This is a genomic window from Catonella sp., from assembly GCF_052173895.1.
In the GTDB taxonomy this organism is placed as follows: Bacteria; Bacillota; Clostridia; order Lachnospirales; family Lachnospiraceae; genus Catonella.
Window position 1 is genome coordinate 1 of record NZ_JBQMXS010000002.1, and the last position, 57,671, is coordinate 57,671.

General features: G+C 36.5%; 54 protein-coding genes and 1 tRNA gene (1 of these 55 running past the window's edge). 17 read left to right on the forward strand and 38 right to left on the reverse strand.

Translation table 11 applies throughout. The annotated features are described in order from the left end of the window. From ACTTG8_RS00495 to ACTTG8_RS00525, 7 genes are all read right to left on the reverse strand, one after another. Window positions 1–760 (reverse strand): Rpn family recombination-promoting nuclease/putative transposase (locus ACTTG8_RS00495; protein ID WP_442560193.1); only part of this gene is annotated, 760 nt, incomplete at its 3' end. Between the two features lie 271 nt (window positions 761–1,031). Next, entirely contained in the window at window positions 1,032–1,982 is a 951-nt protein-coding gene (locus ACTTG8_RS00500; protein WP_442560194.1) for a TIGR03943 family putative permease subunit, read from the reverse strand. 23 nt (window positions 1,983–2,005) lie between these two features. Further along, window positions 2,006–3,184 (reverse strand): CobW family GTP-binding protein, encoded by a 1,179-nt coding sequence (locus tag ACTTG8_RS00505; protein ID WP_442560195.1) that lies wholly within the window; start codon window positions 3,182–3,184, stop codon window positions 2,006–2,008. A gap of 90 nt (window positions 3,185–3,274) precedes the next feature. Beyond that, complete coding sequence (locus ACTTG8_RS00510) at window positions 3,275–3,667, reverse strand: response regulator (protein WP_442560196.1); 393 nt, start codon at window positions 3,665–3,667, stop codon at window positions 3,275–3,277. A gap of 13 nt (window positions 3,668–3,680) precedes the next feature. Beyond that, the gene (locus tag ACTTG8_RS00515; RefSeq protein ID WP_442560197.1) at window positions 3,681–5,039 is read right to left on the reverse strand and encodes an ATP-binding protein; all 1,359 of its coding nucleotides are present in this window, start codon (window positions 5,037–5,039) and stop codon (window positions 3,681–3,683) included. Window position 5,040: 1 nt separating this feature from the next. Then, window positions 5,041–6,096: an HD domain-containing phosphohydrolase gene (locus ACTTG8_RS00520; protein WP_442560198.1), complete on the reverse strand. Its 1,056-nt coding sequence runs from the start codon at window positions 6,094–6,096 to the stop codon at window positions 5,041–5,043. A gap of 13 nt (window positions 6,097–6,109) precedes the next feature. Further along, window positions 6,110–7,579, reverse strand: a complete 1,470-nt coding sequence (locus tag ACTTG8_RS00525) for an ATP-binding protein (protein WP_442560199.1) — start codon at window positions 7,577–7,579, stop codon at window positions 6,110–6,112. Window positions 7,580–7,799: 220 nt separating this feature from the next. Between ACTTG8_RS00525 and ACTTG8_RS00530 the strand changes: the two genes are divergently transcribed. Then, a complete protein-coding gene (locus ACTTG8_RS00530; protein WP_442560200.1) occupies window positions 7,800–8,150 on the forward strand; it encodes a helix-turn-helix domain-containing protein in 351 nt (116 codons plus the stop codon). Between the two features lie 2 nt (window positions 8,151–8,152). Here ACTTG8_RS00530 and ACTTG8_RS00535 read toward each other — a convergent pair whose 3' ends face one another. The 3 genes from ACTTG8_RS00535 to ACTTG8_RS00545 all read right to left on the reverse strand — a co-directional run bounded on the left by ACTTG8_RS00535 (window position 8,153) and on the right by ACTTG8_RS00545 (window position 10,115). Then, a complete protein-coding gene (locus tag ACTTG8_RS00535) occupies window positions 8,153–8,587 on the reverse strand; it encodes a dUTP diphosphatase (protein WP_442560201.1) in 435 nt (144 codons plus the stop codon). Beyond that, window positions 8,588–9,877, reverse strand: coding sequence for a hypothetical protein (locus tag ACTTG8_RS00540; RefSeq protein ID WP_442560202.1), 1,290 nt, complete (start codon window positions 9,875–9,877; stop codon window positions 8,588–8,590). It lies immediately after the preceding gene. A gap of 94 nt (window positions 9,878–9,971) precedes the next feature. Further along, window positions 9,972–10,115, reverse strand: coding sequence for a hypothetical protein (locus tag ACTTG8_RS00545; protein ID WP_442560203.1), 144 nt, complete (start codon window positions 10,113–10,115; stop codon window positions 9,972–9,974). A 201-nt stretch (window positions 10,116–10,316) separates the two neighbouring features. Between ACTTG8_RS00545 and ACTTG8_RS00550 the strand changes: the two genes are divergently transcribed. Further along, window positions 10,317–10,387 (forward strand) — tRNA-Trp (locus ACTTG8_RS00550). A 92-nt stretch (window positions 10,388–10,479) separates the two neighbouring features. Here ACTTG8_RS00550 and ACTTG8_RS00555 read toward each other — a convergent pair. The 4 genes from ACTTG8_RS00555 to ACTTG8_RS00570 form a co-directional block, all read right to left on the reverse strand. Next, window positions 10,480–11,352: an Rpn family recombination-promoting nuclease/putative transposase gene (locus ACTTG8_RS00555; RefSeq protein ID WP_442560204.1), complete on the reverse strand. Its 873-nt coding sequence runs from the start codon at window positions 11,350–11,352 to the stop codon at window positions 10,480–10,482. Window positions 11,353–11,641: 289 nt separating this feature from the next. Next, window positions 11,642–13,018, reverse strand: a complete 1,377-nt coding sequence (locus ACTTG8_RS00560; RefSeq protein ID WP_442560205.1) for a sodium-dependent transporter — start codon at window positions 13,016–13,018, stop codon at window positions 11,642–11,644. Window positions 13,019–13,048: 30 nt separating this feature from the next. Beyond that, window positions 13,049–13,354, reverse strand: coding sequence for a Dabb family protein (locus ACTTG8_RS00565; RefSeq protein ID WP_442560206.1), 306 nt, complete (start codon window positions 13,352–13,354; stop codon window positions 13,049–13,051). A 159-nt stretch (window positions 13,355–13,513) separates the two neighbouring features. Beyond that, window positions 13,514–15,088 carry a DUF438 domain-containing protein gene (locus ACTTG8_RS00570; RefSeq protein WP_442560207.1) on the reverse strand — a complete coding sequence of 525 codons (1,575 nt, stop codon included), beginning with the start codon at window positions 15,086–15,088 and terminating at the stop codon, window positions 13,514–13,516. A gap of 324 nt (window positions 15,089–15,412) precedes the next feature. On the opposite strand from ACTTG8_RS00570, the gene ACTTG8_RS00575 reads away from it, so the two are divergent. The 9 genes from ACTTG8_RS00575 (at window position 15,413) to ACTTG8_RS00615 (ending at window position 24,267) form a co-directional block, all read left to right on the forward strand. Next, a complete protein-coding gene (locus ACTTG8_RS00575; protein ID WP_442560208.1) occupies window positions 15,413–15,721 on the forward strand; it encodes a hypothetical protein in 309 nt (102 codons plus the stop codon). Between the two features lie 62 nt (window positions 15,722–15,783). Further along, entirely contained in the window at window positions 15,784–17,826 is a 2,043-nt protein-coding gene (locus ACTTG8_RS00580) for a V-type ATP synthase subunit I (RefSeq protein WP_442560209.1), read from the forward strand. A gap of 35 nt (window positions 17,827–17,861) precedes the next feature. After that, window positions 17,862–18,353, forward strand: coding sequence for a V-type ATP synthase subunit K (locus ACTTG8_RS00585; RefSeq protein WP_442560292.1), 492 nt, complete (start codon window positions 17,862–17,864; stop codon window positions 18,351–18,353). Window positions 18,354–18,413: 60 nt separating this feature from the next. Then, complete coding sequence (locus tag ACTTG8_RS00590; protein WP_442560210.1) at window positions 18,414–19,004, forward strand: V-type ATP synthase subunit E; 591 nt, start codon at window positions 18,414–18,416, stop codon at window positions 19,002–19,004. Between the two features lie 23 nt (window positions 19,005–19,027). Next, on the forward strand, window positions 19,028–19,999 hold the full coding sequence (locus tag ACTTG8_RS00595) for a V-type ATPase subunit (RefSeq protein ID WP_442560211.1): 972 nt from the start codon (window positions 19,028–19,030) through the stop codon (window positions 19,997–19,999). Further along, complete coding sequence (locus tag ACTTG8_RS00600; protein WP_442560212.1) at window positions 19,992–20,309, forward strand: V-type ATP synthase subunit F; 318 nt, start codon at window positions 19,992–19,994, stop codon at window positions 20,307–20,309. The genes ACTTG8_RS00595 and ACTTG8_RS00600 overlap by 8 nt, the downstream gene beginning before the upstream one ends. Window positions 20,310–20,320: 11 nt before the next feature. Continuing rightward, window positions 20,321–22,090 (forward strand): V-type ATP synthase subunit A, encoded by a 1,770-nt coding sequence (locus tag ACTTG8_RS00605; protein WP_442560213.1) that lies wholly within the window; start codon window positions 20,321–20,323, stop codon window positions 22,088–22,090. Then, window positions 22,090–23,463: a V-type ATP synthase subunit B gene (locus ACTTG8_RS00610; RefSeq protein ID WP_023354313.1), complete on the forward strand. Its 1,374-nt coding sequence runs from the start codon at window positions 22,090–22,092 to the stop codon at window positions 23,461–23,463. Before ACTTG8_RS00605 ends, ACTTG8_RS00610 begins: the two co-directional genes overlap by 1 nt. 138 nt (window positions 23,464–23,601) lie before the next feature. Further along, entirely contained in the window at window positions 23,602–24,267 is a 666-nt protein-coding gene (locus ACTTG8_RS00615) for a V-type ATP synthase subunit D (protein WP_442560214.1), read from the forward strand. A 153-nt stretch (window positions 24,268–24,420) separates the two neighbouring features. Here ACTTG8_RS00615 and ACTTG8_RS00620 read toward each other — a convergent pair whose 3' ends face one another. Further along, entirely contained in the window at window positions 24,421–24,903 is a 483-nt protein-coding gene (locus ACTTG8_RS00620; protein ID WP_442560215.1) for a hypothetical protein, read from the reverse strand. Between the two features lie 25 nt (window positions 24,904–24,928). Beyond that, window positions 24,929–25,480, reverse strand: a complete 552-nt coding sequence (locus ACTTG8_RS00625) for a Uma2 family endonuclease (protein ID WP_442560216.1) — start codon at window positions 25,478–25,480, stop codon at window positions 24,929–24,931. A gap of 164 nt (window positions 25,481–25,644) precedes the next feature. Between ACTTG8_RS00625 and ACTTG8_RS00630 the strand changes: the two genes are divergently transcribed. The 3 genes from ACTTG8_RS00630 to ACTTG8_RS00640 are packed head-to-tail and all read left to right on the forward strand — an operon-like array spanning window position 25,645 to window position 27,528. Next, entirely contained in the window at window positions 25,645–26,025 is a 381-nt protein-coding gene (locus ACTTG8_RS00630) for a GntR family transcriptional regulator (RefSeq protein ID WP_442560217.1), read from the forward strand. Between the two features lie 2 nt (window positions 26,026–26,027). Then, window positions 26,028–26,894 carry an ABC transporter ATP-binding protein gene (locus ACTTG8_RS00635; RefSeq protein WP_442560218.1) on the forward strand — a complete coding sequence of 289 codons (867 nt, stop codon included), beginning with the start codon at window positions 26,028–26,030 and terminating at the stop codon, window positions 26,892–26,894. Continuing rightward, window positions 26,887–27,528: an ABC-2 transporter permease gene (locus ACTTG8_RS00640; protein ID WP_442560219.1), complete on the forward strand. Its 642-nt coding sequence runs from the start codon at window positions 26,887–26,889 to the stop codon at window positions 27,526–27,528. Before ACTTG8_RS00635 ends, ACTTG8_RS00640 begins: the two co-directional genes overlap by 8 nt. A 108-nt stretch (window positions 27,529–27,636) precedes the next feature. Here the strand turns inward: ACTTG8_RS00640 and ACTTG8_RS00645 are convergent, their stop codons facing one another. The 8 genes from ACTTG8_RS00645 to ACTTG8_RS00680 form a co-directional block, all read right to left on the reverse strand. After that, window positions 27,637–28,188, reverse strand: coding sequence for a Uma2 family endonuclease (locus ACTTG8_RS00645; protein WP_442560220.1), 552 nt, complete (start codon window positions 28,186–28,188; stop codon window positions 27,637–27,639). 86 nt (window positions 28,189–28,274) lie between these two features. Continuing rightward, complete coding sequence (locus tag ACTTG8_RS00650; protein WP_442560221.1) at window positions 28,275–28,994, reverse strand: lysophospholipid acyltransferase family protein; 720 nt, start codon at window positions 28,992–28,994, stop codon at window positions 28,275–28,277. A gap of 11 nt (window positions 28,995–29,005) precedes the next feature. Continuing rightward, window positions 29,006–30,481, reverse strand: coding sequence for a nicotinate phosphoribosyltransferase (locus ACTTG8_RS00655; RefSeq protein WP_442560222.1), 1,476 nt, complete (start codon window positions 30,479–30,481; stop codon window positions 29,006–29,008). A gap of 28 nt (window positions 30,482–30,509) precedes the next feature. Continuing rightward, window positions 30,510–30,941, reverse strand: coding sequence for a GerW family sporulation protein (locus ACTTG8_RS00660; RefSeq protein ID WP_442560223.1), 432 nt, complete (start codon window positions 30,939–30,941; stop codon window positions 30,510–30,512). Window positions 30,942–30,951: 10 nt separating this feature from the next. Beyond that, on the reverse strand, window positions 30,952–31,875 hold the full coding sequence (locus ACTTG8_RS00665) for a hypothetical protein (RefSeq protein ID WP_442560224.1): 924 nt from the start codon (window positions 31,873–31,875) through the stop codon (window positions 30,952–30,954). After that, window positions 31,845–32,135, reverse strand: coding sequence for a hypothetical protein (locus ACTTG8_RS00670; protein WP_442560225.1), 291 nt, complete (start codon window positions 32,133–32,135; stop codon window positions 31,845–31,847). Before ACTTG8_RS00670 ends, ACTTG8_RS00665 begins: the two co-directional genes overlap by 31 nt. 10 nt (window positions 32,136–32,145) lie before the next feature. Then, window positions 32,146–33,534: a hypothetical protein gene (locus ACTTG8_RS00675; protein WP_442560226.1), complete on the reverse strand. Its 1,389-nt coding sequence runs from the start codon at window positions 33,532–33,534 to the stop codon at window positions 32,146–32,148. A 22-nt stretch (window positions 33,535–33,556) separates the two neighbouring features. Then, window positions 33,557–34,441 (reverse strand): rhomboid family intramembrane serine protease, encoded by an 885-nt coding sequence (locus ACTTG8_RS00680; RefSeq protein ID WP_442560227.1) that lies wholly within the window; start codon window positions 34,439–34,441, stop codon window positions 33,557–33,559. 233 nt (window positions 34,442–34,674) lie between these two features. Here ACTTG8_RS00680 and ACTTG8_RS00685 point away from each other — a divergent pair, with 233 nt between their 5' ends. Beyond that, window positions 34,675–38,898, forward strand: a complete 4,224-nt coding sequence (locus ACTTG8_RS00685) for an acyl-CoA dehydratase activase-related protein (RefSeq protein WP_442560228.1) — start codon at window positions 34,675–34,677, stop codon at window positions 38,896–38,898. A 46-nt stretch (window positions 38,899–38,944) separates the two neighbouring features. On the opposite strand, the gene purD is transcribed toward ACTTG8_RS00685, so the two are convergent. The 5 genes from purD to ACTTG8_RS00710 are packed head-to-tail and all read right to left on the reverse strand — an operon-like array spanning window position 38,945 to window position 43,040. Beyond that, window positions 38,945–40,213: a phosphoribosylamine--glycine ligase gene (purD, locus tag ACTTG8_RS00690; protein WP_442560229.1), complete on the reverse strand. Its 1,269-nt coding sequence runs from the start codon at window positions 40,211–40,213 to the stop codon at window positions 38,945–38,947. A gap of 40 nt (window positions 40,214–40,253) precedes the next feature. Continuing rightward, on the reverse strand, window positions 40,254–40,877 hold the full coding sequence (gene purN / locus ACTTG8_RS00695; protein WP_442560230.1) for a phosphoribosylglycinamide formyltransferase: 624 nt from the start codon (window positions 40,875–40,877) through the stop codon (window positions 40,254–40,256). 2 nt (window positions 40,878–40,879) lie between these two features. Continuing rightward, window positions 40,880–41,905, reverse strand: coding sequence for a phosphoribosylformylglycinamidine cyclo-ligase (purM, locus tag ACTTG8_RS00700; protein WP_442560231.1), 1,026 nt, complete (start codon window positions 41,903–41,905; stop codon window positions 40,880–40,882). 17 nt (window positions 41,906–41,922) lie between these two features. Next, window positions 41,923–42,435, reverse strand: coding sequence for a 5-(carboxyamino)imidazole ribonucleotide mutase (gene purE, locus ACTTG8_RS00705; protein ID WP_442560232.1), 513 nt, complete (start codon window positions 42,433–42,435; stop codon window positions 41,923–41,925). Between the two features lie 32 nt (window positions 42,436–42,467). After that, entirely contained in the window at window positions 42,468–43,040 is a 573-nt protein-coding gene (locus ACTTG8_RS00710) for a YgjV family protein (protein ID WP_442560233.1), read from the reverse strand. A gap of 193 nt (window positions 43,041–43,233) precedes the next feature. On the opposite strand from ACTTG8_RS00710, the gene ACTTG8_RS00715 reads away from it, so the two are divergent. Further along, window positions 43,234–44,586 carry an MATE family efflux transporter gene (locus ACTTG8_RS00715; RefSeq protein WP_442560234.1) on the forward strand — a complete coding sequence of 451 codons (1,353 nt, stop codon included), beginning with the start codon at window positions 43,234–43,236 and terminating at the stop codon, window positions 44,584–44,586. Next, the gene (locus tag ACTTG8_RS00720; RefSeq protein ID WP_442560235.1) at window positions 44,586–45,935 is read left to right on the forward strand and encodes an MATE family efflux transporter; all 1,350 of its coding nucleotides are present in this window, start codon (window positions 44,586–44,588) and stop codon (window positions 45,933–45,935) included. Before ACTTG8_RS00715 ends, ACTTG8_RS00720 begins: the two co-directional genes overlap by 1 nt. A gap of 11 nt (window positions 45,936–45,946) precedes the next feature. On the opposite strand, the gene ACTTG8_RS00725 is transcribed toward ACTTG8_RS00720, so the two are convergent. The 9 genes in view from ACTTG8_RS00725 to ACTTG8_RS00765 are tightly spaced (at most 31 nt apart) and all read right to left on the reverse strand, a layout consistent with a single transcriptional unit that may run on beyond the window. Continuing rightward, window positions 45,947–49,222 (reverse strand): hypothetical protein, encoded by a 3,276-nt coding sequence (locus tag ACTTG8_RS00725; RefSeq protein ID WP_442560236.1) that lies wholly within the window; start codon window positions 49,220–49,222, stop codon window positions 45,947–45,949. A 7-nt stretch (window positions 49,223–49,229) separates the two neighbouring features. Continuing rightward, on the reverse strand, window positions 49,230–49,556 hold the full coding sequence (locus ACTTG8_RS00730) for an Mbov_0395 family pilin-like conjugal transfer protein (protein ID WP_442552612.1): 327 nt from the start codon (window positions 49,554–49,556) through the stop codon (window positions 49,230–49,232). Window positions 49,557–49,587: 31 nt separating this feature from the next. Then, the gene (locus ACTTG8_RS00735) at window positions 49,588–50,802 is read right to left on the reverse strand and encodes a hypothetical protein (protein WP_442560237.1); all 1,215 of its coding nucleotides are present in this window, start codon (window positions 50,800–50,802) and stop codon (window positions 49,588–49,590) included. Next, the gene (locus tag ACTTG8_RS00740) at window positions 50,802–51,083 is read right to left on the reverse strand and encodes a hypothetical protein (RefSeq protein WP_442560238.1); all 282 of its coding nucleotides are present in this window, start codon (window positions 51,081–51,083) and stop codon (window positions 50,802–50,804) included. The genes ACTTG8_RS00735 and ACTTG8_RS00740 overlap by 1 nt, the downstream gene beginning before the upstream one ends. Next, window positions 51,080–51,820 carry a substrate-binding periplasmic protein gene (locus ACTTG8_RS00745; protein WP_442560239.1) on the reverse strand — a complete coding sequence of 247 codons (741 nt, stop codon included), beginning with the start codon at window positions 51,818–51,820 and terminating at the stop codon, window positions 51,080–51,082. Before ACTTG8_RS00745 ends, ACTTG8_RS00740 begins: the two co-directional genes overlap by 4 nt. 10 nt (window positions 51,821–51,830) lie before the next feature. Next, a complete protein-coding gene (locus ACTTG8_RS00750) occupies window positions 51,831–54,515 on the reverse strand; it encodes a VirB4 family type IV secretion system protein (protein WP_442560240.1) in 2,685 nt (894 codons plus the stop codon). 3 nt (window positions 54,516–54,518) lie between these two features. Then, window positions 54,519–55,934, reverse strand: a complete 1,416-nt coding sequence (locus ACTTG8_RS00755) for an Mbov_0396 family ICE element transmembrane protein (RefSeq protein ID WP_442560241.1) — start codon at window positions 55,932–55,934, stop codon at window positions 54,519–54,521. 16 nt (window positions 55,935–55,950) lie between these two features. Beyond that, window positions 55,951–57,111 carry an Mbov_0396 family ICE element transmembrane protein gene (locus ACTTG8_RS00760; RefSeq protein ID WP_442560242.1) on the reverse strand — a complete coding sequence of 387 codons (1,161 nt, stop codon included), beginning with the start codon at window positions 57,109–57,111 and terminating at the stop codon, window positions 55,951–55,953. A gap of 9 nt (window positions 57,112–57,120) precedes the next feature. Further along, window positions 57,121–57,671, reverse strand: partial view of a hypothetical protein gene (locus tag ACTTG8_RS00765; protein ID WP_442560243.1) — the 3' end only. The gene runs 1,300 nt beyond the window's last position; only the last 551 of its 1,851 coding nucleotides appear in the window; the start codon falls outside the window, past its right edge — the gene reads right to left on this strand; the stop codon is at window positions 57,121–57,123.

Here is a 57,671-nt window from a genome sequence, read left to right on the forward strand (position 1 = left end):
TTCCTTTTTCTATTCCTTTTTCTATTCCTTTTTCTATTCCTTTTTCTATTCCTTTGTTCTCAAATTTATCTAAAAATCCACACATATCAACTATTCCTCCTTCTGCTTTTATCTTCTTCACTTCCTCTTTTGCCGTTATAAATCTCTTGTCATCCGTAACTGCACCTAACAAATCTAAAACTGCTTCCGGATGCTTTATTTCATCCTGTCTTGGCTCGTACTCTTCATCTTTAGCTAATACTCCTGCTATAAAACTAAAATCACTTTTATAATTTTCAATTTCCTTATTTGACAGCCTAGCCATATCAATCAACTTAAATTTATGGTCTGAAATCTCAACTTCCAGTTCCGGTGGGCAGTTAAGTCTCTCTTTCAGTCTGGTAGGAACTTTCCACTCTCGTTTCCCCCAATAAATTACAATAGTAAAAACCGGATATATCCTTTCATTACCTACCTGACTTTTATATGTCACACCATCATATGAACAAACTCTAAGTATCATATCTTTATCCGGTTCTGTCTGATTTTCTATACCTACGAAAGAAAATATTACTCCATTCCTTTTCCAAAGTTTAGCTACATCTCTTATCTGTTCATGATGAATACCCCCATCATCTTTAAACTGTGTTACAGTAGCAGTCTCTTCTAATTCTTCACTTTTAACTACTTCTTTACCCTCAAATATTGCACCATTTATAACATCTGCAAATACATCATTATAGCCTAACAGCTGTTTTTCTTTTAAATCTTTTTCTTTCATTTTACTCCTTTTCACAATAAGATACAACTAAATAGATTTTTAAATTACTAAGCAACAATAAAGAACAATGTTTTGAAATAAATTTCCGAATCGGAACTGAATATTTCATAAAATACCTAATAAAAATAGAAAACAATATAACAAACATCTAGATAATAACACTATTTTTAACTATTTTCAAGTTAAAAAGTCACTTCCACAAAAAAAAGGACTTCCATATTTAATGAAAATCCTTTTTTGTATATTCAATAAACAAAACATAAATATTGAACTAAGTAAAATATACCAACTGTTCTCCAGCCTCTGCACTCTTTAGCGGCTCCTTTGCATAAAGCACTATACCCTTGCCCTTGTAGTCTTTACAATATTCATACTTAGCCTCAGCCTCTATATGAACCCAATCCTTTTGTTCAAACTTAAATGCATCAGGAGCATGGCATACGAAACCTATAAACTGCACATCAGCAGCACAGCAGGTCATTGCAAATCGACCCGGAACCAATTTATCATTTGGAAACTTCTTATCTCTATAAACAAGTCCCCTAAACTTCATTGTTTTGCCCTTATATTTTTCAGGATGTTCCATAGCATCTAAGTACCATAGTCCAAAATCATCGTCTTCAAGCTCTATGATATCTTTATCCGTATCAAACGGAAGGCTTTCTATGTAGGCATCATCAAGGTTTCCCTTCTCATCCTCATAAAGAATCTGAGCTTTTCTATTCAGAGCCTTAATTCTTCTTCTGTACCCTCCTCTAAGTTCTGTGTCTGTAACCCTGTTAAATACAACCAAATCAGCCGGTTTTACCTGCTCCATCAAAAAACTTCCCATATTTTGCAAGTAATTTTCAAAGGTTGAACCATCTATTAGATTAATACACTGCACAAGCATCCAGTTCTCCGGAAACTCATCAATGATTTCCTGTGGAATCCACATTCCATTATTTTCAATAATCACCCTATCCGGATTATATTCTTTCTCAAGTTTTTTAAGAAATTCCTCTGTTATATCTTCTTTATCTTCCACTACAACTGTGGATATTTTATTTCTCTTTAACAGTTTTTCAGAAAGTTCTATCTCTCCTTCTTCGCACATTATAAAAAGAGAGAGATTGCCATCTTCAAACTCACCACCCTCAAGGGTATCCCTTAAGAAAGCGGTTTTTCCACTTTCAAGCATACCTGTAAACATATAAACAGGTATATCTTTTTCATAAGCCATAGTTTCTCCTTACAGTCTTTATATTAAACCTCAAAAAGTCCTTTTATTTCATCCTTTTTAAGTTTTGAACCAATCACACAAAGTTTTCCTGTAACATCAGGACTGCCTACCCTTACCTCAAACTCACCCGGAGTAAGGTCAAATTCAAGCCAATCAGCTCCGTCAGACTGAACTATACCCTTTGCACGAAGTATAATACCAAGGTCATTTCCCCATGCCAGTTTATCTAAAATCTTTTCAAGGCTTTCTTTTGTAAAGTGCTTAGGAGTAGTAACTCCCCAGCTGTCAAATACCTCATCAGCATGGTGGTGATGGTGGTCATGATGATGTCCACATCCACAACTATGCCCTTCTCCATGGTCATGATGATGGTGACCGCAACAACATTCATGCTCTTCTCCATGGTCATGATGGTGATGTCCACAACCACATTCATGCTCTTCTTCATGCTCGTGATGGTGGTGACCGCAACCACATTCATGCTCTTCTTCATGCTCATGATGGTGGTGTCCGCAACAGCATTCATGTCCCTCTTCATGGTCATGATGATGCTCACAGGCTTCCAGCTCTTCTTTAGTAAATAACGAGTCTTTAACCTCCGCCTTTGTTCCTTCCATAGTATCAAGTAACTGCTTACCTGTAAGACTATCCCAATCTGTAGTAACTATAACCGCCTTATTATTAAGTTTTTCTATGGCAGCTACTGCCTTAGCAAGTTTAGACTCGGATGTTTTTCCTGTACGGCTTAAAATTACCGTATGAGCATTTTCAATCTGATCATTGAAAAATTCTCCAAAATTCTTCATATACATTGTAACCTTACCCGCATCTGCAACCGCAATAAAACTATTTAATTCTACATTTTCAAAATCTTTCTGAACTTCATCCACTGCCTTAATTACATCTGACAGTTTGCCCACTCCCGAAGGTTCAATTATAATTCTATCCGGTTCATATTTTGCTATTACATCCCTTAAAGCAGTACCAAAATCCCCTACTAAGGTGCAGCAGATACAGCCCGAATTCATCTCCGTAATTTCGATACCGGCCTCTTTTAAAAAGCCACCATCTATCCCTATCTCTCCAAATTCATTTTCAATAAGCACTACCTTTTCTCCAGCCAGCGCCTCTTTAATAAGTTTCTTAATGAGAGTTGTTTTCCCTGCACCAAGAAAACCTGAAATTATATCTATCTTAGTCATCTTCCTTCTTCCTTTCGTCTATTTTAGCCAGTTACCATTAACTAACCAAGCAAGACCTATCTTACCACATTGAATTTTTAATTTCAACTTTTAGATGAGTTCCAGCTTTCTAAGCACATCTTCAAATTTGTCTGTGTCTAGAGGTTTATTTGCATACCCGTCACATCCAAGTTCAAAGGCTCCATCTACATAATTAAGATCGCTAAGGGCAGAAACCATAATTATCTTAGGGCATTTTTCTTCAGGTAATTTGAGTCTTTTTTCTGCTTCTCTAATCCTGTACAATGCTTCAATCCCATCAGTTCCCGGCATCATTATGTCTAAACAGATTAGGTCATAGTATTCTCCATCCTCTGCTGCAAATTCAAAGGCAGCAATAGCCTCTTCTCCGTCCACTGTTGCATCTACTTCTCCATATTTGCTTAAAAAACTTATCCCAAACTTTCTGCTGGCATAATCGTCTTCGGCCAGTAAAATTCTCATTTCATCCTCCTTATTATTCAGAAATATGATCAAACGGAAGTTCTATATCCACTTCTGTTCCTTTTCCTTCTTCACTCTTAAGTATGACTCTTCCATTTATTTCTTCTATCAAATGTGCTACCTGATCAAGTCCCACTCCTCGTCCTGAATAATCACCTATGGTTTTTCTAGTTGTAAATCCTGTCATAAATGGTATCTTAAGTATGTCTTCCATACTGTAAGTTTCTTTTGGATTAAGAAGGATTCCCTTCATCTCGGCAGCTTTAAGTATCTTATCCGGATTAATACCTGCTCCATCATCCGAAAAATGAATCTCTATGCCTTTGAATTTATCTGACTTCATAAATTCAACCCTTATATGCCCCTCTTCTTCCTTGCCTTTCTTAACTCTGGCTATAGGTGTTTCTATTCCATGGTCTACAGCATTTCGTATGAGATGGGTTAACGCTTTTGAAAGATTGCCTGTCTTGTATTTTTCAATATAAAGTATGGACTCTTCATTCTCAAGTCCTATTATTTCAAACTCAGCTTTTTTGCCTGTATGCTTTAATAGGTCTTTTGCTGCAAGCCTTGCCTTAGAAGCTACCAACGAAAAATCCATCATCCTTGCATCCATAACCCAAGCCTTAATCCCCTGTGCCAAATGGTCAATTTCAGCAAGTTCTGCTGCCTTACCGTTAGCCTTAAGCTCATCCATTATGTGTTCAAACCTTACACTTAACTTCCTAATTTCTTCCATCTTATCATCAGTAATATCAAAACTTATAAGCCTATTCTTAAGTGAACTTAGGATTTCTGTAGGAGTTTTAGGTTTATTTAATCCATCCTCACTCTTTTTATTCTCATCCATTAAAAGTCCATCAAACACTCCCCTTGTAGGAGAGATTAAGGCAGAATCACTTTCCGACTTACTAGGAATGTAATACTGTTTTCTTCTCGTAGGTGTAGATGTAGGAAGTTTATTAAAGCCCACTACTCCTGTATCCATCTGACTTATCAGTTCCATAATCTCACTATTGTCACCATTTACTTTTTCATTATGTGTCAATTTGTAAAGTTCATTGTGGATGAACTCTGAATATGCTGCAAGTACCTCCTCAAAAGGCTCAAAATCAGGCTTTTCTGCCCTCACATCCCTATAGCAGTCTAAAAGCTTTTCAAGTGCTCCGCTTACCTGTGCTATGCTGTCAAAGAGAAGCATACCTGCATCCCTACGGATAATCCTTACGAGTTTGGCAAGTTCCGCTATAAGCTCCCTTCCAAAATCTCCTGTCTGCTCAGCACTCAGCCTATACTTATCAAATGTACTGATAGAATCTCCTGCCTCAGTTACAAACATTTCAATTATAGGTTCTTTTTTTGCTACTCCCAAATCAATTCCTCCTTATCCCACTCTGTATCTTAAAAAATATATCTACTATACTTGGATCAAAACTTTTTCCGGATTCTAACTTAATTATGTCAAGTGCCTCCTCATGTGAATAAGCATCCCTGTAGCATTTATCTCTTGTAAGTGTATCGTATACATCTATCAAAGAGAAGATTCTTGCTGAAATCGGTATGCCTTTTCCCTTAAGTCCCTTAGGATATCCTGTTCCGTCCCACTTCTCATGATGGTAATAAGCTATATCAATTGCCATTCCGAGGTATCGACTAAATTCATTATGACTGTATACTTCTGTCAAAGTTCTTGCCCCTATCTCAGCATGAGTCTTCATTACCGTCATTTCATCTGAATTAAGCTTACCTTTTTTAAGCAAAATCCTGTCACTTATTGCAAGCGTACCTATGTCATGAAGAGGTGCCGCAAGCTCTATGTCTTCAATAAAATTATTGCTTATATATTTTTCATACTCAGGTGACAGCTGAAGACTCTGAGCCAAAAACGCTGAATTTGCAGACACATTGAACATATGGGTTCCTGTTGGGTCTTCCCTTGATTCTGCAAGCCTTACAAGACCGTATATAAGATATCTCTGATCATCAGTAATCTTTGCTATCTGAGAATTCATCATTCTGTGTAACCTTTTATTATACTCCTCAAGCTCTCTCTGCATAACCAAGTTTTTAATCTGAGTATTTATCCTAAGTTCCACTTCATCAAAGTCAAAAGGTTTCACTATAAAATCAACTGCGCCTACATTATACCCTTTTTTTCTTGAATTTGCATCTCCCATAGCCGACACAAAAATTACTGGTATATCTGCTGTCTTTGGATTTGCCTTTAACATTTCACAAAATTCATAACCATCTATATCAGGCATTGATATATCCGACAAAATAAGGTCTGGTGGCAATGCCTTTATAGCCTCCATAGCCTGTTTTACATTCTGTACAGGCCTTGCTATAAAGCCTGCATCTTTTACTATATCAGACATTACTGCAAGACTTGTAAGCACATCATCCACAATAAGAATATTTGTTTTCATTCCTCTCTACCCTTTAAAAACCAATTTCTGCAAGTTTACCCTTTAACAAATTAAACTGGGCTATCGCCTTATCATGGTCTCCCCTGCGAATAATAAGTTCCAACCTGAATGCCTCTTTTTTAAGCATCTGTTCAGACTCATCATCTGATATAAGATTTTTTATGACACTTGCAAAATTTTCTGCTTTTTCCCAGTTTTCAAGTTCTATGCAAATAAATAGCTTTTCAAGCGCTGAATTAATCTCTCTTATATTCTCGCTCGTTCCAAACTGATAAATATTATCAGAACTTGCAGCAAGTTTCCAGCCCTTCGTTCCATCTCCTGCATATTTTGACTCCTCTTCTGATTCCGTATACTGTCCACTTCCCTCATAAATAAAGTTACCATTAGGCAATTCTATCCCTGTAGTCTCTCCTGCACTATCACTTTTTTTAAGAATTACATTGAACGAAAACGAACTGCCCTTGCCTGCTTCACTTTCAACCTTAATATTACCTCCCATAAGTTCTACGAGTTTCTTCGTTATGGAAAGTCCCAGTCCTGTACCACCGAACTTCCTTGTAGTGGAGGCATCTACCTGTGAAAATTTCTTAAAAAGTTTGTCCATATTTTCTTTGGCTATACCTATTCCGGTATCCACTACCATAAAGAAGAGTTCCACAAAATCATCCTCTTCACGAATTAGCGAGGCTTCTACTGCGATATGCCCTATAGTAGTAAATTTTACTGCGTTACTTAAGAGATTATTAAATATCTGAGTAAGCCGCAGTTCATCTCCTATCAGATACTTAGGTATATCATCACCCACATGAACAAGAAGTTTCAAGCCTTTTTCATTTACCAAAGTTACATTAAATGCCATCACGCTGTTTAAAAACTCCCTAAATGAAAATGCCTTATTTTCAAGCACCAGCTTGTCTGATTCCATTTTTGAAAAATCTAAAAGATCATTTATTATCTTAGACATATTTACACAGCAGTTTTCTATTATACCTACAGTTTCAAGTTGGTACGAATTAAGCTCTGTATTAAGAAGATTTTTCGCCATGCCTTGGATACCATTTACCGGAGTTCTAAGTTCATGAGTAATATTAGACACAAATTCTGTCTTATATTTTAATTCAGACTTCAATTCCTCTTTGCAGGCAGCAAGCTCCCTAGCCATATTTTTGTTTTCTGTCTGATCTATTGCAAATACTACAAAACCTTGCTTTCCAAACTTCATTATCTTTACATCAGCTGGAAAACAGGTTTTATTTTTTCTATAAATATCAGTTTCAATATTGTCAAATGCTGAAGTTTCTTCTAAAACAAGATTTGGAAATATCTCACCAAAGTTTCCAATCAACTCTCCCTGCAGATAACCTAAACTTTCTTTTGCTTTGTTGGAACAGTCCACAAATACTCCCATCCTGTCAAATACAAACACAAGTTCAAGACATTCCTCTTTCATGATGTTAAAAAGTTCCATATCAACATACATATTCCACCTCCCATACACATTTTGTGTATGATAAATATTTTTTTATTTATATAGAAAATTCCTCGTAAAATGCATAGCTTACGGCATAAAAGTTCATCTTACGGCACTGCTCATGCACAAAATGTGTATAAACACATACTTTTTCATTTGACATTTTACAGATAAAATTATATATTAATATCATGTTGTTTTACAATTTCCCCATTACAGGAGGTAGGTAATGAATTTTCACATAAGACTTAAACAGCTCCGCCAAAAGCATGGACTTACTCAAGGTGAACTTGCTAATATGTTAGGCCTTAAACCTACTGCAATTTCAAACTATGAATCCAACAGAAATGAGCCTTCTTTTGACAAACTAATAGCCCTTTCCAAAGAGTTCGATGTTACCTGTGACTATTTACTTGGCATATCTGACTCTGCTCTTCCTATAGGAGGCGAAATACTGGACAAAGAAATAGTTGACTTCTTTTTGGTATATCAACAGCTAATGCCAGAAAGTGCAGCTTCCATAAAAGACTATGCCGATTATCTACTTGATAAACAGGAAAATAGGAAAGGACGTAAATAGTCTCAACTTATACCACTTGTCCCAAATCCGCCCCTATTTTCATTATCAAGTGAATTTACTTCAGTAAAATTGATCCTAGGCTGATGTTTCATTATACGGAACTGGCAAAGCCTGTCACCTACATGTATCTCCGTATCCTTCATTGCAAGGGCTGGCCATTTCCATTCATCAGCATCTCCTTTATAGCTCTCATCTATTACTCCCATATGATTAGTCTGTATAAGCCCAAAATTCTTATATGTAGAACTTCTTGGCACCACATGAGCCTCATAGCCCTCCGGTAGTTCCATAGCTACTCCTAACCTTATCAACCTGAATTCACCCTTTTTCATAGTCACATTTTCTGCCGCTCTAAGGTCTATCCAATCTGAATTACCTGCTATGTAACAAAGTTTTTCTATTTCATTTGTAAAATATTTAATCTTTATTGTTTCCATCTATACTCCTAATGCCCTAAGCCTTCTTTTTGCCTCTACCGCCCTCTGGGTATTGCCATGCTCATTTATAACCTTATTATACCACTCAGCTGCCCTTGTCTTATCAGCAAGCCTATCGTAACATCTTCCTGTAAAATAAATTGAATCTACATTGAGATGATTCATTTTAATAGAAGTATCAAATATCTTTAGAGCATCTTCAAATTTTCCTCTATTGTATGCTCCAAATCCCTCTTGGAAGAGTTTTTTAGACTGTTCTTCAAATACTTTAGTAGAAAGCTGGTTGTAGAGATTTAGCATATTTTTATTAGTAATTGTTGCCTTATTCACTCCTAACAATACCTCAGCTGCCTTTGCCCTATCATCCATTACAAAATAAGCTGCCGCTTCTGCTAAGGAACCGTAGTCATTAGTTTCAGTTTTCTTATTATTTTCTGAAAGCTGCTTATTTTTGGATTCAAGCATTTCTGTTCGTTTTTTCAGCTCCTCATTTTCACTTTTTAACGAATCAAATTCAGCATTGGTCTTTGCCATAGTCTCACTAAGGCTCACTATTTCAGCATTTTTATTTTCAACAGACTTGGCTCTTATTCCCGGAACTACCATAATCATAAAAAATGCCATACCAAGCACTATTCCAATCAAAAGATTGATCCAAGGAAGTATTCCATACTTATTTTCCCTATAAGCTCCAGACGGGGCAAAAGACTCCCTTGCATTAAGCACAAGTTTGTCTGCAGCCACATCCTCTGTCCTATCCTCACCTGCATCCGTTCCTTGAATTTCATTAAGATAAAAAATAGCTGATGGATTCGCTATATCTACATTTAACAACATTTTAAGATATTTTTTAGCCTGCATCTGCTTTCCTGTCTTAATGCTTAAAAGTGCCAAAAGCTGCAACCCTTTTATATGCTTATTATTTAAGGAAACTAGTTTTTTCAGCTGTATGATAGCAAGATCATACGTACCTGCTTTTGCAAGCTTTAACGATGCATTGTATTTTTTAATTACCTGCTCTGCATTATCAAGTCTTGCAAGGTTATTTTGAAAATATGACAGATAACTTATAGCAAGGTTATCTTCCGACTGAAAGTGGCCACTTATTATCCACTCACCCAAAGCATTAGCAATCTCTCCCATCTCACTGTAGATAAGTCCCAAGAGATTTCTCGCATTAGTATTTTTTTTATTTATTTTAAGGCTGTTTACAAGGCTTGTCACTGCTCCTGAAAGATCTCTTGCCTTTGCTTTCTCAAGCCCATCATTATAGCATCTGTTTGAAATCATATAAAGCTTTTTAAATATTTTTATATCACTGCCACATTTTTCACAAATGTTCCCAGCTGTGAGTTTTGTATTACAATAAGGGCACTGCATATTATTACCTCATCTCCCCTGTTTCTTTAAGCAACTCTTTAATGAGATCTGCTACATCCGACATATCATTATGCCTTACGACATCCTCTACTTCCTCCACTTCAAGACTGGGCTGAAATTTTTCAAGTTCTTTATCAAAATCTAACATACTATCTCCCTTCAAAACATAATAAAAATGGCATGAAATACAGACTTCTGCATTAAAATCATACCACATTTTTTAGCCTTATTCAATTACAATCAAGAATTATTCTCCTTTATACAATGTTCCACTCCTCTATCCTAAACAATTTTTCTGTTTCTGTACTTGACATTTTCTATCTCTTCGTGTATACTTTGTTCGTTGTCTAGGGGATTGGTCAAATGGTATGACAAGGGTCTCCAAAACCTTTAGCGGGGGTTCGATTCCCTCATCCCCTGTACTTTTGAGGAAACAGAAATGTTTCCTCTTTTTCGTCTGATTCACTCTTTTCCCTGATTTTTCTGAACCTTTTTCCACCTTCCATATTGTATCACTTTGCATTCTTTATCATTGCTCTATATTGTGGCTTATCTTGTTCTGAAATTTCCAATGCATCAAGTGCCTGCTCTAGATTTAGTTTTAGATTTGTCATAAGCCTTTTTAAAGATAATATTATTCCTTGTTCTATTCCTTGTTCTATTCCCTTCTCTATACCTCGTTCTTCTAATGCATCTAAATATTCACACATATCTGACTTTCTCCCTTCTTTTTCATCTGATTCAACCTTTTCCCTGATTTCTCTGAACCTTTTGTCGCCTTCTACCTCGTAGAGCACATCTAATGTTTCGGAGCGATGTTTAATCTGATTCCTCGTCGGCATGTAGCCCTTTATGTTAGCTATAATTCCGGCTATAAACTGAAAATCCCTCTTAAACTTAGCTACATCCTCTGCTGTAAGCCTTGCCATTTCAACAAGTGTAAACTTGTGGTCTGAAACAAATTCCTCAAGCTCAGGTGAGCAATCCACTCTTTCCTTCAAGCAGGTCGGTGCATTCCATTTTTCCTTCCCCCAGTACAGAACTATGGTAAACACTGGATATATTTCTTTGTTTCCTTTCTGCCTACTGTAGGTAGCACCATCGTAGGAACATATCCTAAGAATTAAGTCCTTATCCTGTTTTGACTGATTTTCAATCCCTATAAATGATACAATCACTCCATTCCTTTTCCAGAACTTTGCTACATCTCTCAGCTGTTCTCGGTAGTCGCTCTCATCATCCTTAAACTGAGTAACAGTAACCGCATCCTCAAGCTCCTCACTCTTTACTACATCTTCGCCGTTAAACACTATGCCATTTACCACATCGGCAAACACATCGTTGAAATTTAGCAAAATCTTCTCCGCAATGTCTCTTTCTTTCATTCTACTCCTTTTCTGAAAAATAAACAACAATACATTTTTTTTGAAATAAATGAGAAATTTAGAATAATTATCTCAAGAACTAATAAAAACAGATACAGAATAATATACTGTAACAACTAAATAATAACACCAACAAACTCTGATTTCAAGATATTTTGATACCAATGCCTGATTTTAATAATTTTAGGGTATAAAGTAAAAATGCTAAAATCCTCTATAACATTGATTTATATGGATTTTAGCATTTTTTATTTCAAAACTTTTATATCAAATGTATATTTTACCTTTATTATCCCTTATAAAATAATCCGAGTAAAATAAAAGCCATTACTATAACAGGAAGTACATACATCATATATCCCTTCATCCAACTCCGTACCTTAATTCCCTTCCCCTTGTTTGCCTCTGCCACAAAATTATCCCATCCCCATCCTCTCTTGCTTATACAAAAAAGCACAAAGATAAATGAGCCGATAGGCAGGATTAGATTACTTACTAAAAAATCTTCCAAATCCAAAAAGCTTGTCCCCTTGCCCATAGGCTCAATAAAACTAAGAACATTAAAGCCGAGCGCACATGGGAGCGAAAGTACCAATATAACAACACAATTTACAATACTTGCCTTTTTCCTACTCCAACCCGTAAGATCCATTGTACAGGCAAGTATCGTTTCAAACACTGCAAGAACAGTTGAAAATGCTGCAAAACTCATAAATACAAAGAAAAGACTTCCCCAAACCCTGCCAAGAGGCATATTGTTAAATATGTTAGGGAGAGTTATAAATATGAGGCTTGGACCACTATCAGGCTGTACTCCATAAGTAAAGCAGGCAGGGAAAATAATAAGTCCCGAAACTATCGCCACAAAGGTATCCAATACGGCAACATTCACTGACTCTCCCATAAGACTTCTTTCATTTCCTATATAACTCCCAAAAATCGCCATAGAGCCTATACCTATACTCAGAGTAAAAAATGCCTGATTCATAGCTGAAACTATTACCTTTGACCACCCTATCTGACTCACCTTATTTACATCAGGAAGCAGATAGAAACTAAGTCCTTCGGCACTCCCCTCCATAAAAAGACTGTTTACTGCAAGCAGTAGCATTATAATAAGAAGACTTGACATCATCCATTTACTTACCTTTTCAAGTCCCTTTTGAAGTCCCATAGAGTTGATAAAAAAGCCCACAACCACTACTACTACCATGTAAGATACCTGGGTAACAGGAGAACCCAACATTCCTGCAAAGAGGCTAGCCACTCCATCCTTATTAAGTCCTTCAAACTTACCGTAAGCCATTGACACAAAATATTTAATCATCCATCCTGCAACAGTTGTATAAAACATCATCAAAATATAATTTCCGGCCATACAAACAAGACCATGAAGATGCCACTTACTTCCCTCTTTTTCTATTTTCTGATACAAATGGACAGGACTTTTTCTGCTTGCTCTGCCCATCGAAAACTCCATAGTCATAACAGGAATTCCGAGTACCGCCAGAAAGAATAAATAAATCAGTACAAAGATGCCTCCACCATTCTGACCTGCAAGATATGGAAATTTCCATACATTTCCTATTCCTATCGCACATCCCGCACTTATAAGTATGAAACCTAGCCTGCTTTCCAATCTCTCTCTTGAACTTTTTTCCGGCATTTACTTTCATCCTCTCTTTAATTTTATTAGTTAATTTATTTCATAATCGTAGCAGATTCTTTCCGAAATAAACGGTTTGACTTTATTCTCCGCAACTGCTATATGCTCAGGGTGAGTAGCATAATTTTTAAGAGCCTCTTCATTTTCAAACGAAGAATCCAAGAGTACATCTACTGTCGAACCTGACAGTCCCTCTATTTGCACCTTTATTTCAATAACCCCTTTCATTCTATTTTTAAGGGCTTCCAGCGAGTCTTTAATTTCTTTTTTTACCCTTTCCCCTTCTTCATTAGTCAAACCATTTTTTAATTTCCATAAAACTATGTGCCTTACCATGTTCCCTCCTTACAAAAAAGATAGTTATTATTTTAACATAATATTAAAGAAATACATCTTCTTAAATAACATATTTGCTATGAAATTTAGGAATAATATACTCCCCGACATTATCTAACAAAATAATATCAGGGAGTTTTCTATTATAAGCTTTATTTTTTATTTTTCAACTACTTCTTTTATCGCCTTAATCAATTCATCCAAGTCCATTTCCGAACGCTCACTCATTATTCTTACAGTAGCCTTCGGTATCATTACCCTGCCTAAAGGTGAATTTAACATTTTAAATTTAGAATTTATCTTAGGAAGTTCCTCTTTAAGATGAGGGCAGGCTGCAAGTAAGGCTGTAAGCTTAGTATCAGGAGTTACTTCAATCCTTCCATCGTTATTTATAACCTCATCTGTCACTTCCTTTTCTATTTTTGACACATTCGTATTATCCGTCTTTTCATCCTGTCCACTATCTTCTCCAACCACATCTCCCTTAAGTCCTTCATCCCAGTTAAGAAGGGTTCTTGATCCTTGAAGATTTCTGATTCTGCTACAGTCCTGCATAATTTCAAGCACTCCCTTAAAATTCCCAACTTCATCCCTTACAGCTGCATAATAAATGTAAATAAATACTCCCGGCTTATTTATCCAAAAATCTACATGATCTTCCTCGCCTTTTCTAAATTTATCCACAATCTCTTCTACTATATGCACACTCTTCCTCGGATGACAGTTTTTTACATCTCTTCCTATAACATTTCTACTTCTTGGAAAAATTCTATGGTCTGTATCCGAATAAAATTTAACTATTTCATTTTCATCTACAAATGATATATCTAAGGGGAGATTTTTAAAAATCATATTTATCTGATTAAGTGTTAATTTTCCGGTAGATACATCTAACTCTTCACTGTTAGATGCAAATCCATATTTACCAAGCAGACTTGCAAGTTCTCCCATAAACCCTTCGTTCACAGGCTTGTCCGAACCCGACTTATTTACACTGTCTTCTTTATCTACTCCCTTTCCCACTCCAAAAGCAAATCCTATTTCAATATCTCCCGACTTCATATCTTCAAATTCTTCATCACTTATTAACTTTAACGAGGTAGGATAAAGTACAGTTTCTTCCTTTGTCATCAAATCTCTTATATCCTCTACCAGTGTAGTCTGTTCTTTTATGAAATCCTCTTCCTTATCTGCCTCAAGCAAGGCTCTAAGTTCAGATATTTCATCCCTTATAAAGTCATCCAAAGTCCACATAGTAGTTGTAGGTCTTGTAAATCCTTTCTTTTCAAGCACAGGATAAAGCTGATTCTGTTTTCTTGAAAGATGAATACGAAATTCTCTTAACTTATCATAGAGTTCAAACCACTGGTTTTTTATTATCGGATACTGCACCAAATCCTCCACTGCAAGCAGATGTTTTCTCATCTCATCATTTTCTTCAAAATATCTTAAAATAGGATGATCTTCTTTTAGCTTAGGACGAGTCACCTCCATAATTCCTTCAAAGAGTTCAAGCATTTTCTGTATGTCTTCCTTACGGCACTCATCTTCCTCTTCCTTTGTAAGTTCCTGCTCTGCAAGGGCTACTTCTGCAGGGGTAAGGGTTTTAACTTTTTCTTTTAATAAAGCCCTCGCTTCCTCCAGTGTATACTTACCATCCTTATATGCCTGCTTGATTTCAAGCACTGTTGCCAATTTATCCATATCGGCATCTTTTAAGTAATCCTTCATCATAGTATTGTTCTCCTTAACCTACTGATTTCATATGAATTAATCATCGCTAATCATTCTATCAAATTATATTCAATCTGTCATCTGTTTTTTATAAATAACCATAATTTCACTAAATTAACCATGTTTTACTTGAATTGTTCGTGATATTCCTTTATATTTCTTAATATTTCAATAATATGTTATATGTCTTAAAAATTCCCTTACGAAAAACTTACTTAAAACTTTAATCTTGATTGACTATACCCTAATATTGAGATAAAATGTAAGGTAGGTTTTCATATAGAAAATACCTACACTAAAATAACCGAGAGGCGGTGATTATTATTGTCAACGGATGCTATCAGCACTATTCGTGAAACTGAAAAGTTAGCTGAAATGGCTGAACGAGATGCAAAAGATAGAGCTTCTGATATTGTTTCAAAGGCTCATTCTGATGCGAAAGAACTCATTTCATCTAAGATTTCTGCTGCCAAAGCCGGCGCTGAATCTAAGCTTGCTGAAATAAGCAAGGTAAATGAGAGTTTCCTGCAAAAAGCGGAAATTGAAAGCTCTGAGGAAGTAAAAGCTCTTCGCTCACAGGCAGAAGGCAAGAAAAAAGAGGTGGCTGAAAAAGTCACGGAGATACTGTTTTAATAATCTCCCCAAAAGCCTGCTAAAATGTACTGAAAATTTAATAAGGAAAGGAGGAGTTAAACATGTCCGTACTACCTATGAAACGCTTGTTCATAGCAGCTCTAAAAAAAGACAGGAAACCTATTCTCGAAAGCTTACAGCGACTTGGTGCAGTTGAAATCAATGCTGATGCCGGAAAAGAACTCTTCGTCAGTAAAGACGGTCAGACTGATACTCTCTTTAAACAGACCGACACCTCTTCTGCCAAAGCTACTTTTGAGAAGAATGCAAACCTTGCATCACAGGCTCTTGCCATATTAGATAGAGAAGTTCCTGTTAAATCCGGAATGATGGATTCATTTGCCGGCAGAGATAAGATGAATGCCTCTGACTATGAGTCGCTTGTAACTAAGCGTGACAAGATTATGGATATGGTCTACGAACTGAACAGTCTTAACAAACAAAAGGCTGAGGCTGAGGCTGAAATTCCAAAGCTTATTAATCAGCGAGAGATGCTTGTGCCATGGCTTGGTTTCACGCTCCCTCTTGATTACAAAGGTACTAAACATACTAAGGCCTTTATTGGAACTTTCCCTACAGCTTACGATCAGAGTTCTTTACAGATTGCTTTTGCCGAAAAGGCTCCTAACGTACAGAAAGTAGATATCTCCATCATTAGCAGCAACGAGGAGCAGACTTGCGTCCTCATCATCTGCCACAACACCGAAACCAAAGAAACCGAGGATGCTCTGCGTGCTCTTAGCTTTGCACGACCTGCTCTTCCATGCGTAGTTCCTTCTGAACAGGAAAAAAGTATTACAAGGGATCTGGCGAAACAGGAAGAAATAATCAAAACTGCTACAACAAAAATTGCAGGATATGCAGATAAGCGAAAGGAAATCACCTTTATTGTTGATTACTTCACTATGCGTGCAGATAAATATGGTGTAATCGGTGGACTTTTCCAGTCAAAACGAGTATTTTGCATCACAGGATACATACCTGAAAGAGATATTAAATCTCTCGATGCTGCAATCACTTCCAAATTTGACTGCGTAGTGGAATACAGCACACCTTCAGATGAAGAGAATGTGCCTGTTAAACTCTCAAACAATGCATATGCCACTCCTATAGAGGGAGTAGTATCAGGCTATGCACTTCCCGGCAAAGGAGAGGTTGATCCGACCTTCCTAGCTTCTATATTCTATTATGGACTTTATGGACTTATGCTTTCAGATGCTGCCTACGGACTTATAATGGTATTTACTACACTCTTTGTACTTACCAAATTTAAAGGCAGACTTGAAGAAGGCACAAAAAGAATGTTACAAATGTTCTTTGGTTGTGGTATAGGTACAACAATATGGGGCTTTATCTTCGGAAGTTTCTTTGGAGATGTAATCCCAAAATTTACAGAAACTTTCTTAGGAAAAGCTGTAAACTTGCCTTATCTTCTCGATCCTATTAAGGATCCTGTAACCTTACTTGGTATAGCATTCATTATAGGTATAGTTCATCTATTATGTGGACTTGGAATTGCTCTCTATACCAACTTAAAACAAGGCAAGATAGTTGAGGCTGTATTTGATGTAATCTGTTGGTATCTTTTCTTTGGTGGTCTTTTAGGTCTTTTACTTACCACAGATATGATACAGAATATGTTCAAGTTCACTATTAACTTCCCTCAGGCAATTGTCACAATATTTACAGTATGTGCACTTGCCGGTGCAGCTGGAATTCTCATAATGGGAGGCAGAGAATCAAAGAACCCTCTTAAGAGATTTCTTAAAGGTCTTTATGCTCTTTATGGCATAAGTGGATACTTAAGTGATGTGCTCTCCTACTCAAGACTTCTTGCTCTCGGTCTTGCAACAGGTGTTATTTCACAGGTATTTAACACAATCGCAGTTATGCCGGGTGGTAATTTATTTGGTCTTATCTTCTTTATTGTAATATTTGTAGTAGGACATACTATCAACATTCTTATCAATGCACTGGGTGCTTATGTACACACCAACCGTCTTGAGTATGTTGAGTTCTTTGGCAAGTTCTACAACGGTGGTGGAAAGGAATTCGTTCCTTTTACTGAAAATACAAAATATTTTGTTGTGAAAGACAACAAGTAACAATAACTCAATTTAAAATTAAAATTTTGGAGGTAATTTTTATGTCAGGTTTAGGACTTTTCTTTGCAGTTCTTGGTGCTGCACTTGCAGCAGGTGTTGCCGGTGCCGGTTCAGCTAAGGGTGTAGGTATTGCAGGTCAGGCTGCAGCAGGTGTTGTTACTGATGACCCTAGCCAGTTCGGTCGTGTTCTCGTATTACAGCTTCTTCCGGGTACACAGGGTATTTACGGTCTTCTTATTGCCTTCATCGCTCTCCTTAACCTTGGAGTAATCGGTGGCAATGTTCAGGAAATTTCTCTTGTAAAGGGTCTTGCTTATTTCGCAGCTTGTATGCCTATTGCTATTGCTGGTTATATGTCAGCTGTATATCAGGCTAAGGCAGCTGTTGCTTCTATCGCTCTTGCAGCTAAAAGACCTGATCAGTTCGGTAAGTCAATGATCTTCCCTTCAATGGTTGAGACTTATGCGATCTTAGCACTTCTTGTTTCTTTCCTTGCACTCATCGGTGTAAACGGAATGAGTTTCTAACTATCACTAATTTTAATTTATAAAATTAGTAATTTGTGAAAATAATAACAAGGAGGCAACATGACAGGATTAGAAAAAATCACCAGCGAAATTAAAGCTGAAGCTGATAGAAGTGTAGCTGCCATTATTGACAAGGCTAATGCTGAAGCTGAAGTAATTATCGCCGGTGCAGAAAAAGAAGCTGCAGAAGCCGTCGAGAAAATTGATCACGAAGTTTCTGTTCGCCTGTCTGCCAGCAAATCCACTGCTGAATCGGCTGCTGCCCTTAGGAAACGCCGTCTGATTCTTGAGGAAAAGCAGAAACTGATAGGTGAAGTAATAGAAGATGCTAAGAAATTAATCTACGCTCTTCCTGATAATGTATATTTTGAAAAAATACTTAAATTAGCAGAAAAGAATGTAAGTCCTGCCGAAGGAACTATCATTTTTAATGAAAAAGACCTTAACAGGCTTCCAACTGATTTTGCCACAAAACTTAATGCCATTGCTGTATCTAAGGGTGGAAAGCTTAGTGTATCTAAAGAAACCCGTCCTATAGACGGTGGTTTCATTCTTCTATATGAAGGAATAGATCAGAACTGCTCTATAACTTCTCTTTTTGAGACTAATATAGAGTCATTACAGGATAATATACAAAAACTCTTGTTTTAACCATGAGAAAACTTGGAGGTAATATGTCAGAAGAATATGTTTATGCGGTAGCGAGAATTCGCAGTGCAGAGCTTCGTCTTTTAACAAGTTCTGTCCTCGAATCTCTTCTTTCTGCAAAAAGCTATGATGAATGCCTTCGCCTGTTATCAGATCATGGTTGGGACATAGAAGAGTCAATGTCTTTATCCACCATACTGAAGAATGAAAGGGATAAGACTTGGAGATTCATTTCCGAGTTAGTTTCAGATCCCCATGTCTTTGATGTATTTCTCTATGCAAATGATTATCATAACTTAAAAGCTGCTGTAAAATCAGCTGCCGAACAGATAACTCGTGATGACATTTATTTAGAAAAAGATCAGTGTTCCATAGATCCTGAAATCATCCGCAAGGCACTAGGACAGAGAGACTTTTCTATGTTACCATCTGATATGCAGAAGGTAGCTGTAGAAGCCCTTGATACTCTTCTACACACAGGCGATGGTGGGCTTTGCGATATCATTATCGACAAGGCTGCACTTACTAAAATATATGAGTCCGGCAAAAAATCAGGTAATGAAATACTTGAATTATATGGAGAACTCACAGTAGCGGCTGCCAATATAAAGACTGCTATAAGAGCTTGTATGATAGGTAAGGATATTTCCTTCCTTGAAAAGGCATTAGCTCCTTGTGACTCTCTAAATGTAGACAGACTTGCAAAAGCTGCTACAGAAAGCCTTGATGCAATTTATGAATATCTTTCACACACAGCCTATTTGGATGCAGTTCCTGAGATTAAAAAATCCCCTTCAGCATTTGAACGGTGGTGTGATAATCTGATAATTGCAAAAATTCGTCCACAGCGTCATAATCCGTTTTCAATCGGACCTCTTGCAGCCTATATACTTGCAAGAGAAAACGAAATAAAATCTGTGAGAATCGTACTTTCAGGTAAGATAAATAATCTTTCTGATGATTCCCTCAGGGAAAGGGTAAGGGAAATGTATGTCTAGAATAGCAGTAATGGGAGACATAGATAGTATCTATGGTTTCGGTGCTCTTGGTTTTGACACCTTCCCTTTTACCGAACAGGCTGATGCAGCTAAAAAACTTCGTGAATTAGCAGATGGAGATTATTCCATCATCTACATAACCGAAGCTCTTGCCGAAAAATTGAGTGATCTGATTGAACATTACAGGGAAGAAATGCTTCCTGCAATCATACTCATTCCTGGAGTTTCAGGCAATACTGGTAAGGGAATTGAATTAGTTAAGAAGTCTGTGGAACAGGCAGTTGGTTCAGATATCATCTTTAATAACTAAGGAGCATAAAAATGAATACAGGGACAATCAAAAAAATCGCCGGACCTCTTGTTATAGCAAGAGGTATGGGCGGAGCAAATATGTTCGACGTTGTTCGTGTAAGTGAACAGCGTCTTATAGGAGAAATCATCGAAATGCACGGTGATGAAGCTTCTATACAGGTTTATGAAGAAACCTCCGGTCTTGCTCCAGGAGCACCTGTTGAGTCAACAGGACTTCCTATGAGTGTTGAGTTAGGACCTGGTCTTATCGGAAGTATTTATGACGGAATTCAGCGCCCTCTCGATGACATTATGAAGGTAACAGGAGGCAATCTCCTCAGTCGCGGTGTTGAAGTTCCTGCACTTAAAAGAGAAAAAGTATGGCATTTTATACCTGCCAAAAAAGTAGGTGACAAAGTTACACATGGTGATATAATCGGAACAGTTCAGGAAACACAGGTAGTTTCACACAAAATCCTTGCTCCTATCGGTGTAGATGGTGAAATCACTGAAATCGCTGAAGGTGATTACAAAATTACAGATATGGTAGCTAAGGTTAAAAATGCTAACGGCGAACTTAAAGAAGTTGGTCTTATGCAGAAATGGCCTGTTCGTAAGGAGCGTCCTTACAAGCAGAAACTTTCTCCTGATATGCCGCTTATCACAGGACAGAGAATAGTTGATACCCTCTTCCCTATTGCTAAGGGCGGTGTTGCTGCTGTTCCGGGGCCTTTCGGTTCAGGTAAGACAGTAGTTCAGCATCAGCTTGCAAAATGGGCTGAGGCAGACATTGTAGTTTATATCGGTTGCGGTGAGCGTGGAAATGAGATGACAGACGTTCTTAACGAGTTCCCAGAGCTTATCGATCCTAAGACAGGTCACTCTCTTATGGAAAGAACAGTACTTATTGCAAATACCTCAGATATGCCGGTTGCGGCTCGTGAGGCAAGTGTATATACAGGTATTACCATAGCTGAGTATTTTAGAGATATGGGATATTCAGTAGCTCTCATGGCTGACTCCACTTCCCGTTGGGCAGAGGCTCTTCGTGAGATGTCAGGTCGTCTTGAGGAAATGCCGGGTGAAGAAGGTTACCCTGCTTACCTTGGTTCTCGTCTTGCACAGTTCTATGAGCGTGCAGGCAGGGTTAAGGTACTTGGCGAGGAGGATAAAGAAGGAAGCCTCTCAGTTATCGGTGCGGTTTCCCCTGCCGGCGGTGATATATCTGAGCCGGTTACACAGGCAACTCTGCGTATCGTAAAGGTATTCTGGAGACTTGATGCCAACCTTGCTTATCAGCGTCACTTCCCTGCTATCAACTGGCTTGAGAGTTATTCTCTTTATAACACAATGGATCCTTGGTTTGCTAAAAATATCAGTGAGGACTGGGTTCCATATAAGAACAGAGTAATGGCTATCCTTCAGGATGAGTCAGCACTTAAGGAAATGGTTCAGCTCGTTGGTGAGGATGCTCTTTCAGCTCCTGATCGTCTTAAGATGGAGGTTGCAAGATCTGTAAGAGAAGACTTACTCCAGCAGAACGCATTTATGGAGGAAGATACCTATACTTCCCTTCATAAACAGTTTATGCTTATGAAACTTATACTTACTTTCTATGATATTTGTCTTGAGGCTCTTGAGAAGGGTGCAAATATCAATAAGCTTATAGCTATGGAAGTTCGTGAACCTATCGGTCGTTTTAAATATACTGCTGAGGATAAGGTTGATGCCAGATTTAAAGAAATTGAGGCACAGCTTGCTAAAGAAGCAGATGATGTTGCACAGGAGGTAGACTTCTAATGGCAAAAGAATATAGAACAATACAAGAGGTTGCCGGTCCTCTTATGCTCGTACGTGGCGTAACTGATGTCGCATACGATGAACTCGGTGAAATCGAGCTTGCTGACGGTAGCAGACGTAGATGTAGGGTACTTGAAATAGATGATGGTAACGCTCTTGTACAGCTTTTCGAATCTTCAACAGGTATCAACCTTGAAAGCTCAAAAGTTCGTTTCCTCGGAAGAAGTATGGAGATCGGCGTATCTGAGGATATGCTCTCTCGTGTCTTTGACGGTCTTGGTCGTCCTATCGACGGCGGTCCGGAAATCCTTCCTGAGGAAAGACGTGACGTAGCAGGTCTTCCTATGAACCCTGCTGCAAGAAGCTACCCTGAGGAGTTCATCCAGACAGGTGTATCCGCTATTGACGGTCTTAATACCCTTGTTCGTGGACAGAAACTTCCTATTTTCTCAGGTTCAGGTCTTCCACATGCTGAGCTTGCTGCACAGATTGCACGTCAGGCAAAGGTTGTAGGAACAGATGAGCCATTTGCGGTTGTTTTTGCTGCTATGGGTATTACTTTTGAAGAATCTAACTACTTCGTAGAGTCCTTCAAGGAGACAGGAGCTATTGACAGAGCAGTTCTTTTTATGAACCTTGCAAACGACCCTGCTGTAGAGCGTATTGCTACTCCTAAGATGGCACTTACCACAGCTGAGTTCCTTGCTTTCGAAAAGGGAATGCACGTACTTGTTATCCTTACAGATATTACTAACTATGCAGATGCTCTTCGTGAGATATCAGCAGCTCGTAAGGAAGTTCCTGGACGTCGTGGATATCCGGGTTACATGTATACTGACCTTGCTACTATGTATGAGCGTGCAGGACGTCAGAACGGAAAGAACGGATCTATCACAATGATTCCTATTCTTACCATGCCTGAGGATGACAAGACTCACCCAATCCCTGACCTTACAGGGTATATTACAGAGGGACAGATTATTCTCTCACGTGATCTTTACCGTAAGAAGATTGAGCCACCTATCAACGTTCTCCCATCTCTTTCCCGTCTTAAGGATAAGGGTATCGGTGAGGGCAAGACTAGAGCAGATCATGCAAATACCATGAACCAGCTGTTCTCAGCTTATGCTCGTGGTAAGGATGCTAAAGAGCTTATGGTCATCCTCGGTGAGGCAGCTCTTTCAGATATAGATAAGCTCTATGCTAAGTTTGCAGATGAATTTGAAGCCGTTTATGTATCACAGGGCTTTAGAACAGATAGAAGTATTGAAGAAACCTTAAACATCGGCTGGGATCTCCTTAGAATCCTTCCTAGAAGTGAGCTGAAGAGAATCAGAGATGAATACCTTGACAAGTACTACGATAAGAAATAAACGCATAAACGACTCCATAATGCTTGCGAATAAGTGTAAGCTTGCTTACAAACTTATTCGCAAGGTTATTGTGGGTAACGATACGAAATAGATTGTGCGTAAAGTTTGTTATTATCAATTATCAAGGGAGGTGAAAATTTGGCAACTGTAAATGCTACAAGAATGGAACTTACCAGACTTAAAGGTAAACTTATTACTGCTACTAGAGGACATAAACTCCTCAAAGACAAGCGTGATGAGCTTATGCGTGAGTTCCTTGATCTTGTTAGAAAAAACAAAGCTCTTCGTGAAAAAGTTGAGGCAGATCTTGCTGATGCCAATAAGAACTTTGTTATAGCCCGCTCTACTATGTCAGATGAGACTGTAAGAGTTGCCTTTATGGCACCTAAACAGGAATTGACAGTCGAGGTAAGCACCCGTAATGTAATGAGTGTTAATATACCTCAATTTGAAACAAAGGCCAGAACCAGCGATGAAGGCGATATATACTCTTATGGTTTTGCCTTTACTTCAAGCGACCTTGACACTGCCGTTCTCTCTCTTTCAAGTATTCAGAAGGATCTTATCACCCTCGCAGAGGTAGAGAAGTCCTGCTCGCTTATGGCTGCTGAAATTGAAAAGACAAGAAGACGTGTTAATGCTCTTGAATACGTTATGATACCTACCTTACAGGCTAATATCAAGATGATAACCATGAAACTTGACGAGAACGAAAGAAGTACTCAGATAAGACTTATGAAGGTTAAGGATATGATGCTTGAAGAGAAACATCATTATAAAGAAAAACAGCAGGAAGCTGTGTAAATATGTAGAAGAACCCCTTCTGATTGGAGTTTAATCAGAAGGGGTTTTCTTTTATTGTTGCTATCACATCCTGTTATTCGTTCTATTCTTAATGATTGAAAAGAGTATACCAACCAGAAATATGATAACAACACAGGTATTTCTTTTAAAGTTTCACCTTATTTTCCTATAGACTTCTGTCAAATATTTACCTGAACCGTCCTTTGCCACATAAACCTTTACCTTAAACAACCTATTAAGTTCATAATTATTTAAATTTCTTATATATGAAAAATCATTTCTACTGAAATATAGCATCTCACTTTCTTTGTATACTGTTTCATTGTATTGATTTTGATAACTCAAGTTAAATCTACAATATTGGAATCCTCCAATTCTAAATCCTAAATAAGTATTATTTATCCCTAATATTTTAGCATCAAAAGGTAAACCGTCCTTAATTAAATTATCTTTTTTAACATTATTGGTTATTGAATATAATAAAAATCCTAAGCAAATTGCAAATGAAATATTTAAAAGCAAAGCTAAGCTATTTTCTAATGAAATAAATCGAAATTTCTCTGCCACAATTAGTATTAGTAAAAATACAGCTCCAATCTTATTAATAATATTAAATGGACTTTTCAATAATTTCATAATACCAATCCCCTTTTCCCCAGCTTTAGTCTGCAAACTCAGAAAAATTTATATATAAATCCTCATAAATATTAACCTTAATTTCATCCTTAAAAGAATAAGTCTCGGCTTTAAACTCTGATTCTTCAAAATAATACACCCATACACTTTCCTTTTCAGGATCAACTATCCAATATTCTCTTACTCCTGCCTCATTATAAAGATTCAACTTAAGCACATAATCATGCCTTGGATTACCCGGTGATACAATTTCTATAATCCAGTCCGGCGCTCCTGTACAGCCTCTGTCAGTAAGTTTATCTTCATCACAGATAACACTGATATCAGGCTCTACTATAGTATTCCTGTCTTCCATCAGTTTAACAGCAAATGGTGCAGGATATATATGGCAGGAACCTGCTTTTGCCTTAATATAGTTTCGTATTGTTCCTGCAAGTTCCATAAGTATAGTCTGATGTTTTCTCGATGGAGCAGCCTGATTGTAAATCAAATCTCCATCTATAAGTTCAGCTCTTATATTTTCCGGTAAACTGTAGTAATCTTCTTCTGTATAAAGTTTTGGCTTTGCTAATTCCATAACTCATTCCTCCCTTCATAATAGATATTTTATCATATTTCTATATAATTACCAAATTTTTTTTATAATTTCCCACTATATTGAAAATTCTTTATCCTTGACTACTATGGTTATATAGTATATAATGTGTATTAATAAACATCACATTAAAAGTTGAAAGGACGATGCTTTTGAAAATAATTATTTCTAATAACTCCAATGTACCACTATACCAGCAAATAAAAGACCAGATAAAAGATAGTATTCTAAAAGAAGAATTAGCCGAGGGAGATTCTCTTCCATCTATCAGGACTTTTGCCAACGATTTACAGGTAAGTGTACTGACTATACGAAGAGTGTATAATGAGCTGGAGTCAGAAGGATTTGTTGTAAGCCAAGCAGGACTTGGAACTTTTGTATCAACCGGAAATATTGAGCTTTTACAAGATGCAAAGAGAAGATTGATTGAGAATAAAATGGCAGAACTTATTCAGACCGCAAAATCTTTACAGATAACAAAAGAAGATTTGAACAGTATGATGGATATTTTGTACGAGGAGGATTGATTATGAATAATGTTATTGAAATTAATGGACTATATAAAAAATATGAAAATTTTGAATTATCAAATGTTTCAATTTCCATACCAACCGGTTGTGTTGCAGGTTTTATTGGCTTGAATGGTCAGGGAAAAACTACAACTATAAGAACAATGCTTGGATTATCAAAGAAAATTTCAGGAACAGTAAAAATACTTGGAAAAGATATAGACAAAAATGAAAAAGAAATAAAAGAGAGAATAGGCATTGTATTTGATGACGGTTATTTATATGAAACTCTTAAAATGAAAGATATGAAGAATATTGTTGCAAAAGCTTATACAAAATGGGATGAAAAAATATATAGTGATTTTATGAATAGATTCTCCTTAAATGAAAATCAGAAAATCTCCACTTTATCAAAAGGAATGAAAATGAAGTTCGCATTAACCCTTGCATTATCCCATCATGCTGAGTTACTCATAATGGATGAGCCTACATCAGGACTTGACCCTCTTGTACGAAAAGAGCTATTGGATATTCTAAGCGAGTTCATGGAAAATGGTGGCAAAGGAGTATTTTATTCCAGTCATATAATATCTGATTTAGATAAATTTGCTGATATTATTGTATTTATAAATAATGGAAAAATTATTTTTGTAGAAGATAAAGATTATTTGCTTGATTCATTTGTATCTGTTAAAGGGGATAAAAAATTTTTAACTGAAAACAACAGAAAATTGTTCATCTGCTTAAATATAAATGAATATGGATTTACCGGAATTACTAATCATTTAACTGAACTTAAAGAGAGTATCCCTGAAATCATAAGTGAAAGAATTAATCTTGAAGCTTTGATGCTTGCATACATTGAAGGAGGTAAACATTATGCTTAATCTTATTAAAAAAGATTATCTTATCGTAAGAAAAATCTGGCTTATTGTTATGCTTGTAGCTATTTTAATTCCTGCTTTTTTAACTTTCGCAGTTAGTGGTATGACTATTCCGGCTGGGATTACACTTACCGTTATGAGCACATTATTAGCAATGACATTATTTTCAAGCATTGATGAAGAGGAAGAAAAATATCCCAAGGCAGCTGCCCTTATCACCACAATAGGATACAGCAGAAGCACTCAAGTTATCAAAAGATATATACTTATGATCATGGTATTTTTCTACTCTGCCTTTATATATTTTATTGAATCATTTTTTATTACTGAATTAGGAAACATTACAATAATGAATTTCGTTACCTCAATTTTTGTCTTCATTATCACCGCTTCATTGTACTTATTGCTAACTACCTTGTTTGGTGTCAGAGCAGGGCGATATATTGTAATGTCCGTTATTGTCCTAATTTCATTAGGTCCTACAATTATATCTAAGCTAAGAATTAAAATTAATTTTGACTTTTTAAAAAATTTAAATGATAGTTTATTAATTATTATCCTGCTAATCTCAACTTTACTAATATATTTAATATCATTAAAAATATCAATAATTTCATACAGCAATAAAGAGCTATAAAGTTACATTGCAATATAGAAATGATGACCATAAAGCTTAATGAGGCACATTATTTGTGCAAAGACAAAATAATCCCTTCTGAATTTATTTTAATCAGAAGGGATTTTATTACAGTTCAATCTCTTTAAAATCTATATACAAATCATCATAAATATTGACTTTAATTTCATCCTTAAAAGAATAAGTCTCGGCTTTAAACTCTGATTCTTCAAAATAATACACCCATACACTTTCCTTTTCAGGATCAACTATCCAATATTCTCTTACTCCTGCCTCATTATAAAGATTCAACTTAAGCACATAATCATGCCTTGGATTACCCGGTGATACAATTTCTATAATCCAGTCCGGCGCTCCTGTACAGCCTCTGTCAGTAAGTTTATCTTCATCACAGATAACACTGATATCAGGCTCTACTATAGTATTCCTGTCTTCCATCAGTTTAACAGCAAATGGTGCAGGATATATATGGCAGGAACCTGCTTTTGCCTTAATATAGTTTCGTATTGTTCCTGCAAGTTCCATAAGTATAGTCTGATGTTTTCTCGATGGAGCAGCCTGATTATAAATCAAATCTCCATCTATCAGCTCGGCACGAATATTTTCCGGTAAACTATAATAATCTTCCTCTGTATAAATCTTTGGTTTCGCTAATTCCATAACATACCCCTCCTTTTAACCAGTATATCACACTTAAATATTGATAAGAAGAGTCAAATAATACTAAAATAAAATTAAGCTAACTATTATAGATTTTTCTCGTATAATTCAAGCACTTTTTCTCTACAATTTTCAAGAAGTTTCATCCTAGCCTCTTTGGAAAGTTCGTGTATTAAGATAGGTTCTCCGTACTCTATAGTCATCTCCGTAGACTTAATCCAAGGCAGGTGATCTTCAAAAACCTTATTTGCATTAGTAATTGCAACCGGTACTATAGGACAACCTGCCTTTTCAGCCATCTTCAAACTTCCGGGTTTGAACTCCAACATACCCTCTCCACTATATCTGGTACCCTCCGGTGAGATAAACATTGAAGTTCCTGACTTAATTGTTTCTATTCCCTTAAGTATCGCCTTAATGCCTTCACGAGGATTCTCCCTATCTAAAAAGACACAACGTATGAATCTCATCCATATTCTAAGTCCCGGTACTTTTGCAATTTCCTTCTTTGACACAAATCCTGCAAGTACAGGAACTGTGTAAAATGCAAGTATCACATCAAAAAATCCTCTGTGGTTAAATATAAAAAGCACCGGTTCATCTTTTGGAACTCTTTCCACACCTATGACTTTCTTCTTTATTCCTGATAAAAATAATATCTTTCCAAACATTATTTTTACTATAGAGCAGCTTATTTTCTGTTGTAAACTAGCATTTACTTTTCCTATAAGAAAAAGCAAGGGAATACCTACTATGCTGAATATTCCAAATAAAGTTAACAAAATCCCTACTAAAATCAGTCTCATTCTATCTCCTGCTACAGCTCTGTAACCTTTTTATCTGTTCTAAGAGCATTGTTATAATCATCAAGCAATTTTTTCTTTGCATCCCATAACCTCTGTGTCAAATCTACATGGACTTCATGTGGATTGACAAGTCTTCTGGTTTCATCCCACAATGTATCTAACTCTTTCGCACAATAGTCCCTAATTTCCATTACACTAGGAGAGGTATATACACACTGTCCTTTAAGAAAGATTGGTACAAGAAGTTCCCTTACTTTAAATTCTCCCGGAATTAGGTGGGTTTTCTTCCAAGTTTCTATCGGATCAAACATCATATATTCTTCATCTTCGCTTATTGTTTCATCCGAAAATGCTATGAGATCACCTTTAATCTTCCCCTCCATGTCATAAATCCTAAACACCGTCTTATTACCCGGATTGGTTATCTTCCAAGTATTTTCAGAAAGCTTAATCTTAGGCTCAAAATTACCGTCCTCGCTCTGAATAGCCGCAAGTTTGTATACTCCTCCAAAGGCAGGGCAATCCGCACTTGTTATCAGCTTTGTGCCAACCCCCCATGAGTCTATACTTGCTTTCTGAAGTTTAAGCGATGAAATCAAATTCTCATCCAAATCTGATGATGCTACTATGCTTGCATCACTAAATCCTGCTGCATCAAGCATCTTTCTTGCTTGTTTTGAAATATATGCAAGATCCCCACTATCAATTCTTATTCCGTATCGTCCCGTACTTATACCTCTTTCCTTCATTTCCTTAAATACCCTTATTGCATTAGGTACTCCTGAACGAAGAGTATCATAGGTATCTACTAATAAAATTGCATTGTCAGGATAGAGGCTTGCATACTCCTTAAATGCTGTATACTCATCCGGAAAACTCATTATCCAGCTATGAGCATGGGTACCTAGGGCAGGCACTCCGAATTTCTTGGCACAGATTACATTACTTGTGCCTGCACAGCCACCTATAACTGCTGCCCTTGCTCCAAGAGTTCCCGCATCCGGCCCTTGTGCCCTCCTAAGACCGAATTCCATTACAAAGTCACCCTCAGCCGCATAGCAAACCCTAGTAGCTTTGGTCGCTATAAGGCTCTGATGATTTATCAAATTTAAAATTACAGTTTCAATGAGCTGAGCCTGCATAATAGGAGCAACTACTTTAACTAACGGCTCCATAGGAAATACAACTGTCCCTTCAGGTACTGCATATATATCACCTGTAAAATGAAAACCTGAAAGATAATCCAAAAAATCCTCATCAAATATCTTAAGAGAGCGTAGATATTCCACATCTTCATAATTAAAATTCAAGTTTTTTATAACCTCTATAACCTGTTCAAGCCCTGCTGCCACTGCAAACCCGTTGTCTGACGGATTATGTCTATAAAACATATCAAACACCACTGTCGGATCTTTTTTATTCTTAAAATACCCCTGCATCATAGTCAACTCATAAAAATCTGTAAGCAAAGTAAGATTATCTACCATTTCTTTCCTCTTTTCCTCAAAACTAATTTTACTTATTCAATTTTTTCGCAAGCTCTTCTTCAGTTTCCGGAATTTTTTCTTCCTTTATAACCTCTTCCTGCTCACCCTTATTCTTTCCCATCATATCAGAGAATTTTGCTGAAAATTCAGGTATCATATCCAAGAGCTTGGTTATAAGATCTTGATTTTTAATATTTACAAGACGCACACTGCCATTTTTAATAACTAGCACTGAACTAGGAGTAATTTTTCCGGACATAGCTCCTACTCCATTATCTTTCTTCTTGGATTCACTCGCAAAAGCACCTGCACCTGCACCAAAAGAAACATCCACTAAGGGAAGTATGGTAGTTCCATCTTCAAATTTTATTGCATCTCCTACCACAGTTTTACTTGTTATAAAACCATCCATCCCCTTAAATAAGGCTGTCATTGTTTCATCAAAATTATTACTGGCCATACTTACTCTCCTAGTTTTTTTCAAAAATTATTTTGCATCTGTTAAAATTTTTTCTTAATAGCTTAACCCGTTTACTAAACAATATTTTTAAAATAACTAAAATTATTATAAACATAGTTATTCTGCCTGAAAAAAAGACATCCATCTCAATCACTTCCTCATCCCATTCAGGTATGATTTCAAACTGTCTTCCCAAAAAAGGATATATTAGACATAAATACGAAAGATACTTCCCTTCAGTATACACATCTCCGGTTCCAAATCTAACCCAGCCTTTTATATACTTAGGACAAATCATCTTTACTAGCCTCTTTCCCTGCGCTAAAAGATATCCTACTCCATCTACCGTACCTTCTGAATTCAAAAAGTTAATTATAGTTTCTTTTTTTAAGTTAATATTTTTTAACCTGTCCTTAAAGATCTTCCATTTATACTTTAGTCTTTCTATATTCTTCCTTATCTTAGAAAACAAAGATACCTTTGCTTTTATTTCTATATTTTCTAAGTCACACTCTTTATTTACTTTCTCTTTATTTCTTGTATCAGACTTTTTGGCAAATTCACCCTCTATGTCCTCTTTTGTTTCAGACTTAAACTGTTGTTTAGAAATTTTCTTCTTTTTTTTCACCGGTTTGTCACTGGCAAGTAGAGTAAAAAAAGCAATTTTTAAACTATAAAACATGCCATTTTCATAACTAAACTTAAGCCTTATAAGTCTAAGTAGGAAACTAATTTCTCCTTTAATGCCAAATTGCTTATCTGTATATTTTAAATTAAACTTATAGGTAAACGGTACAAATAAAAACACTAAAATTATGACAAGCAGTAAAAGCAGTAATAAAAGCAGACCCAAACCTATCATCTTAAGGCCTGCCAACAGAATGCCTATAATTTCCAACTTATTTACTCCTTCTGCCCCTCTTTTTTCATCCAAAGTCTTGCTACCAGCATTATTGCCTCAGCCTTTGAACCTGTCAGGGCTATCAGCCTGTATTTTGACTTCCTGTACGGAGTTTTTCTTAACTCATTTAACTCAATTATTTCATATAAATTATTCGGATTCTGAGGTTCAAATATTCCGAATGCACCAATAGGCGAAAACTTCCCCTTTTTAAGGGAAGTAATAACCTTTTCCCTTATCATATCGGACTTCATAAGTCCTTCTGTTATGAGAGTTTCGCCTATTATTATCATTATATCACCATCATTCACAAATTATTTCTGTTATTGCCTTTATAGTAGCCACCAGTTCTTCCCTGCTGTTGCATGATGCAAGAGAAGAACGTATATAATCCATAACCTCTGTCCTATTCTCAAAATAAACCGGAATACTACCAATAACCTGAGCTATTATTCCCCTTCTTACACTTCTGTCTACTTCTCCAAAAATTCTATCAAATTCTTTTCTAAAACTTTCCTTAACCTTATTTAAATCACTATCAGTCACAATACCTGTGTCCTCGAGGTCTTTTAAATCTGCAAAAAGACTTCCCTGCCTCAATATACTACACTTATATAGAGCCTCATACTGCTCCTTGCATCCATATTCAGAAATTTCTTTTTCAAATCTTCTTTGTATATCAAAAAGCTGACCTTCATACCCCATTAGACTTTCATAAACAGACTCAAGCTTTCCTTCAAGTTTAGTAAAAATCTGAGCCATCTTCATATCAAAATCATCAAGCCCCATATCATCATCTGCAAAACTCTCATTTGTAAATTGTATCATCTCCATTTCAAGCTTTGAACCGTCTTTATTGATATTATAATAATTAAGCACAACAGCATATAAATCATTTACAACTTCCATTATTAAAATACCGTCATCAGTAAGGTCTGAGCATCTTGCTATTATTGAATTAAGCTTTATGCTTTCAGTAAGAAGTTCTTTTTTTCCAGCCTTATCAAACTCAAAATTCTTAAAATACTCCAGTTCATCAGCCAATTCAGGATATAGATTCTGCATCTTATCCAGATTATAAATCATGCCTGCCTGCCTCACCATGTAAGCAAAAGCCTTGAGAGCCTTCTTATCTGCTCCTGTATAACGGTCTACAGAGGTTTCCATTATGTCAAAAAACTTTCCCTTTGTATATCTGATAGGAAGTTCTGAAATAACTCTTTGGATTTTTGAATTAATAGCTATATTATCATCATCTTCAAAAATATAGGTAAGAATCTTTTTTGCCTCCTCATCAGTATCAATTTCCTGTCCTTCGTATTCCTTATTAGGCAGTTTTCTTGAAAGTACATAGTTAAAATTTTCAAACGCACTTAAGAAAGCCGTAGCTCCATCAACTCTATCCTTTACATCTTCCCTTATTTTTTCTATTTCTTCTATTTTTTCTGCAGATACATCGCCTGTTGCTATTAACGATTTGATTAAATCATTAATCTGTTTTCCAATGGTTAAAAAACCTCTGTCCGTTTCCTTTTCCCTGCTATTTATAAAATAATTGGAATAATTCATAGAAAGATTTAATATTGCTAAGTTTCCATAAACTGCTGAAAGCTCCTTTGCAAAAAGTGGCAGACTTTTCTCAAGATTCTTGCCTTTTTTAATATCTGACATAACACTTGTTCTCTTACTCATTTTAATTTCCTCACTTATATATTTAATTAATTGTAAAACCTTTTGTTATATGCTGATGTGTAAATAAATGTTCATTGCAATATTCATAATTTCCTTCGCATTTTGAACAAAATCTAAACTCAAGATTTGGATCATCAAGCTCAGTCCTTCCACAAATTGCACATTTATGCCTTGCAACTCCTTTTTCGGTATTAAATCCCCTCTCGGCAGATTTTTTTCTCGCCTCAAATTTCATCCTACGCATTCTATTGTTAAATTTCTGCCTATAATTTTTCGTAGAAAAGAAAAACCATAAAAAGTTTAGAAGTGCAACTACAATGGCTATTGCAAAGGTAAAATTACCTGCTGCCGCATTCTGCACTATCTGAAGAACCACAAAAGCTCCATAGAAGAGACCTAAATACTTCATCTTGATAGGCAATACCAGCATAAGCAGTACCTGATAATCAGGATACATAGCACAATAAGCTAAAAGCAATGACTCATTTATATAATGCAAACCAAAATACAGTCCCGAACTTGCATCCCCTGTTACTGCATATGTAATTATTGCTGCTATTATATTAAACAAAATACCTGAAAGATAATATACATTAAATCTAAAAGTCCCCCAAGCATATTCAAGATTGGTACCTAAAATCCAATAAAAATACAAGGTTATAAGGAAAAATATAATTGATGTTCCACCTCGCATACTGCTCAAAGGCTCTAATATAAATGTGACAAGCCTCCATACCTCACCTTGCATCACTTTTTCTATGTTTATAGAAAGATAGTCTATATAAAATGTCGGAGCTGCTACAGAAAGCAATGCACCTGCTATATATATACCTATAATATACAGCATAAGATTTTTAATTGCAAATCTCCCCAGTTTCCTTTCCATTTTTTCTAAAAAATTGTTCATTCAGTATTCTCCTAATCTATCATTTTTAAAACTGGTATACTTTACTATTATAGATTCTATTAAAACCCTTGTCAACAATAGGAGCATTTTATAATATAAAAATGTTCTATAAAAAACACATTTTTGTAAATTTTTTCTACTACCCTTTTTTCTTTGTTGTGGTATAATAGCCTGTATGCAAACTAATTGTGCTAAATATATTGAATATTTTTATTAAAACAGGAGTGTAATTTATGTCAGAAATAAAGTACCGCCTAGGTATAGACATAGGCTCTACTACGGTTAAAGTCGCACTTATAGATGAAAATTTGAAAGTTCTTTTTTCAGATTATCAGAGGCATTATGCCAATATACAAGAAACACTTGCAAGCCTTTTGCATGATGCAATAAAAACCTGCGGAAATGCAGAAGTGTATGCTATGATAACAGGTTCGGGAGGACTTACCCTATCTAAGCATCTCGATATTCCTTTTGTGCAGGAAGTTATAGCTGTTGCAACCGCCCTTAAAACCTTTGCACCTCAAACGGATGTTGCCATAGAGCTTGGAGGAGAGGATGCTAAAATCATTTATTTCACCGGCGGTATTGAGCAGAGAATGAACGGAATCTGTGCCGGCGGTACGGGGTCTTTTATTGACCAGATGGCAAGTCTTTTAAAAACTGATGCCTCCGGTCTTAATGAATATGCCAAAAGCTATCAATCAATCTATCCTATTGCTGCTCGTTGCGGTGTTTTTGCAAAATCCGACATACAGCCGCTTATAAATGATGGAGCTACCAAACCCGACCTTGCAGCCTCAATCTTTCAGGCAGTGGTAAACCAGACTATAAGCGGTCTTGCCTGTGGAAAACCGATTAGAGGTAATGTTGCATTTTTAGGCGGTCCTCTGCACTTTCTTACCGAACTTCAGGCTACCTTTGTAAGAACTTTGGAACTTGGACCTGAAAACATAGTTGCACCTGAAGGCTCGCATCTTTTTGCCGCCATGGGTTCTGCTATGAGTTCTAAATACGAAAAATCGACAACCTTGGCAAATCTTCATAATACCTTACACAATAAAGTAAGCATGGATTTTGAAGTTGCAAGACTTGAGCCTCTTTTTGAAAGTGAAGAGGATTATGAATCTTTTAGGACTGAGCATAAAAAGGCTGAGGTTAAAAAAGGAAACCTTGCGGATTACCATGGAAAATGCTTCTTAGGCATAGATGCAGGCTCTACTACAACCAAGGTTGCCGTGGTAGCGGAAGATGGAACTCTGTTATATTCATTTTACAGCAGTAACAACGGAAGCCCGCTTAAAACCTCTATTAAAGCATTCAATGAAATACATGACCTTATGCCCGAAGACTGTAAGATAGCGAGAAGCTGTTCTACCGGATATGGTGAGGCTCTGCTTAAAGCTGCCTTTCTTTTAGACGAGGGCGAGGTTGAAACCGTAGCACATTATACAGCTGCCTCTTTCTTCAACCCAAAAGTAGACTGCATCCTCGATATTGGCGGTCAGGATATGAAATGTATCAAGATAAAAGACGGTACTGTTGACGGTATCCAGCTTAACGAAGCCTGTTCCTCGGGTTGCGGTTCTTTCATAGAAACTTTTGCAAAATCACTTAACTATGAGGTAGCCGACTTTGCAAAAGTTGCCTTATTAGCAAAGAATCCTATCGACTTAGGTTCTCGCTGTACCGTATTTATGAATTCTAAGGTTAAGCAGGCTCAGAAAGAGGGTGCAAGTGTTGCAGACATTTCCTCCGGTCTTGCTTACTCCGTTATAAAAAATGCCCTGCTTAAGGTTATAAAACTCACCGACCCTCGTGATTTGGGCGAAAATATAGTAGTACAGGGCGGAACTTTCTACAACGATGCCGTACTTAGAAGTTTTGAAAAAGTATCAGGCACAAAGGCTATAAGACCTGACATTGCGGGAATAATGGGTGCTTTCGGTGCAGCTCTTATAGCAAGAAAGCATTATAGAAAGGGAGATGAAACTACAACTCTTTCTTATGAGCAGATTAAGAATCTAAGCTATGAAACCAATATGGAGAGATGTCAGAAATGTAATAACCACTGTATGCTTACAGTGAATACATTTACAGGCGGAAGAAATTATATATCAGGCAACAGATGCGAAAGAGGACTCGGACTTGAAAAGAATAAGGACAACATTCCAAACCTCTTTGAATATAAGATGCAGAGAATCTTCGGTTATAAGCCTCTCTCCGAGAAAGAAGCAAAAAGAGGAACTATCGGCATACCTAGAGTGTTAAATATGTATGAAAACTATCCTCTTTGGTTTACTTTCTTTACCAAACTCGGATACAGGGTTGTGCTTTCTCCTCGCTCAAGCAGAAGTATATACGAACTCGGTATCGAATCCATACCTAGTGAATCTGAGTGTTATCCTGCAAAGATTGCACATGGTCATGTAATGTGGCTGCTTAAAAAAGGCGTGAAGCATATTTTCTACCCTTGTGTAATTTATGAGCGAAATGAAACACCCGACTCAAATAATCACTACAACTGTCCTATCGTAACCTCTTATGGTGAAAATATAAAAAATAATATGGAGGAACTTTCAGATTCATCTATAACTTTTGAAAATCCTTTCCTTTCACTTGAGTCTGAAAAAATACTTACAGATAGACTTGTAAAAATATTTGAGGGAAGGATTCCTAAGAATGAGGTAAAGGCCGCTGCTAAAGAGGCATGGAATGAACTGCTCCAGTCTAAGAAAGATACTGAGGCTAAAGGCGAGGAAGTTCTTGCCTACCTTAAGGAAACCGGTAAAAAGGGTATAGTTCTTGCAGGAAGACCTTACCATGTAGATCCTGAGATTAATCATGGTATACCTGAGCTCATCACTTCGTTCGGAGTGGCTGTACTTACTGAAGATTCCATTTCTCATCTCGGACAGGTTGAACGCCCGCTTGTAGTTATGGATCAGTGGATGTATCATTCAAGGCTTTATAAGGCTGCCTGCTATGTTACAACTAATCCTGCACTGGATTTGATTCAGCTTAACTCTTTCGGGTGCGGACTTGATGCGGTAACAACAGATCAGGTAAGCGATATACTTGAAAGAGCCGGTAAAATCTATACCGTACTTAAAATAGATGAGGTCAACAACCTCGGTGCTGCCAGAATAAGAATCCGCTCACTGCTTTCAGCAGTTAAAGACAGAGAGGCTAATCCTTTACAGAACTTTGACATTTCCTCTGCCACAGACAGGGCTGTATTTGAAAAAGAAATGAAAGATTACACCATCCTCTGTCCTCAGATGTCACCTATCCATTTTGAAATGCTCAAGACAGCTATCGAATGGGGCGGATACCATATTGAATTGCTTGCAGATGAACATTCTGTAATAGACACCGGACTTAAATATGTAAACAATGATGCCTGCTACCCATCACTCATTGTAGTCGGACAGATTATGAGTGCAATTAAATCCGGCAAATATGATGTAAACAAACTTGCAATCTTTATAAGTCAGACAGGCGGAGGCTGTCGTGCATCTAACTACATAGGATTTATCCGTAGAGCCTTGAAAAAGGAAGGGCTGGCTCATATACCTGTTATTTCACTCTCTGTACAGGGACTTGAGAAGAATCCGGGCTTTAGTGCTACGCCTCCTATTCTGCTACGCTGTTTACAGGCTCTTGTCTACGGCGATTTGTTTATGAGGGTGCTTTATGCAACAAGACCTTACGAACTCGTAAAAGGCTCTGCAGATGAACTGCATAGGAAGTGGGAGAAAAAATGTATAGAAAGTCTTAAAAAGGCTAATATGCTTACCTTTAATAAAAACTGTAAGCAGATAGTTGCTGACTTTGATAATCTTCCTCGTGTAGAGGGGCTTACTAAAACAAAGGTCGGCATAGTAGGAGAAATCCTTGTTAAATTTTTACCAAGTGCAAATAACGGAGTGGTTGAACTCCTTGAAAATGAGGGAGCTGAGGCTGTTGTACCTGACCTTATCGACTTTTTACTGTATAGTGCATACAATACTAACTTCAAAGCAGAAACGCTTGGTAAAAGTAAGAGAAACGCCTTTATAAGCAATAGAGCCATTGACCTCATAGAATTTTTCAGAAACCCTGCGAGAAAGGCTTTAAGAAAGAGCAAACACTTTGTAGAACAGAGCTATATAACCGAACTTGCAAAGTTTGCCGAACCTATTGTTTCGCTTGGAAATCAGACAGGTGAGGGCTGGTTTCTTACAGGTGAAATGATAGAACTTATTAAGTCCGGTGCTACAAACATTATCTGTACCCAGCCATTTGGCTGTCTCCCTAACCATGTAGTAGGAAAAGGAGTAATCAAACAGCTGAGACTTAAATATCCGGGTACAAATATAGTTGCTGTAGACTACGATCCGGGTGCAAGTGAAGTAAATCAGCTTAACAGAATTAAACTTATGCTTGCTACCGCTGAAAATGAACTTTTAAGAAGCTAAAAATATTAAAAGGAAGTTAGGTTCATAACCCTAACTTCCTTTTTTATCAGCCTTCTATTGCCTTCTTACCAATATCCGTCCTCATATATTTATTTTCAAATTCTACTAACTCTGTAGCCTTATAAGCCCTATCCCTAGCTTCTTTTAAATCCTTGCCTGTAGCAGTTACACCAAATACTCTGCCACCTGCAGTAACAATCTTTCTATCCACAAACTTTGTACCTGCGTGATAGAGGTAGAGTCCGTCTTTGCCAAATCCCTCTTTAATAGTCACTTCTTTACCCTTATCGTAAAAAAGAGGATAACCATCCGAAGCCAAAACTACACAAACTGCAGCATTATCTTCAAAATCCAGTTCCACCTCATCAAGCCTTCCGTCTACACAGGCTTCCATTACTTCCAGTATATCGGACTTCATCCTCGGAAGCACTACCTGAGCCTCAGGATCTCCAAATCTCGCATTGTATTCAAGCACCTTCACACCATCAGGAGTTAACATAAGTCCTACAAACAGCACACCCTTAAAAGGTCTGCCCTCACTCTTCATAGCACTCATAGTTGGCTTATAAATATTTTCCATACAGAATTCTTCTATCTCTTTGGTGTAGAATGGACTCGGAGAAATATTTCCCATTCCACCTGTATTTAATCCCTTATCCCCATCTTTAGCCCTCTTATGATCCATCGCTGATGTCATCGGCTTAATAGTATCTCCATCACAGAAACAAAGTACAGATACTTCTGGGCCTGTCATAAACTCTTCTACAACTATCGTATCCCCTGCATTCCCAAACTTCTTGTCCTGCATTATTGTTCTTATACCTTCAAATGCCTCTCCCTCTGTATCGCAGATAAGTACTCCCTTGCCAAGAGCCAAGCCATCTGCCTTAAGCACTATAGGATATTTTACCTTTTTAAGATGCTCCAAGGCTTTATCTGCCGAAGTGAATACTTCATAATCAGCAGTTGGAATCTTATATTTTTTCATCAAATTTTTAGAAAATGCCTTAGAGCCTTCTATCATAGCAGCTTCAGCACGAGGTCCAAAAACTTTAAACCCTGCTTTCTCAAATTCATCTACTGCTCCTGCCACCAAAGGATCATCTGCACCGACTATTACAAAATCTACATTTTTTTCTTTTGCAAAATCTATGAGCATTGAAAAATCCATAGCCGGAATATTCACACATTCTGCTACCTCTGAAATACCCGCATTTCCAGGAGCAGCATAAATCTTACCTACCTTCTTACTCTCTGCTACCTTTACTGCAATAGCGTGTTCTCTACCACCACTTCCAACTATCAATACATTCATAAGAAACCCTCCTCATTTAAATGTAATTTTTTGGGGTTGTTTAACTTATTTTAACTTTTCCATCTTCAATCCTTACCCTACCACTTGCAATCAGTTCAATAGCTTCCGGCAATATCTTCCACTCAGCCTCTTCCATAACTCTAAGTTGTAAAGTTTCAGCTGTATCATCGTCCTTAACCATAACTGATTTTTGCAGAATAATAGGGCCGGAGTCTGTACCTTCATCTACAAAATGCACAGTCGCTCCTGTCAGCTTAACCCCTCGTTCCAATGCCTTCTCGTGTACCCTTAATCCATAGTAGCCAGTACCACAAAAAGATGGGATAAGTGACGGATGAATATTTATTATTTTATTCCTATACTTCTCTACCATTTTCTCCGGAATTATCACAAGAAATCCTGCAAGTACTACCAAATCAATCCCTGCCTCGTCCAGTGTTCTTATAAGAGCCTCATTAAATTCTTCTCTTGTCCCAAACTCGGACGGAGTTATACATCTTGCTTCTATCCCTGCTTTTCTAGCCCTTTCAAGTGCAAAAGCGTTAGGTTTGTTACTGATAACTAACGAAATCTCTGCATTATTAATAATCCCTTTTGTCTTTGCATCTATAATTGCTTGGAGGTTTGTTCCTCCTCCGGACACTAAAACTGCAACTTTTATCATAATTATATAAGGGTTACTCCCTTTTCTCCCTCTTTAATCTCACCAATTACATAGGCTTTTTCACCGGCCTTTACTATAGCATCCTTGGCCTTAGATACATCACTCTTATCTACAGCCACCATCATACCGATGCCCATATTGAAAGTGTTGTACATTACCTGCTCCGACACATTGCCCTCTTTAGCAATCATTTTAAATATTGCAGGAACTTCATAGGAATCCTTGCGAATAACCGCATGAGTTCCCTCTTTAAGCATACGAGGCACATTTTCGTAAAAACCTCCACCGGTAATATGGCTACAAGCCTTAAGCCTCACTCCAGCCTCTTTTATCTCCTTGAGAGTCTTTACATAGATTATAGTAGGTTCAAGCAAAGCCTCTCCAAGTGTCTTCCCCAGTTCATCATAGTATCTGCAAAGAGCCTCTTTTTCCATTTTAAATACACTTCTCACAAGCGAAAAACCGTTACTATGCACTCCTGAGGAACCTATGCCTATAATTACATCTCCTGCCTTAAGAGTACTTCCATCTATGAGATCTTTTTTATCACATACCCCTACTGCAAAACCTGCAAGATCGTACTCGTCCTCAGGCATCAGCCCCGGATGTTCAGCAGTTTCTCCACCTACAAGAGCAGCACCTGAGAGTTTACAGCCTTCTGCCACTCCCTTTACTATACAAGCTATCTTCTCAGGTATATTTTTGCCGCAAGCTATATAGTCAAGGAAGAATAACGGCTCTCCACCTGCACATACAACATCATTGACACACATTGCAACACAATCAATACCTATCGTATCATGCTTATCAAGTTCAAATGCTATTTTAATTTTAGTCCCCACTCCATCCGTACCTGAAAGCAGTACAGGCTCTTCCATATTTTTAATGGCTGCAAGCGAAAAAGCACCTGAAAATCCACCAATACCACCAAGTACCTCGGCTCTCATTGTTTCAGACACATACTTTTTCATAAGTTCAACAGACTTATAGCCGGCTTCAATATCCACACCTGAAGTTTTGTAATCCATGCTCCACTCTCTCTTTCTTAATTCATTTCCTCTAAATATTTTACATAACCTACTTCTTCTATTTTGGTTTTCTTTGCAAGCACTTCATCTTTAAGACTTTCTGCAAAATCTTTGATTTTCTGTCTTATTTCAGGTTCTCTCACTGAAATAATCTTAGCTGCAAGAATAGCTGCGTTTTTAGCACCGTTTATAGCTACTGTTGCTACCGGTATACCGGCCGGCATCTGAACGATAGAATAAAGAGAATCTACTCCTCCAAGGCTTTTTGTATGGATAGGAACTCCTATTACCGGAATTGGAGTTACTGCTGCCGCCATACCCGGAAGATGAGCTGCACCACCTGCTCCTGCTATAAGTACATCATACTTATTCTCTGCCGTCTTTGCATATTCAAAGAAAATATCAGGCATCCTATGTGCAGATATAACTGTTACATCATACTCAATGCCAAACTTATCTAAAGTTTCCATCGCCGCCTTCATTATAGAAAGATCACTATCACTTCCCATTACAATTCCTACTTTACCCATGATTCCTCCTTATATATGCACATTATTACTACCTATTGCTGCTCACCTTCCATGGTGTTCTTGCTGTTTCCATCTTTTTTTAATCTGAAAATCCCTATAATACAACTTATAATTGTAAGTATATCAAATACAAAACCTACATAGTTAGTTATTGAAAGATCATACACTCCCCAGCCACAGGTAGTTATGAAAATAAGGATTTTAATACCTATTGCACCACCCATACCGAGAAAATAAGTAAAAATAAACAAATTCACTGCAGGCAGCCATCCTGCAATTCCGCCGTTATTGAAAATAAGTGTCATCACTATACCAACTCCAACTACTGCTGCCTTAGTATAATTATTCAGCCTTCCTCTTAAATAAATCTCATTTTTAACAATCTGGATAGTATTTATTATAATTCCTGAAAATGCATTTAAAAGCACTCCCATTCCTATCATAAAAATAAGCTGAACATCCTGAGTTCTCAGCATCTTCTTTTCTTTTTTAATATAGCCTGTAACCACCATCAATACATATCCTACAAGGCTTAGTACCTGAGCTATAAGCCACTTTGAACCACCCATCGACATTATCCATTCAGTAATCTTTGTTAAATCCATTCTTTTCTCTCCATTTTTAAGTATATCTTATATATAAACCCACAACATTAAGTTTATTATATATCTTAATTATAGCAATACCCATACTTAAAAATCAACTGATTCTAGCAAGTTAATCATTGAAAAAAATACTGATTTGTATTATTATTACTAATCAAACAATAAAAATATTCATTTATTTAGGGGGCTGTCAATGATTAAAGATCTGACAAAGGGAAGTCCTATTAAAGCAATTCTCGGCTTTGCAGTGCCTATGCTTTTCGGAAATCTTTTTCAACAAATGTACAACATGGCTGACTCCATTATAGTTGGTAAATACATAGGAGTACAGGCTCTTGCTGCTGTCGGAGGAACCGGTGCACTTAATTTCCTTGTACTTGGTTTCATTATAGGTGTAAGTAGTGGTTTTATGATACCTGTTTCACAAGCCTTTGGAGCAAAAGACTTTGATAAGCTGAGAAAATTTGTTACTAATGCTGCTTGGCTCTCACTCATAGTCGGACTCTTAATAACTGTAATTACAGTGTCTCTTACCGGCACTCTATTAAGAATAACCAACACTCCTGAGGATATTTTTCAGGGTTCTTACGAATACATAGCTACAATATTCGCAGGTATACTCGGAATTATGTTCTACAACCTTTTATCAGGAATTATGAGAGCTCTTGGAGATTCAAAAACTCCATTGTACTTTTTGGTTTTTTCTTCCTTTATAAATGTAGCACTTGACTTATTATTCGTAATCGTTTTTAATATGGGCGTATTTGGTGCTGCCCTTGCAACCGATATTTCTCAGCTCATCTCCTGCTTACTCTGTTACATATTTATAAAGAAAAAATATACTATATTGAAGATGCAAAAAGGTGACTGGACACTAAATAAGACTTGTATAAATAAACTCCTCCTAATGGGTATACCTATGGGGCTCCAATATTCTATAACTGCAATAGGCTCAACAGTTATGCAGGCAGCTGTAAATGGACTTGGCTCAGTTTATGTTGCTGCAATCACTGCCGGAAACAAGGTTTCCCTGCTATTTACCCAAGCCTATGATACTCTTGGAACTGCTATGGCAACCTACTGCGGACAAAATCTTGGAGCTCGCAAAATAAACCGTATAAACAAAGGCATGAAACAAGGAATAACAGCAATGGGAATATACACAATAGTCGCCTTTTTAGGAATTGTTTTTGCCGGAAAATATGTGACCCTCCTATTTGTAAATGCAGATGAAACCATACTTTTGGGCTATGTAAGCAAATTCCTTTTTGCAAATGCACTATTTTATTTTCCACTAGGACTCCTCATCATTCTACGATATGGCATACAGGGACTTGGATATAGCGTATTTGCAATGATAGCCGGCATAATGGAAATGATAGCCAGATGTGCAGTAGCCTTCCTTGGACTTAGATGGTTCGGTGTAGATGCCATCTACTACTCCAATGCCGCAGCTTGGATAGCCGCTAACATCTTCCTCATTCCTGCCTTTATAATGGTCATAAATAAAATTAAGGTAAATTTAAATCAGAATGGTAGAAATTAATGAATAAAGAAATACAAAACTCTAACTCTATACTTACAGGTTCAATATATAAAACCATACTTATGTTCTTTTTTCCTATACTGCTAGGCTCATTTTTACAGCAGTTATACAGTACCGCAGATGCACTAATAGTTGGAAAGTATGTCAATAAAGAATCCCTTGCAGCAATAGGGGCTACAAGCTATATAATAAACATTCTTATCGGATTTTTTGTAGGGCTTTCTGCCGGAGCTGCCGTCATCATCTCTCAATTTTATGGAGCTAATAAGGATAGAAAGTTAAGTGATTCAGTACACACATCAATAGCTCTGTCGCTTATAAGTGGCATTGTTATCATGATTTTAGGAGCCTTATTTTCCCCTATGATATTAAGGCTTATGAATACTCCTTCAGACATAATGGAGCCTTCTGTCACATATCTTAGAGTATATTTTCTTGGTGCAATACCTGTACTTATGTACAATATGGGGGCAAGCATACTTAGAGCTGTTGGAGATTCAAAAAGCCCTCTCTATGTACTTATAATCTGTACCATAGTAAATATCATACTTGATTTTCTATTTGTAGCTGTCTTTAATATGGGAATCTTCGGTGCTGCCCTTGCGACCCTCCTTGCCCAGCTTGTAAGTGCTATAGTAGTTATAATCATGCTTATAAGGGCAGAATTAAGCTATAAACTGGATATCAAAAAAATTTGTTTTCATAAAAATGTACTTATTGCAATGCTTAAATTAGGCCTTCCTACAGGTTTTCAAGCTGTATTATACTCTCTGTCAAACATGATAGTTCAATCTTCGGTAAATAGTTTTGGTACTGATACAGTGGCTGCGTGGACAGCATTTACTAGAATTGACAACTTCTACTGGATGGTAATAGGTGCTTTTGGTGTAGCTGTTACAACCTTTGTAGGGCAGAATTTTGGAGCAAGAAATTTTGAGAGAATTAAAAAAAGTGTAAAAATTACCTATTTTTTCACAGCCATGTCCTCTATTCTTTTAAGCATTACATTTTATATCTGGTGTGAGCCTCTGCTCCTTCTCTTTACCAATGAAACAAGCGTAGTCAGTGAGGGAGTGTATATGTTTAGGCACTATTGCCAATACTATATTTTCTTTGTAGGAATCGAAGTATTTTCAGGTGCTATCAGGGCGACAGGAGATTCTTTTATCCCTACCATAATAACAGCAATTGGAATCTGTGGGCTTAGAATACTATGGATATTCATAGCTGTACCTGCAAGCCCCCTGATAGTCACCATACTTTCTGTATATCCACTAACTTGGTTCTTAACCTCATTTGTATTTACAATATACTATTTACGAGGTAGATGGCTTATAAAAGGAGAATAATAATTTTTAGTTTATGGCATTTTTCTTTGCCTAATTATCCCCTTCCCATCTGCCTTTTCGAGTTCTTCTTTTGTAAGATTTTCAACAGGCTTTGCATTTGGATTTATAAGAAGAAGAATTTCTATCAATTTCTTTTCTAAATTAGCCATATCTTCTTCACCAAGATTTAGGTACGGCAGGTCTTGTGTTCTCTTATTTGTCTGCAAGACTGCCACTTCCTGAAGTGTTTCTATGTAGTATATACTGCCTGCTATCTTATCTTTTACTATATTTGTTTCTTCCTTGGACTTCTTCTTAAGTGTAGTTAGTCGTTCTTTTCTATGTCCACTAAGGCTATTAATTACCTCATCTCTTAGCATAAGTTCCACTAACAAGTCCTTTATTCCTCCTAAGGTATTCACCTTATCAAGCCTTCCGTTAAAATTTCTAAAGTAACCAGATGCTAAGCTCTTTTCCTCTGCAAGCTTACGCCCACTTTCCACCGTTGTTAGGGCAAAGAACATATCCATTCCTTCTATTTTTTTCTTTTCTCTGTCCTGCATAACTTTCAGTTTCTCTTTTGCATAGGCTACATCATTTTCATTTTGCCAAATCCCTACTCCTACAAGAAAATGTGCAAGTGCATCCCAAGAATCATTTTGATTATCGGAAAAAAGTTTCCTCGCCAGCTCAAACCTTTTTTTCTCATAAGGCAAAATCTCATCATCAACTACCAAGTTATCTCTGTCGTTTTTTGTCTTATAACGGTAATACAAGCATAAATCCCTCATCGCAATAAGCTCACCATCAATCAAATTTCTATTAAAGCTCTCATCTGCTCCAATTTCAAAAGCATAGTACCTTGAAAGCACAATATCCTTTTGACGATAAGTGAATTTATCAGTTAAAAAGCCTGTTACAATTACCTGATTTTGATTTTGAGGATTTAAAAAACTTCTATAAAAACTTCCCTTCACTATGTTATAATTAATTTCCTGTTCAAGATTATAAAGAGTTAGCCCATCTCTGCCACCCGAATAAATTATCTTATCAGGCGAAAGCAATGTCAATGTATCTGAAGATATGAGCTGCTTGTCATTATCCTGACTTCTTACTAGAACGCTATAACCATCTCTTATCGGCAATTCCCTAAGGTCAATTACCTTATACCTCTTCCAGTCCTTATATATGTATAATTCCTCATCTGTTAGAAGATATGGGTAAGATGGAATTCCTTTTTTTACTAAAATTCCTGCATCTGCAACCCTTCCTTTTGCCTCTCTGTCTTCTAACACTTCATTCTGACCATACCTAAAATGGATAAATCCTTTATTTCCGGACTGTCCATAATACATTGCACCCAAGTCACCTGCTGATGCTATAAAGTCTGTGGTAATTCTTGAAGAAATCCAGTAAAAATATGTATTTTTCGGCCAAACCAAGCGATAGGCTATTGGCAAAGTCGCCTTCTCTTCTATCGGGGTACTTTGGGTCTGTCCTTTTGTATCCAAAATATATGTATAAGTCCTTGATAATTCCTTCTTCTCTTCTATTACCATTTTTGGCTCAAAATTTTGATAAGAAGTAAGCCCATTATCAAACACCCTGTCAATGTGAATTTCAGAATACTTACTCTGGCCTCCCTCTCCTTTTTGATATCCAAAAAGAAGTGGAAGAGGATAGCCATACTTTTTATACCATTCCTCTGTTAATAATACTCCATTTTCATCCTTTGCTAATAAAGGATTTTCATTTATTTCATTTTCTTTATCCCATTCTCTCGGCTTAATATACGGGATATACAAAATTTTATTATTCCCCTTCTCCGGTGCATCCACTTTGCCGGATGTTGCAGCATTTATAATTGCACCATCTCCTCTTCCCATAAGAGCAAGTGCTTTTTTAGCTGCTGCATAGGCAACTTCTCTATGTTCTCTGTAAATCTTGTAAATAAGTCCCTTTTCACTTCCAAAATTATCTACAAAAATTTTATAAAGGCGATAAATATCTCCTACATATCCTATTTTCTCATCTGTAATTTTTTTATCTTTTCCATCCTGTATAAAAGAAGTAAGGTCATTTCTGCCTTCAAAAATTTTTTGGGTATTTAGTACAAGATTAAGAATATTTATTTTATGATTTATTTCTTTTTTTTCTGTATCTATAAAGTTTAACTCAAGTTCACTGCCATCGGTATAACCTGTAAGTTCAACCTTCAAATCTTCATTTTCTGTTTGAAACGGTTCAAACTCATCTTTACTTTCGGCTGTTTTTTTAATTGTTTCTAAGCTAAATTTCTTTGCACTTAGTTCTGCTGTATGCTTATCAATAAAAACATTACCATCTATTGATTGATAGAGTTCCTCCTGTTTATCAGCATTTTTAAGCTTTGATATAAATTTAACAGGTGGATTATCTCCTCCTATATCTATATTAAAAGCTGTAATTATAGCACTGATGCTCCTCGAAACATCTGTTCCACCATCATTACCTGCATCAGTTAATTTATCATAACGATTAAACTCATCTTCATCTTTTTTTACATTTAAGTCAATAGTTACATTGGCATAGAGATAGCCTGCACCATCCATAGTAACCTTTGTTACAGTAAAAGCATGGCTATTTGACTTACCTGTCTTAGCAAGTGCTATGCGGCCTATTTCCTGCGATATTAGAGAACCATAGTCATGAAAGAATATATTATCTCCCTTACTGTCATAAATATAGGCAGTCATTTTATGAAACATAAAATAAGTTTCTTTTCCTGCAATTTTAGACGCAATTAGGGGTATATTTTCATCCTTACTTTCTACAAGACTACCAAAAACATGGTAATTCTTACTCTTAGGATTATAAGACATAAGTACCAGAATATGTTTCTCTACATTTTTATCATTTGTAACTACTTCTCTTAACTTTGCCACACCCTTAATGTCTATTTCTTTTCCGAAAGCACTCTCCCTTAAATTGGCACTACCTCTATAATTTTTTTTGTAAGCATAGATAAAATTTCCATCTTTTGTGTAGTCAAGCACTTTAAAATCTAAAATATCATCAGGGTCAATTCCCACCTCTCCTACAAAATCCTGTGGGATATAAAACGCTCTTGTACCTGTAAGCTTATATTTTTCACTATCTTTATAGGAAACACTCATATTTTCTAAAGAATCCGCCGAAAACTCCGGAATCTTAGGAATTGGCGGCGGATTAAACTTTTCTGTATGATAGTTTCCTGCTTCTATAACACTGCCACAACCCGTCAAGAGCATAAAGGCTGCAAGCAGTAAACTAATCATTCTCTTTTTCATATTAGTCCTACTGAGTAATTGTTGTGGTTTTAGCATTAGTTTCCATCCATTTTGTAAGTGGTTCTACCATAACAGTCATAGCCACAATCAAAACAAATATTAAGATAAAACCAACTATAGCATTTTTAAGTGCCATTTTTGCCTTTTCTCTCTCCTGTGGCTCTTCAGCTTTTGCAAGCTTAGCACCAAGGAAAATACAATAGATAGCTCCTACCGCCACTACAATGGCTATAAGGGGACCTCTGAGGTCTGCCATCAATTTTACAATAGGCTCAGCAACCTTAGCAAAAGTATTGCCTCCTCCCGCTGTTGTAAGCGCTGCTAAATTAAACATATCAATAATCTCCTTTTCTTTTATTTATATTTTAACGCACATTTGGTTTGCGCCTAAAATAAACTAACAGTACTCCTGCAACAAGTATAATAATACAAGCCGCACCTAAAAGAACAATTGGACGAATTTCAAGGTCTTTATGAATAGTAAAATTATATATACTTTCATTTTCTGCTTCGTCTCTTGCTACCAAAACATAGCTACCATTCTGGCTAATTAAATTATTACTGGCATGGACAGTATTAAAATTTTTATATAGCACTAGATTTATATCGGCTTCTAGTCCTGAATACTTAATAGGATGAGAAATAATTTCATTTTTAATTTCATCTGAAAAAGCTACTCTTGGAGGTGTTGTATCTCTGCAAAATTTACAAGTATAGATTACATCAGGATATTCCACTCCTCTAAATATAACCTCATAATTCCCATCTCTTTTAAGCTGTATATATTGTTTATTGCTAATCACTTCTACTATTCCATCATCCCTAATTTCATCTAAAACGAATCCCATAGGTGCTATTAGATAATTTATAAAATACGGCTTAACATCAGACAAAATCTGAAATGTTAGGGTGATTTTATAACTTTCATTGCCCCCAAATCCAAGTTCATTACTCCTTAAAATCAATTCATAAAAACCACTTTCATAAAAAGACAGCGGCTCTTTTAACTGAATAAGCTTACCATCTTTTCTGACAGAATAAGCATTCACTCCCTCTCCTGTCTTTACTACTACCTGAGTATTGGAAATCCCTCCTATCGGTACTGTAGTATAAAATTTTTTACCATTTGGCAACATATAGGAGTAGCCGTCTTTTTCTGTATAACTAACTTTCATCTTTGGATTTTCAATAAGCTTAATTTCCCTTTTTTCCCCATTTAAATCATAGTCATTTTCAACTATAAACTTATAACTTCCATAAATTTTGGGAGCCTCAGGCTTAAATACCCTAAGTTCATACTGTCCCGGCTCTAAGATAGGGCTTCCCTGCTGAAATTCTATCTCCTTCTTTTCTAAGTACAGCCTACCCTCAAGTCCTTTGTCAAGTGTTATTACAGCTACAGATACTGTTTCATTTTCTTTTGTATTGCTTGAAAATCCTCCTACTCCAGGAAACTCATATCTATACCCATTCCCAACATCTTCTGAAATAAGCATTGGAGAAACTGCTGCTTTTATATGTACCGGAGACAGTATAAAACAAAGTAAAGCTACAAACAGCATATACCCTGCCTTTTTCATTACAAACTCCTTCCTATCTCCGGATTTTTAAGGCTTTTATCTTTCTCAGCAGCCCGTATATGCTGCCTGCTTTTTACTCCGGACTTCCTTGGTGGGTTAACACTGGCTTCAAGTTCAAGGAAAGTAATCTTTTTTCTGAAAGGATTGTTAGTTTCAACCGCCTTAACCTCTCCTCTCTCAGGCTTATACCCATTCTCTTCCCTTTTCTTTTTTTCCTTTCTTAATTCCCTAAGCTCTCTTTCCCATATTGCCTTATTTTTAGGACTGTCAAAATAGCTCATTGATTCTCCTTTTTTGTTTCTGCCTGTTTATCAAGATAGCCTTCTATTCTCTCATTTACCTTTTCTAACAGCTTTACATAATCCCTATGCATAAGACACACATAGGCCTCCCTTGGGGATGAACTCATCTCCTGCGCCTGTACACCTTCTTCTGTCTTAAGCAATGAGATGGCTTCTCGTTCTGTCAATATTGCCGCTCTTATTCGCCCTTCTCTTATTTCTTCTGGTATCATCTGGATATTTTCAAAGCTTTTAAGCGTTACCTTTTCGCTATCTGCAATCTCACCTGCCATTTTTACATTTTCTGTGATTGCAACATTTTCTCCCTCCATGCTACCAAGATTGTCAAGATATATCCCCTCCTTCGTAAGTAGAAAGTACCCTCCTTTACCATAATTCCTTGAGGTAACAAGCTCCTTACTATATTCTATATCTTGTACAAATCTTCCGACCGCAATATCAATCTTTTTACTTGTTAGCATCTCAATCAAATCTTTTTGTGATTTTGCCTCTATAAATTTCACATCACCCGGTAGTTCCTTCACAATATCTATCTCAATGCCTGAGTATCCTCCATCAGACTTTGTTAAGAAACGGTCTCCACCATCCACTACTCCTACATTTATTTGCCCCTTATCTATTGGGTCTTCTGTAACTTCCTTTTCCTCACTAAAAAATGAACAAGACGAGAGAAGTAACATAATCACAAGCAGTCCACTAAATATTTTTATTTTCACCTTTGTCCTCCTACATATTAAACAGTTCTTCAACACCTTCCCCTGCTCTTACTTCTATATTGGTTCTCTCTGTTGGCGTTGTAATCACAAATGCCTTTCCTCTACCTGCATTTACTATATTTTCCTGCTCTGACTCATTTATGTTTCCTGCATTTTCATACAGTTTCACTAAGTCTTGCATATCATTAGGTGCTAAAGCAAAAATAAAAGAATATTGTGAGGCGTTTATTATCGCCGTTGATTTTCTTGATAGCTCCTCTGTTCCCACAAAGTCCTTAATATTCTGCGTAATAACTACCTGCATTCCATTGTACTTTCTAATACGCTTTGCAAGCTGATACATAAAATCAAGGGCAATAGGATATTTTTGATCGATAAAAACATGAGCCTCGTCTATTACTATAACTATTTTTCTCTCTGCCCTATATTTTATATTGTAATCTCTGTTTTTTATAATCTCATTATCGAGCCACTTAAGTACCAAAAGCATTTGTGCATTGGCTGTTGTATGGTTTTTATTTGCAAGTAAAGACTGAAAATCAAAAACTATGAAATTTTCTTTTGTGGAAAGACTTGTTTCTCCATTCCATAAAATACTATCCCTGCCACCTTTTGCGAATTTTGACACATAGTTTATAAGAATACGAAGGTTATTTTTACTGTATTCCCCTCTTGCCTCCTCATATTCTTTTTCAATCATGGTATAAAGGTCATCAAATGTCGGATAATCTTTAACCCCAAGTGGTGAAAGATCCGTATCTACATCAATTCCCTTTTCTGCATACATACGAACCGTAATATTATTTAGGTATTCAAGAGCATCCGAACTAATTCCTATCAAAATCTGACGGTAAAATTCTTCCAAAAACTGCAAGTGCGTAGTAAAACTATTATCTTTTACTTCTGTACCTTCTTCATCATCCGAAAGTCCTGTAATAATATGAAAAGGATTAAGCCTTCCCTGTGTAGCAGAACCTACATCTATTATCTTACCTGAAAGCCTTCTTGCAAGCTCCGTATACTCATTCTCCGGATCCAATATAAATATTCTTGAATTTTCTGCAGCCAGCTGAGTTAAGATACTTTTTGTTGCATAAGACTTACCTGAGCCTGACTTTCCGATAATAACAGTATTGCTGTTTACCCTTTCCTTATCCCTCTTAAAAAAGTTTACAAAGGTAGGAACACCTCCACTTTCTCCTACATAAATTCCCCTTGAATCGCATAAGCTTTTATAAGCAAAAGGAAAAACTGCTGCAATTGAGTTGGAGTGTATACCTCTTTGATAACTCTTAAAAGCATCAAAACCTGAAGGTTGAAGAGAAGTTATCCCCTCAAACTGCTGTAAAAAAAGATCTGTAATTCTTATACCATCCTCTGATAACTCTCTCCTAACAGTCTTTTTCATAGCACTTCTTATACCTGCCTTTTCACCTCCACGCTTTAAAAGTGCCGAATGATCATAGTCATGTATCTGAATAAAAGTATTTAACGAGAATAGCATTTCATTTTCACCCTGAAGATATGAAAGCACATCAGAAAGCGTGTTAACATGGGTGTCAAGTTCCATCATTCTAGAAGTCTTTCCCGTATTTGCTCTCTGCTCCCTAAGTTCGTCTATCGACCTGTCAATCTGTCTTATAGCTTTATAACGGTCAACCGGTGTCATCTTTATGATAATCTTAGTGCCAACTTTGTTCATAAAATTAGCTCCCCAAGCGTTTCCTACCATTAAAGGATAATCCCTCACACGAAAATTATGTGTAATTAAGTCATCATATTTTACAGTCCTTTTTGAAATCTCAATTTTCTTTGGTAGAATCCAGTCAAGATAATTCTCCGGTTCTAAATTATATGCCTCTCTTTCATCAAAATTATGTCCATAATTATATTTCAAAAATATAGCAAGCTCCGGTCCCTTCAACCTCTTACATTTCATACCGTTAGATGCAAAAATTTCCATAGCTGTCTTTACTTGCTCAGCTATTGTTTTCCTATCTTTATCTATGAATACCAGATAATGCATAGGAACTAATATCTTATCCTTAAAATTAAAGGTATTTAGTTGATTTATACGATCATTTACAATGCCAACTCTTATTGTAAGCTCTTCTTCTGAAATCATACCATTGAGATAGGCCTCTTTTAAGTCCTCCATCTTCTTTTTTTCACCTACTATAAAATCATCATAAATTACAGGACGATCAAGCTTTACAAGATTTATTACCTCTCCCATCGTAGCTGTTCTTAAAACTGTACCAAAGCAATAATCAATAAGACTGTTCTGAGCATTTTCACTATAAAATTTGAACTCCACCGAAGGAATTTCTATTACCATACCTGCATATTTATTACCATACTCAATAAATTCTTCATTAACACCTGTAAAAGAAGTTATATCTTCCACACTGAATCTTTTTTTAATATTACTGCTTTTTGAAAAAAATACACGTTGCCTGCTTAAATACCTTAATATATAATAAAACATCAGGTAGCCCTTATCATCTTCTATCGGAATTATGAGCATAGTAGTTATCACTGCCACTATACTTGCACACCATCCTGCAAATGGAACATTTGAAACAAAGAGAGAAACAGTCAATGCAAGACCTACTGCACCGATAAGCACATCTGGAAGTTCAATTCCTCTAAAGAGTTCCATCCTTACTTTAGTTTTTTTGGGAATTACTCTCATAAATTAACTTCTGCCTCTCTTTCCATCAAATTTTTGACTCACTTCTTTTGTTTTATCATCATCTTTTTGTCCACTTTTTAAACTCGAAACATATCCAAAAGCTTGAGAACCTGCATTTTCCACCTTCCCCGTTAAGTAACTTCCTGCACTCATAGCAAGGCTATGCACCATAACACCTGTCTGTTCCTCTTTCAGACCTGCATTTTGTGACAAAAGGGCAGTAAGTGTTGAACCTGCTTTAAGCAATGCAAAAGCGCCACCTGCAACAAAGATAAGCTTTATTATGTAATCTCCCTCTGCTGTTGTTTTTCCAAAAATTATATTTCCACTCATTACATACGGACAGATTAACAGATATATCTGCATCGCAATAACTGTTCCATATCCCGAAAAAATCTTACCAACAAAAAGATCCTGCCAGCCTCTAAATTTCTCTCCATCATCTAAGGGCATCGTAGCCACAAAAAATGGTGAAATTATATAAAGTAAGACGACTTCAAATATACGTGTCATAAATTTACATAAAACAATAATTAAAATTACAACAAAGAAAATTCCCATACCATAACCGATAAGATAATCAATCTTACCTAGCTTAAAATACTTTTCAACCTCTGCTTTATCAGTAGGGTCTAATTTTCCAAGATAAAACTCACCTCTTTTACCTTTTAATATATCTAAATTTTCATTCTTCCCTCTTATATCTGAAAGGTTCTTATCCTCAGAGCCGGGTTTGGCCGCATCTAAACTACTTATAACAAAGAGAATATTTGAGATACGAACCTCTCCATGTAGCTTTTCCGAATTCTCTGCTGCAATCGTATATTGTGAGGCTGTTTTTATAGATTTTAACACTGCACCACCAAGAGTCAATATTAACAAACAGCTAAACTGAACCAACAAAAACTGAAACATAGCCTTTGTTAAGGACTTCATAACACGAGAAACATTTCTATGATTTTCTCCATCTATATCCATACTGGCCCTTGCCACTGCAATCACCGAAAGTAAGAGACAGAGGAAGATACTGAACGCCATCAATATTAAAAAAACTTTTTGTACTGCTGACTGTTCAAATATTGCCATTAAAAGTGTTGTTTTATGACTATTCCCACCAACAACAGTAACTTCCTTAACTCCACTAAAATAGTCAAAAGCATTTTGAAGAGAATTTATAAGTGTCATCATATCTGCAAATAAACTATAAAATATTCCACTTAAGATTTCACTAATTAAGTCTATTGTTCCCTTTATGATGGGCCATAAAATATTCTGTAAAAGAGGACCTAATACTTCATTAAAAATCCAACCTAGTACCGTCTCCAAAAGTCCTGATAAAAATTTTAATACCGGAGACAAAATTTTATCGAATATCCAGTTAAAAATTACTGAAAATAGCCCTAGATAAGCATATTCCATTACTTGCCTCCTATCTTTATCTTTTTAATGTACTTAACTTCCACTTTGCCCTCATAATTGTATTTCTTACCAAACTTCCACTTCCCTTAACAAGTCCATAAGTCTCCGGTGCAAAAAGCTGGAGCATTACTGATTTAGACCTATATACTGCAAGTGCTCCACCCAAAACAACAAACAGCTTTATACATACATCCATCATAGCATTTCCAGTATCAAACCTTATATACTTTCCTCCAATGATAAGCGGAGTAATCATAAGATACATTTTCATAACAATCATAGGGCCATATGCTGACAAAAACATTCCTACAAACATTTCCTTCCACTTATTAAACCTTCTTCCATCATCTATAGGAATATAAGCTGCTGCAAAAGGACTTATTACATACAAAAATATTATTATAAAAAGTCGCTTTATATACTGGAAAATACATAAAATGAGGATTAATCCCATTAGCAATGCGCTTACAACTGCAAAAACATAATCAATTTTACCGGTGTCAAAATTAGTTCTCACAAGCTCTATATCTTCATAGCGTTGTCCTGTCGAAAACATCTTGAGATCAACTCCGGGATTTGCTGCAGGATCTGCTACCGTCATAAAAAGTGTATCTGCTACTGTCTGACTCTGCTCCCTTCCAAAGGATAAGTCAATAACTGCCGGCACATACTTAACTACCTGCAACATAAAAACCAGAGTCAATGGAATAATCATAAAAGTGAAACTTGCCTTTAAACTTCTTCTTATTACTGCACTTATCGGGTTTTTATTTTCAAGAATTCCATCCTGCATAGACCTTGCTACCATTATAATTGTTGTGACAAAACTTATTACAACACTAATCATAGTCACAAGGAGAAAAAAACGCTGGATACTTCCAAGTTCTAAGAAAACCTCAAGCAGATTTTTTTCAACAGCTACATCGTTTATGCCCTTAACCCTCACACTTGAATAACCCGAAAAAATATCAAATATCTGCTGTAAAAAATGTACCAGCTTTAACAGAATCACCCATCCTCTAAGCAAAAAATTAGCAAAAGTGTCCTGGATGAGCTTACCAAGTGTCGATATCAAAATATGTGCTACATCCCTAATTACAGGAGCAAGTATCGTATTAAAAAGGCCTGAAAACATATCTTCCAGTAAGGATATAAATGATAAGCCTACATATTCCATACAAGCCTCCTATCTAACCTTTACCGTCTTGTTCATTCTCTTAAAAAAGAATACTCCGGCAATAATAAGAATAAGAACAATTACAATTGCAATGACTGCTGCTTGGTTTATTTGATATTTTATGCTAAAAACAGATTCACTTCTATTTCCTGCCCTATCTGTCACAACAAGCCTATATGTCCCTGCTCCTTCTATAATATCAATACTTTCTCCTTCTTTTTCAAGAGTTTTATCCTTATACAGTTCAAAGTGCACTATATCATCACTTAAATACTTAACCTGCGCCTGATTTTCTAAAAGAGTTACTTGGAATTTTGGACTTACTCTGTCAAGAGTAACATCCAGTACATGTTCTCCTCCCTTATCAGTAGTTGTAATTTTATAATTTCCATCCTTCCATAATTTTAACATCTGCCCTGTTTTACCAAATGCCGCATCTGTATAACTTTTGCCATTTATCTGAATGTCTATAAGTTTGGTATCAGGTGACAAAGGAAGTATACCCAAATCTCTTACAGGAGAACTTCCTATTATCCTAAAAGTAAAAACAGGTTTTATTT

Excerpts from the sequence above, each read along its gene's own strand:
- ACTTG8_RS00500 (WP_442560194.1), bottom strand. The coding sequence starts at position 1,982 with ATGGCTTATGAAAAAGATATACCTGTTTATATGTTTACAGGTATGCTT.
- ACTTG8_RS00505 (WP_442560195.1), bottom strand. The coding sequence starts at position 3,184 with ATGACTAAGATAGATATAATTTCAGGTTTTCTTGGTGCAGGGAAAACA.
- ACTTG8_RS00510 (WP_442560196.1), bottom strand. The coding sequence starts at position 3,667 with ATGAGAATTTTACTGGCCGAAGACGATTATGCCAGCAGAAAGTTTGGG.
- ACTTG8_RS00520 (WP_442560198.1), bottom strand. The coding sequence starts at position 6,096 with ATGAAAACAAATATTCTTATTGTGGATGATGTGCTTACAAGTCTTGCA.
- ACTTG8_RS00525 (WP_442560199.1), bottom strand. The coding sequence starts at position 7,579 with ATGTATGTTGATATGGAACTTTTTAACATCATGAAAGAGGAATGTCTT.
- ACTTG8_RS00530 (WP_442560200.1), top strand. The coding sequence starts at position 7,800 with ATGAATTTTCACATAAGACTTAAACAGCTCCGCCAAAAGCATGGACTT.
- ACTTG8_RS00535 (WP_442560201.1), bottom strand. The coding sequence starts at position 8,587 with ATGGAAACAATAAAGATTAAATATTTTACAAATGAAATAGAAAAACTT.
- ACTTG8_RS00540 (WP_442560202.1), bottom strand. The coding sequence starts at position 9,877 with ATGATTTCAAACAGATGCTATAATGATGGGCTTGAGAAAGCAAAGGCA.
- ACTTG8_RS00545 (WP_442560203.1), bottom strand. The coding sequence starts at position 10,115 with ATGTTAGATTTTGATAAAGAACTTGAAAAATTTCAGCCCAGTCTTGAA.
- ACTTG8_RS00555 (WP_442560204.1), bottom strand. The coding sequence starts at position 11,352 with ATGAAAGAAAGAGACATTGCGGAGAAGATTTTGCTAAATTTCAACGAT.
- ACTTG8_RS00560 (WP_442560205.1), bottom strand. The coding sequence starts at position 13,018 with ATGCCGGAAAAAAGTTCAAGAGAGAGATTGGAAAGCAGGCTAGGTTTC.
- ACTTG8_RS00565 (WP_442560206.1), bottom strand. The coding sequence starts at position 13,354 with ATGGTAAGGCACATAGTTTTATGGAAATTAAAAAATGGTTTGACTAAT.
- ACTTG8_RS00570 (WP_442560207.1), bottom strand. The coding sequence starts at position 15,088 with ATGATGAAGGATTACTTAAAAGATGCCGATATGGATAAATTGGCAACA.
- ACTTG8_RS00580 (WP_442560209.1), top strand. The coding sequence starts at position 15,784 with ATGTCCGTACTACCTATGAAACGCTTGTTCATAGCAGCTCTAAAAAAA.
- ACTTG8_RS00590 (WP_442560210.1), top strand. The coding sequence starts at position 18,414 with ATGACAGGATTAGAAAAAATCACCAGCGAAATTAAAGCTGAAGCTGAT.
- ACTTG8_RS00595 (WP_442560211.1), top strand. The coding sequence starts at position 19,028 with ATGTCAGAAGAATATGTTTATGCGGTAGCGAGAATTCGCAGTGCAGAG.
- ACTTG8_RS00600 (WP_442560212.1), top strand. The coding sequence starts at position 19,992 with ATGTCTAGAATAGCAGTAATGGGAGACATAGATAGTATCTATGGTTTC.
- ACTTG8_RS00605 (WP_442560213.1), top strand. The coding sequence starts at position 20,321 with ATGAATACAGGGACAATCAAAAAAATCGCCGGACCTCTTGTTATAGCA.
- ACTTG8_RS00610 (WP_023354313.1), top strand. The coding sequence starts at position 22,090 with ATGGCAAAAGAATATAGAACAATACAAGAGGTTGCCGGTCCTCTTATG.
- ACTTG8_RS00620 (WP_442560215.1), bottom strand. The coding sequence starts at position 24,903 with ATGAAATTATTGAAAAGTCCATTTAATATTATTAATAAGATTGGAGCT.
- ACTTG8_RS00625 (WP_442560216.1), bottom strand. The coding sequence starts at position 25,480 with ATGGAATTAGCAAAGCCAAAACTTTATACAGAAGAAGATTACTACAGT.
- ACTTG8_RS00630 (WP_442560217.1), top strand. The coding sequence starts at position 25,645 with ATGCTTTTGAAAATAATTATTTCTAATAACTCCAATGTACCACTATAC.
- ACTTG8_RS00635 (WP_442560218.1), top strand. The coding sequence starts at position 26,028 with ATGAATAATGTTATTGAAATTAATGGACTATATAAAAAATATGAAAAT.
- ACTTG8_RS00640 (WP_442560219.1), top strand. The coding sequence starts at position 26,887 with ATGCTTAATCTTATTAAAAAAGATTATCTTATCGTAAGAAAAATCTGG.
- ACTTG8_RS00645 (WP_442560220.1), bottom strand. The coding sequence starts at position 28,188 with ATGGAATTAGCGAAACCAAAGATTTATACAGAGGAAGATTATTATAGT.
- ACTTG8_RS00650 (WP_442560221.1), bottom strand. The coding sequence starts at position 28,994 with ATGAGACTGATTTTAGTAGGGATTTTGTTAACTTTATTTGGAATATTC.
- ACTTG8_RS00655 (WP_442560222.1), bottom strand. The coding sequence starts at position 30,481 with ATGGTAGATAATCTTACTTTGCTTACAGATTTTTATGAGTTGACTATG.
- ACTTG8_RS00660 (WP_442560223.1), bottom strand. The coding sequence starts at position 30,941 with ATGGCCAGTAATAATTTTGATGAAACAATGACAGCCTTATTTAAGGGG.
- ACTTG8_RS00670 (WP_442560225.1), bottom strand. The coding sequence starts at position 32,135 with ATGATAATAATAGGCGAAACTCTCATAACAGAAGGACTTATGAAGTCC.
- ACTTG8_RS00675 (WP_442560226.1), bottom strand. The coding sequence starts at position 33,534 with ATGAGTAAGAGAACAAGTGTTATGTCAGATATTAAAAAAGGCAAGAAT.
- ACTTG8_RS00680 (WP_442560227.1), bottom strand. The coding sequence starts at position 34,441 with ATGAACAATTTTTTAGAAAAAATGGAAAGGAAACTGGGGAGATTTGCA.
- ACTTG8_RS00685 (WP_442560228.1), top strand. The coding sequence starts at position 34,675 with ATGTCAGAAATAAAGTACCGCCTAGGTATAGACATAGGCTCTACTACG.
- purD (WP_442560229.1), bottom strand. The coding sequence starts at position 40,213 with ATGAATGTATTGATAGTTGGAAGTGGTGGTAGAGAACACGCTATTGCA.
- purN (WP_442560230.1), bottom strand. The coding sequence starts at position 40,877 with ATGATAAAAGTTGCAGTTTTAGTGTCCGGAGGAGGAACAAACCTCCAA.
- purM (WP_442560231.1), bottom strand. The coding sequence starts at position 41,905 with ATGGATTACAAAACTTCAGGTGTGGATATTGAAGCCGGCTATAAGTCT.
- purE (WP_442560232.1), bottom strand. The coding sequence starts at position 42,435 with ATGGGTAAAGTAGGAATTGTAATGGGAAGTGATAGTGATCTTTCTATA.
- ACTTG8_RS00710 (WP_442560233.1), bottom strand. The coding sequence starts at position 43,040 with ATGGATTTAACAAAGATTACTGAATGGATAATGTCGATGGGTGGTTCA.
- ACTTG8_RS00715 (WP_442560234.1), top strand. The coding sequence starts at position 43,234 with ATGATTAAAGATCTGACAAAGGGAAGTCCTATTAAAGCAATTCTCGGC.
- ACTTG8_RS00720 (WP_442560235.1), top strand. The coding sequence starts at position 44,586 with ATGAATAAAGAAATACAAAACTCTAACTCTATACTTACAGGTTCAATA.
- ACTTG8_RS00725 (WP_442560236.1), bottom strand. The coding sequence starts at position 49,222 with ATGAAAAAGAGAATGATTAGTTTACTGCTTGCAGCCTTTATGCTCTTG.
- ACTTG8_RS00730 (WP_442552612.1), bottom strand. The coding sequence starts at position 49,556 with ATGTTTAATTTAGCAGCGCTTACAACAGCGGGAGGAGGCAATACTTTT.
- ACTTG8_RS00735 (WP_442560237.1), bottom strand. The coding sequence starts at position 50,802 with ATGAAAAAGGCAGGGTATATGCTGTTTGTAGCTTTACTTTGTTTTATA.
- ACTTG8_RS00740 (WP_442560238.1), bottom strand. The coding sequence starts at position 51,083 with ATGAGCTATTTTGACAGTCCTAAAAATAAGGCAATATGGGAAAGAGAG.
- ACTTG8_RS00750 (WP_442560240.1), bottom strand. The coding sequence starts at position 54,515 with ATGAGAGTAATTCCCAAAAAAACTAAAGTAAGGATGGAACTCTTTAGA.
- ACTTG8_RS00755 (WP_442560241.1), bottom strand. The coding sequence starts at position 55,934 with ATGGAATATGCTTATCTAGGGCTATTTTCAGTAATTTTTAACTGGATA.
- ACTTG8_RS00760 (WP_442560242.1), bottom strand. The coding sequence starts at position 57,111 with ATGGAATATGTAGGCTTATCATTTATATCCTTACTGGAAGATATGTTT.